Consider the following 55,928-nt stretch of genomic DNA (forward strand, 5'->3'; position numbering starts at 1 on the left):
CCGAAGTGAGAGACGCCCCGGAGCCAGCTGGCTCCGGGGCGTCTCTCACTTCGGCGTACGACTCAGGCGCCGTCCATCAGTTCCTCGGCCTTCGGCTCGGTGACGGTGAGCTTCTCGCCGTGCTCGCTGAAGTCCATCGTGATCTCGTTGTCCTTCCCCATGGCCATCGTCAGGCGGATCGGCTGGCCGTCCGCGTCGAACCAGCCATCGAGAGTGCCGTCGCCCTCTCCGGTGACGTCCTCATCGACGGCGAAGGAGTAGTGAGCGAGATCTGCGCCGTCGACCTCCTCCTGACCGACATAGGTGACCGTGTCGTCAGCCGTCTCTCCGCTCAGGCTCTCGAACAGGGTGTACGGGCTCGGCACCAACGCGGAGACCAGCCCGCTGAAAATGCCGTCGTCCTTCATCCACTCCTCGTCGTCGTCCATCCGCACGTAGGTCGTCTCGCCGACGGCGATGATCTCCATGACGGTCTGACCATCGGCCTCGTCCACCGTCAGCTTGGTCTGGGAGACCACCGGCTCGCGCTGGTAGTCACCCACGCTGGAGGCGCTGACACTGACTCCGTCCTCGACGGCCTCGACGCCCATCTCGACGTGGATCGTCGACATCGTGTCGGCCGCGGTGTCGATGAGCTTCTCCGCCTCGTCACCGGAGAGCTTCGTCCCGGGGTCGATCGCTGGTGCCGAGTCGGAGGCAGCGGTCTCCGATTTCTTGCCGGACTCCTCGCTCCCGCATGCGGCGAAGGTGGACATCGCGGCGAGGGCGATGGCGGCGGCCGCGAGGCGGCGCCGGTTCTGGGTGGTACGCACGTAGGTGCCTTTCAAGACTGATCCGATGACCGATCGCTCCCGAGCGCGGCCTGTCGAAAACAAGCGCATTCTGTGCACAATCTCTTTACCCCCGTGGGGTTATCGCCAAACCGTTATCCAACCCGGCGTACGATCTCGGGTGTGACTGAGCTGCGCTTCGTTGAGGTCGGGACGATCGACTACCTGGACGCCTGGGAGCTGCAGAAGCAGATCCACCAGCGCGTCGTGGACCGCGAAGAGCCCGACACCGTGCTGCTGCTCGAGCACCCGCCGACCTACACCGCCGGGAAGCGTACGAAGCCGGAGGACCGCCCCGCAGATCCCGGCGGCGCGCCCGTGATCGATGTCGACCGCGGCGGCGAGGTGACCTTCCACGGCCCCGGCCAGATCGTCGCCTACCCGATCGTGCGGCTGCCGGAGAAGGTCAAGGTCGTCGACTTCGTACGCCGCCTGGAGCAGGCGATGATCCGCACCTGCGCCGAGTTCGGCGTCACCGCCTACCGGGTCCCGGGCCGAAGCGGCGTGTGGCTGCCCGCGGGCGAGACCCCGGACGGCGTACGGCGTCTGGAGCGCAAGGTCGGCGCGATCGGGCTGCGCGTCAGCCAGCACGTGACGATGCACGGCATCGCGCTCAACTGCGACGTCGACCTGGGGTGGTACGAGCGGTTCGTGCCGTGCGGGATCTCCGACGCCGGCGTGACCACCCTCTCGATCGAGGCGGGTCGGCAGATCGGCAACGCCGAGGCGATGCCGGTGCTGCACGCCCAGATCGCCGAGATGCTCTCCTGGCGCGACTACGAGCAGGGACCGAGCCTGGAGCCCAAGCCCGACCCTGCCAAGACGCCGCGGGTCCCGCTGCTCTCCCCCAGCCTGGGCTGAGCGCGACACCGAAGCGGAGTGACCGTCCAGTAACCGCCTGGCTTCGGGGTTCCACCCTCCCCCGGCGTAGGCTTGTGGGGTGACTCAAGCTCCTGCCCCAGAAGGTCGCAAGCTCCTCCGTCTCGAGGTCCGCAACGCGCAGACTCCGATCGAACGCAAACCGGAGTGGATCAAGACCAAAGCGAAGATGGGGCCGGAATACAAGGAGCTCACCGCGCTGGTGAAGTCCGAGGGCCTGCACACGGTGTGCCAGGAGGCCGGCTGCCCCAACATCTTCGAGTGCTGGGAGGACCGCGAGGCCACCTTCCTCATCGGCGGCGACCAGTGCACCCGTCGCTGCGACTTCTGCCAGATCGACACCGGCAAGCCGACCGACCTGGACCGCGACGAGCCGCGCCGGGTCGCCGAGTCGGTGCAGACCATGGGCCTGAAGTACGCCACGATCACCGGTGTCGCCCGCGACGACCTCGCCGACGGCGGAGCCTGGCTCTACGCCGAGACGGTCAAGCAGATCCACGAGCTCAACCCCGAGACCGGCGTCGAGAACCTGATTCCCGACTTCAACGGCATCCCGGAGCTCCTCCAGGAGGTCTTCGAGTCCCGTCCCGAGGTCCTCGCCCACAACGTCGAGACCGTCCCGCGGATCTTCAAGCGGATCCGCCCGGCCTTCCGCTACGAGCGCAGCCTCGACGTGATCACCCAGGCCCGCGACTTCGGCCTGGTGACGAAGTCCAACCTGATCCTCGGCATGGGCGAGACCCGCGAAGAGGTCTCCGAGGCGCTGCGCGACCTGCACGCAGCCGGCTGCGAGCTGATCACCATCACGCAGTACCTGCGCCCCAGCGTGCGTCACCACCCCGTCGAGCGCTGGGTCAAGCCCGAGGAGTTCATCGAGCTCCAGACCGAGGCCGAGGAGATCGGCTTCTCCGGCGTCATGTCCGGACCGCTCGTTCGTTCGTCCTACCGCGCCGGTCGGCTGTACCGTCAGGCAATCGAGGCACGCACCGCCTCGGTGGTCGAGCCTGTCGAGACCACAGCCTGAGGCAGCGTACGAAATCTGAAGACTGAAAGAGGAAGATGTCCCAGACCGACCCGAGCAGCATGAGTCGCCGCCAGCAGATGGTGGAGACCTACAAGCTCACCAAGCAGTCAGACCCCAAGATCGGCCTGATCCTGGTCTCGATCTTCGTGGTCGTCGCCGCGGTCGCCGGCGTGATCTTCTGGCTCCTGCCCGGTGAGGGCATCTTCTCCTGGATCTTCACGATCGTCGGCGCCCTCCTGGCCGGCCTCCTCGCCGCCATGATCGTCTTCTCCCGGCGTGCGCAGAAGGTGATGTACTCCAGGCTGGAGGGCCAGATCGGCGGCGGGTACGCAGCCCTGACCATGCTCCGCCGCGGCTGGACGGTCACCCAGGCGGTCGGTGTCGAGCCGCGCAGCCAGACGCTGGTGCACCGCGTGGTCGGCCCTCCGGGAGTCGTCCTCGTCGGCGAGGGAAACAGCCCGAGCAAGGTCCGCTCGCTGCTGGCCAGCACCAAGCGCAGCCATGCGCGGGTCCTCGGCGAGGTGCCGATCACGACCGTCGTCGCCGGCAACGGCGAGGACGAGGTGCCGCTGCCGCAGCTGACCAAGCACGTCACCAAGCTCGGCCGCCAGGTCGCCGGCCCGGAGATCACCGACATCATCAACAGGCTCAAGGCCGTCGACGCCACCCGTGGCACCATGCCGATCCCGAAGGGCCCCGTCCCGACCTCGATGAAGGGCATGCGCGGCAACCTCCGCGGGCGTTAACCAGCGCGGCGCGCCCGGATCGCGTAGAGCAACGGGATCCGGGGCGCCTGCTCGGGCAGCCTGAACCAGCCGTCCTCCCCCGCCACCATCGACGGGAAGCGCGGCCACGGCAGCCGTTCGTCCTCGCGTACGAGCTCGATCCGCAGGCCCACGCCCGCGAGGGCGGTGACGACCTCGCCGACCCCGTGACGCCATTCGTACGCCGTGGTCGCTGGGCCGTCGGTGTAGGTGTGGGTCGAGTCCTTCGCGATCGCGCCTCGGCCCGAGAGATAGTCGTGGCGCAGCTCGAGGGAGTCCTCGCCGCCGGGCTCGGGCACCTCCCCGAGGGCGTCGAGGAGCGGGTGGAACTCGGCGAGGTAGAGGAATCCGCCCGGCTTCAGCAGGGCGTGCACGACTCTCGCCCACAGGTCGATGTCGGGCAGGTAGCAGACCGCGCCCTTGCCGGTGTAGACGACGTCGAACCGGTCCGCACCCAGCACCTCGACGGCGTCGTGGACGTCGGCCCGGTGGTAGTCGACCGCCAGCCCCCGCTGCTCCGCGATCCGGCGCGCGGCCTCGACCGCCTCGGCCGAGATGTCCAGCCCGTACGTCACCGCACCACGCTGCGCGAAGGCGACCGTCTCCGTGCCGAGATGACACTGCAGGTGCACGACCTCGCGGCCGCCGAGGTCGCCGAGATCGGTCCACTCGTAGTCGGCGAACCAGGACTCCGCGGGACGAGAGCCGTCGATGCCGTAGAAGTCGCTGGCGACGTGGATCGGTGTGCGCGCGTCCCAGTTGGCCCGGTTGGCCTCGATCTGGCGTGTGATTTCGGGGTCGAGAGTCATACGACCACGGTCCCACGGGACGACACAAGGCCGGTCCCGAACGGGACCGGCCCTGCTGCGTACCAGATCTGGGGTGTCAGCCGCCCATGTTCGGCATGTCGGTGACCTGGTCGGCGGGCGGTGCCTCGATGGTCACGTCCTCACCGTGCTTGGTGAGCACCATCTCGACGGTGCCCATGTCCCCCATGCCGACCACTGCCTTGCGGAGCAGGCCGTCGCCGTCGACCCAGATGTCCTGCTCGATCGTCTCGGGCATGCCGCTGGCGCTGTCCGATCCGAGGCTCTTGGCCAGGCTCGCGGAGTCGACGGTGAAGCTGTAGTGCTTGGTGTCGGTGCCGTCGAGCTTCTCCTCGCCCTCGAACTTGGAGGACTTGATCGAGTCCTCCATGCCTTCGAAGAAGGCGAGCGGGTTGCTCATCGACTCCAGGCTGGTGCCACCCATCTTGGCGAGATCGTCGGCGCTCGCGGTCATCCACGAGTCGCCCATCATGCCCTTGATGTAGATCTTCTCGTCGACGAGGATCGTCTCGAGGTCCATGTCCATCGAGCCACCACTCATCTTCATGGTGGAGTGCTGGGCCGGCGGCTCCTTGCGGATGTCGCCCTCACCGGTCATCGAGACCGCCTGGCCGGAGGCCTTGACGTCCATCTTCGTGGTGAAGTGGGCCGTGTCGATGTCGGTGGCCTTCTTCATGACCTCGGTCATGTTCTCGGCCGAGACCGTGTCACCCTCGCTGGCGCCGCCGGCCCCACCACCGCCACCGCAGGCCACCAGGCCCGAGAGCGATACGGCCAGCACGCCCGCCGCAGCGGCACGGCGCCAGAGGCCACGTGGCCCGAGAGTACGGTTGTGCGTCATTGAGCTTCCCTTCGTGTTTCCGCTCCTGCGGCGGACCGCTCCAACCTACCCTCGGAGTGGTCTCAACTCACGCGGCGAAACACGTGTCGATAGGTCTGAAGCGTGACGGTCGCCGTCCCCGCCGCCAGGTCGTGCAGACCACGCCGGTCGGGCCGGAACACCAGCGGAGGTACGACGAGGACCACCAGGATCTGGCGGGCGATGCTCCGCAGCGGGTCGGGCGGGCGTACGTCCGGCTCCCCCTGGGACACCCGCACCGTGCGCAGCCGGGTGACGAGCTTGCCGAAGGAGCCACCACCGAGCGTGGTGAAGACCGCCGTCTGCACGACGAAGACGACCAGGATCCACAGGTTGTCGGTCGGCCGCGGGTCGACGCCGGCGAGCAGCGACCCGAACGGCAGCGCGCGTACGCCGAGGAAGACCGACGCCACCAGCGACGATGCGAGCCAGTCGATGAAGAGCGCCAGGACGCGCCTGCCCCAGCTCGCGGTCGGATAAGGCAGAGTGGGCGTCACAGGGGTGGCGGAACTGGTCACACCGGCAAGCGTAGGCGGCAACGTCTTGAAGGATGAGATCGGGATGGCTGCCGATCAAATCACACAACCTGTTACATGCCTGAAACATTTGCGACACTCCTGTGCAACCGTCCCTTCGTAATTTGCGTGGCACGGTCAGGTCCACGAGGACCCGGCCTCGATCGCGAGAGACCTATCTGGCTCTTCCCGCCCGGGTGAGCCAAGGAGGATTGATGTTCAGCACTGACGACGAGCTCTTGAAGTTCATCTCTGACGAGGGGGTCGAGTTCGTCGACATCCGTTTCGTCGACCTTCCCGGCGTTCAGCAGCACTTCACGGTGCCGGTGTCGTCGTTCAACCTGGAGCCGATGGCCTTCGACGGTTCGTCGATCCGCGGCTTCCAGGCGATCAACGAGTCCGACATGGCGCTGTACCCGGACGTCACGACTGCCTACATCGACCCGTTCCGCACCGCGAAGACCCTCGCGCTGATGTACTTCGTGCACGACCCGATCACCGGCGAGGCCTACTCGCGCGACCCGCGCAACATCGCGCGCAAGGCGCTGGCGTACCTCGCCTCGACCGGCATCGGTGACACCGCCTTCTTCGCCCCCGAGGCGGAGTTCTTCATCTTCGACAAGGTCGCCTACAACACCTCCGAGGGCGAGTCGTTCTACAAGATCGACTCCGTCGAGGCCTGGTGGAACTCGGGTGCCGACAAGAACCCTGACGGCTCGGACAACCTGGGTTACAAGACCCGTTACAAGGGCGGCTACTTCCCGGTCTCCCCCACCGACCACTTCGCCGACCTGCGCGACGTGATGGTCAAGAACCTCGAGGCCTCCGGCCTGCTCGTCGAGCGCGCCCACCACGAGGTCGGCACCGCCGGCCAGGCCGAGATCAACTACAAGTTCGACACGCTGCTCAAGGCGGCCGACGATGTCATGAAGTTCAAGTACATCGTCAAGAACACCGCCTGGGAGGCCGGCAAGACGGTCACCTTCATGCCGAAGCCCGTCTTCGGTGACAACGGCTCGGGCATGCACGTCCATCAGTCGATCTGGAACGCCGGCGAGCCGCTGTTCTACGACGAGACCGGCTACGGCGGCCTCTCCGACATGGCCCGTTGGTACATCGGCGGCATCCTGAAGCACGCCCCGTCGGTGCTCGCGTTCACCAACCCCACCGTGAACTCCTACCACCGCCTGGTGCCGGGCTTCGAGGCTCCGATCTCGCTGGTCTACTCCTCGCGCAACCGCTCCGCCGCGGTCCGCATCCCGATCACCGGCACCAACCCGAAGGCCAAGCGCGTCGAGACCCGGTTCCCGGACCCGTCCTCGAACCCGTACCTCGCCTTCTCGGCCCTGCTCCTCGCCGGCATCGACGGTATCCAGAACAAGATCGAGCCGCCCGCGCCGATCGACAAGGACATCTACGAGCTGCCGCCGGACGAGATGGCCGAGATCAACCAGGTGCCGACCTCCCTCGGCGCCGTCCTGTCGGCCCTGGAGAACGACCACGACTTCCTCACCGTGGGCGACGTCTTCACCCCCGACCTGATCGAGACCTGGATCGACTACAAGACCAACGACGAGATCCTCCCGATCCAGCTCCGCCCGCACCCGCACGAGTTCGAGCTCTACTACGACATCTAGGCCGTAGAGCGCTGACCGACTGAGCCCCTCCCCGTTTCAACGGGAGAGGGGCTCAGTCGCGTTGTTCGTCGAGCCAGTGCAACACATGTTCTCGTTGGCGCGTCATGAAGACACACATCGCCCGAACTCGGAGGGTTCACATGAAGCAGCTCGTCGTCTTCCTTCTCATCGGCGCGCTCGCACCCGTGTTGGGGCCGGTCCTCAGCGCCCAGGCGCAGCCGCCCGACCTCGTCTGCGACGGCAGCTACCACCACCGCACGTTCCGCCACGTAGTCATCCCTGACGGCGCCCTCTGCGTGATCACCAATTCCAGGATCACCGGCAATGTCCGCACCACCGGTGCACCGAGGGTGGTCAGCATCACCGACACGCATGTCGGCAGGAACATCCACGTCCGCAACGTCGTCGAGCGCGTCACCATCGGGGCCGCCGGGTGCCGGGTGGACCCGGTCGCCGGACGAAACCTCATGGTCCGCAACTCCCGCAACGTGGCGATCTGCGAGATGTCGATCGCCAACAATCTCGTGGTCCGCGACAACCGGGGGACCTTGATGGTCCGGGACAACAAGGCATGCAACAACCTCCGCGTCGTCGACAATCACGTGCGTTCCCTGCGTGTGCTCAGGAACTCCTACGCCGGCAACTTCTCGGTGGCTCGCAACACCTGGGTGGAGCGCAAGGTCGTGAGGGACAACGTGGAGCTGCGACAGAACCCCGCCGCGTGCCGTCGGGCTGGATGAGCGATCGCCCTCCGGCCTGGAGCCTGCAGCAGCCGACAGCGCTCTGGCTGTAGGCCGCCACAGGCTCCTGACGGGCTCACACGGCGTGCACGCACGAGCACTGGCATGCGGCGAGGGTGCCCTCGGCGGTCTCCGCGGCCGTACGAACGAGCACTTCGACTCTTCCAGGGCCCACCGCCTCGGCGGCTTCGACGACCAGTCCGCTCTCCGTCGCTGCCTCGTCGCGTGTCCACAGTGCCGGCGCGGCGACCGCGCCGATGACGGCCAGAATGGCGAGCACGGTCCAGGTGGGGGCGAAGCCGGCGTTGGTGGCAACCCATCCCGCGATGGGGTAGGTGACCAGCCAGGCGAGGTGGGAGAGCGAGAACTGGGCCGCGAAGACCTCGGGGATGGCATCCGGCTCGACCGAGCGCCGAAGCACCTGGCCGGTCGGAGTGATGATGAGCGCCATCCCGCCGCCGATCGCGACCCAGATGACCGCGGTGAGCGAGGACATGGCGACGCTCGTGGTCGCCGTCACCAGGGCCGCGGCGACGGCTGCCACCAGCACGGTCGCCCCGGTCAGCATCACGACCCGTTCCCCGATACGGTCCAGGATCCCGGGGAGGACGAGAGCTGCCACCAGGGTCCCCGATCCTGAGGCAGCGAGCATCCAGGCCACGTCGGACTGGGTTCCGCCGAGGACGTCCCGGACGTAGTTCACGGTGTTGACCACGACGATGGATCCGGCGGCCGCGACCACGAGATTGAGGGCCATGACGGCGCGCAGGCTGGGAACGGCAGCGAAGGTCCGGATTCCCGAGACGACCCGGTCCACGGGCCCGGCACGTCGGCTGGGGCGGGCGTTGGGGACACGGGAGGAGAGCACGAGCAACGCGGAGGCGGCGAATCCGAGCGCGGTGCCGAGGAACAGCAGGTTGAAGGACATGACCGAGAGCGCGACAGCTGCGAGCACCGGGCTCAGCAGGCTCTCCATCGTGTAGGCCACCTGGGAGGCGGAGAGCGCTCGGGTGTAGTCGGCTTCTTCGGTGACGATGTCCGGGATCACCGCCTGGAAGGTCGGGGTGAATGCCGCAGACGCGGTCTGGAGAACACCGATCAGCACGTAGATCTGCCAGACCTCGGTGACGAACGGCAGAGCAAGCACCACCAGGGCGCGGACCACGTCGAGGACGGTCAGGAACAAGCGCCGAGGCAACCGGTCGACGTACGCAGCCGCCAACGGCGCGACCACGACATAGGCCACCATCTTGATGGTCAACGCGGTCGCGAGCACCGCTCCGGCGCGAGGGCCGGCCAGGTCGTAGGCGAGCAGACCCAGCGCAACTGTGGCCAGACCGGTTCCGAACAGTGCGATCACCTGCGCGCCGAACAGGCGCCGGTAGTCGCGGATCGCGAACAACCCCATGGCTCTCACCCTTCCTCGAGCCAGGCCGCTTCCTCGTCCTGGCGTGTTCATTCGAGGGGGACCTTGTCCCGCATCGCTGTCCGAGGCCTGTCCGCCCACCTTCCGGCCGAGTGAGGCGACGAGCGGTGGCGCGGCCTACGAGCGGCAGCATGCCGACCGGCCTGCCGGGACCGACGTCCCACCATGAGAGGCAGCGAGAGCAGCAGGGCGGTAGAAGCCACGCTGATGCCGGTGATCACCACGCCGACGGAGGGGACGAGCACGGCCATCGCGCTTCCGGCCAGTAGTGGACCGAGGAACTGACCTCCGAGAAGGAAGCTGTTGGCGACACCGAGATATCCGGCGCGTTCGTGCTGGCCGGCCTTCTGGGACGCGTAGAGCAGCAGCGACTGCGCCAGGGCCGCGAAGCAGAAGCCCTGGACGAACCGCAGCGGCACCAACATCGGCAGCCAGGCCACAGCTGCCTGGGCGAGCACGGTGGCGGCCGTGATGCCGCTCGCGATGACCAAGGTGCGCAGCGGAAGCCCGGTTCTGTCGTTGAACCTGCCCCACCACAGGGAGCCCACGAGGGTGCCGGCCCACATCACCGCGTGCAGCCCTCCCACCCACGGCCCGGCCTGACCGGGCTCGGCGACGAGGTCGGTGACGAAGGCGGCGTAGACGGGGATCAGGCCGTAGACCCCGAAGAAGGCCAGGAAGCCGGCGGCCAACGGGACCCAGCCGATGTGGGTGCACACGGACAGGAGGGCGGATCGCGCCGGTTCTGCTCGGTCTGGCGGGCGCCGTCCGCCGTACGGGTTCCGCAGCCGGACCGTACAGACACACCCGAGCACCATGGCCACGACGGCGATCCCGATCAGAAGCGGTCGAAGATCACCGGTGGCTACCAGCGCGCCACCCGCGACCGGGCCCGCGAGGGCTCCGGCCGCGGTGGCGCTGTAGGAGCGGCCGAGGGCCCGTCCGCGGCTGCCTTCGGATGCGGCTGATCCCACATATGCAGCGGCCGCCTCGACCACTCCTCCGAACGTTCCCTGAACGACCCGCGCGACCAGGAGGCCCAGGGGGCTGCCGGCGGTAGCCATCAGGGCCATCGCCGCGCACAAGCCCACCAGGGCGCGGACCACCATCCACTTGGGACCGATGCGGTCACCCAGTCGGCCCCACAGCGGTGTCGTGATCGCCAGCGGGAGGGCGGGCGCCGCGATAGCGGCCCCCGCCCAGAGCCCAACGGTGGCGCCGGGGGCGCCGAGCGATGCCATGTACAGCGGCATGATCGGCACCAGCGCCATCAACCCGGCGGTGTTGACGAACTGGGCGATCCACAGCAGTCCCATGTCCGTCCGCCGCAGGGTCATCTGATCTCTCATGACCGCGTGGCAACGTCCGGCCGCTGATCACCCAGCCCGCCGACCGTGGAGACCGTCTCGAGCCACTGATCGTCGTAGACCAGGTCGAGGTACCGCTCCCCCCGGTCCGGCAGCACCGTCAGCACACGGCTGCCCGCCGGCGTGGTCGGCAGGAACTGCGCGATGGCTGCGACCACTGCGCCCGATGACCCACCGCCCAGGACACCTTCGGTCGCAACCAGGTGCCGACAGCCCAGCGCCGCTCGAGCGTCGTCGATGTGGATCACGTGGTCGATCTCCGAGCGACTGAGCAGCTCGGGGACGCGGCTCGCGCCGTAGCCGGGGATCTCGCGTGGTCCCGGGGACGCACCGAAGATGACCGACCCGACGGCGTCGACGGCCACGACCTGCATCGCGGGATAACGCTCACGAAGCCGCCTGGACAGCCCCAGGAGCGAACCGGTGGTGGAGACGGCCGCCACCAGGTAGTCCACCGGGGTCTGGATCGCGTCGAGGACCTCGCGCCCGCTGGTCTCGTAGTAGGCGCGCCAGTTGAGGTCGTTGGCGTACTGGTTCACCCATACGCTGTCCGGGCTGGATTCGGCCAGCTCCTGGGCACGTCGGACCCGGGTGTGCAGGTAGCCACCGCTCTCGTCGCGCTCGGTCACCAGCTCCACCTCCGCCCCGACGGTCTGGAGAAGTCGAAGGTTGGTCGGGGTCGTCTTGGGATCGACCACCGCGGTGAAGGCCAATCCGTGAAGCTTGGCCATCGTTGCCAGTGCGACGCCGAGATTTCCCGACGTGCTCTCCACGAGCCGCATCCCCGGGCGCAGTTCGCCGGACGCCAGTCCGGATTCGATGATGAAGCGCGCCGGCCTGTCCTTCATGCTCCCGGCCGGGTTGAGCATCTCGAGCTTCGCGATCACCTCCCGGTCGGGGTCCGGGAAGCAGCGTGCCAGCCGCAGCAGCGGGGTGTCACCGACGCACGTCGTCAGAGAGTCATGGATGTTTTCGGGCATGCAGAAGTTCCTTCGTTCATGAAGTCGAAAGGTGCTCGAGGAGACGTAGGAAGGTGTCGAGACGACACCGGCCTCCTACACCCGCTGCACGCCTAGTTCACGAACGAGATGAGGGGTCGACCTCGGTAGATCTACAGGCTCTCGAGTGCGGAGATGTCCCGCCGCCGGCGGGGTGACCCACAGACACCCCATCGCGGGCACCAACACCGAGGCAGCAACTCCGAGGCGTGACTGGGTGATCTCGCCGCATTCGACCTCGCCGTGGGGATGGTCGATCGTCAGCACATCCGAGCCAGCGACGGCATCGCCGAGATCCTCATGCACCGACTCAGCAGCAGCATGGCCGGAATCACCGTGGTGTGCACTGTGCATGCTCAGCAGGTGCACCGCGAACACGATCGCGGCCAGCAAGGCCACCACGACACGCGGCTGGCGCCCGGAGAACGGGGCGCGACGAAAACGGCAGGAGATCGCCGCGATGGCTCCCGAGCCCATACGCCCCCTTGCATCGTCATCCTCAACAGTCCGGCGCCGCCCAAGTTAGCAGCCGGTCCTGAAGGAACCCTGACACCACGACGTGACCTAGCGCACCGGGAGTGCTGCACGATCTGCCCGTCCCGAGGATCTTCCAGTGGCCAGACAGCGCTCGCTCGAGACGACATCGGCGGCGGTCCTGACGATGCATCTTGTTCGATCCCGTCCACGGCGCGGCCGTGCCAAGGCACGATGTGAAATGCTGACGGGGTGATCAGCCCCACATCCACCTCTCGCCGCGCGCTGCTCGCGGGGGCGGTGGGTGTTCCGCTCGCCACGGCGCTCGGAGGCTGCGTCGGACAGTCCTGGGACGAGCTGCCGGGGACGAGTCTGTCGATCGCCACCGGAAACCGCGGAGGTGTCTTCGACCGGTACGGCAACGCGTTGGCCACGGTGCTGGAGGAGCGCCTCGACGGCGTCACCGCAACCACCCACCACACCGACGCCTCCCTGATCAACCTGCGCGAGGTGGCCCAGGGCAAGAGCGACATCGGTTTCGCCCTGGGTGACGCGGCCGCGGATGCGATCCGGGGCACCGGGCCGTTCCCCGACCCGGTCGACCTGGTCGCCCTGACCCGGACCTACGACAGCTTCGTGCACCTCGTGGTGACGGCCGACTCCCCGGTGAAGGAGGCGGCCGATCTCCGCGGACGACGCGTCGGCCTGGGCAGCCTGGGATCGGGGACGAGGCTGGTGACCGGTCGCATCCTCGCGGCCGCCGGCGTCGCGGCGGACGACATCACGGGCACCGACCACAGCCTGGAGCAGGCGGCCGACGGACTCCGCCACGGGCGGCTGGACGCGTTCTTCTTCGTGAGCGGAATCCCCAACGCCGTGGTGGCCAGGCTGTCCGACAGCGTGCCCATCCGGCTCGTCGACCTCGGGTCGCTGGTCCCCCAGCTGACGGAGACGTACGGCCCCGAGTACACACTGGGCCCGGTGCCGACCTCGAGCTACGGTCTGCCCCGTGCGGTCGACACCGTGAGTGTCAAGAACCACCTCGTGGTCCACCCCGATCTCGACGTGGACCTCGCCTACGCGGTCACGCGCGTGATGTTCGAGGCGCAGGACAGGGTCGACCGGATATCGCCTCAGGTGCGGCAACCCAACCTGGGAGCCGCGATCTTCACCTCCCCGTTGCCCCTTCATCCGGGGGCGGAGCGCTACTACCGAGAGCGTCACCTGTAACGGCCGACAGCACGACCCTCACCTCGAGGCCCCCGTCGCTCGGCGTCGAGACGACCATCGACCCGCCCAGGTCGTCGACGCGGGCACGCACGATCGCCAGACCGAGACCTGTGCCGGGTACGTTCTGGTGCTGCCTGCCCCGGAAGAACCGCGCGCCGACCTTGGCGACGTCGTCGGGATGGAGCCCCTGCCCGTGGTCACGGACCCGCACCTCTACGCTGTCTGCAGGCGTGCCGCCACCGGTGACCGTGACCTCCACCGGTGAATCCGGGGCGAACTTGGCGGCGTTGTCCAGCAGCGAGTCGAGGACGACCTGGACGACCTCCGGCGAGCTCAACGCGATTGCCCTGTCGGGCACATCCGTACGAAGCCGGGTGAAGACGGGTTCCCACATCGCACACCGTTCACGCACGATCTCAGCCACATCCACCTCCACCGGTGTGACCCGGCGCGCACCGACCTGGCTCAGCCTCAGCAACGACTCGACGATGCTGCTGAGGCGATCGGTCTCCTCCAGCACGGGTTCGACCGCCGCAGAGGGTGACCCCGTCGCGGCCAGGCTCTCGACCCGAAGCCGCAAGGCGGTGAGGGGGTTGCCGAGCTGATGGGCCGCGTCGGCGACCAGCTCCCGCTGCTGTCGCTGGGACGTCTCGACGTTGTCGACCATCGCATTGAAGGATCTGGCGAGATGTCGCAGCTCGGGCGGACCCAGCTCGTGGGCACGCGAAGACAGGTCACCGTCGGCAAGGTCCTTGGCCGCATGCTCGAGGTCGTGCACCGGCCGGAGGATCCAGCTCACGAACGGCACCACCGCACCGAAGACCATCAGCAGCACGACCACGAGTCCGGCCGCCACCAGCCAGGCGAGCCCACGCGCGATGCTGCCCTGGACAGCGTTCGTCGGCGCGACGACCACGACCGCTCCGAGGACTTGGGCGTCCCTGCCGACCGGCGACCCGATCACGACGTTGTCGCCGCTCCACGGCCAGATCGTGTCGGGCGGTTGTGAGCCTGCGCCCGAGAGAGCGCGGTCGATGGTCTCCTGCACCTGGGGATCGTCGCCGACCGCCTCCGCGCCCGCTTGCGCGACGACCTGGCGGTCCGCATCGGCGACCAGCACCGACCCACCGTAGACGTCCACGTAACGCTGCAGGTCGCCGTCCAGATCCTCGGCAAGTCCGGTCTCGAGGGCATTCTCAGCCACGACCGCGAACCGGCTGACGTCCCCGAGCCGGCTCACGAACATGGCTTGCGTACGGTCGGAGGCGTACGTCGCGATCAGCGGCACCATGAGCGCGAGGAGCAACACCCCGATCAGGGAGAGAGACACGAGGAGCAGGCGGCGGCGCACGCATCACTCCTGCGGGATGACCCGGTAGCCCACGCCGCGGACCGTTGCCACCAGGCCCGGCCGACCCAGCTTGGACCGCAGCGCCGACACGTGGACGTCGAGCGTTCGCGAGGCACCGACCCAGGCGGTGTCCCAGATCCCCTCCATCAGGGTCTCCCGCGTGACCGTGTCGCCGGCGGCCTGCACCAACATGGAGAGCAGGTCGAACTCCTTGCGGGTCAGGGCGACCTCCTCTCCCGCGACGGTGACCCGGCGTGAGCCATGGTCGAGATGCACGTCACCGACATGCTCCAGGAGCTCGGTCGGCCGATGCCCCACGCGCCGCATGACGGCATCGATCCGGGCGAGAAGCTCGGCGAGCCGGTAGGGCTTGGTGACGTAGTCGTCCACACCCGAGCGGAGGGCGGAGACGACGGTGAGCTCGTCCCTCCGGGCGGTGACGGCAATGATCGGCACGTCGACCCGGGTCCGGAGCTGGCGGCACAGGGCCAGCCCGTCCTGGTCGGGCAGTCCCATGTCGAGCAGGACCAGATCGATGCCATCGAGAAGCTCCAGCGCCTCGGCTGCGGTGCCGGCCCGGCGTACGTGGAGATGCACGCGCTGCAGGGCAGGCGTCAGCGCCGCCACGACCCGGTCGTCGTCCTCGACGAGCAGGACTCGCATCTCACCTCACCCGCCTGGCGAACACGCCAGGGATCTCGATCGGCCAACGTTAGAACTCTGTAAAGTCTCCCGCCCGAACCGGAAGATGTGACGCACGACACTTCTAGGTTACGCAGCATGCCAGTCACCCCCTCACCCCGCCAACCGGGGTCCCACGTCGACGTCGACAGCCTCGTGGCGGACTACGACGAGGAGAAGCCGTCCCGGAGCCTCTCGCCGCGTCTGGAGCTCATCGTCGGGCTGTGGTGCTTCCTGGTCGCCCTGTTCGTGCTCCGTCAGGTCTTCGACCCCCTCGACCTGGGCAGCCAGTACTACCTGATCCTCTTCCTCGGCATGACGCTGCCGCTCGTCTTCCTGACCTACCGGATGCGTGGACGTCGCGACTCGGCGAACCCCCACACCCAGCACACGGACATCGATCCAGCACCCGCCGAGCCTCACGCCGAGGCGGGCCGCGCCGCCGACAACCCCGGTGTCGTCGACTGGCTGCTGGCCGCCACGGCCGTGCTCGTGGGTCTCTACCCGGTGCTTCCGCTGCCGTTGACGGACATCGGCCTCGGCGGGTTCGGCGAGTTCCTCGACCGCCAGGGGTCGCTGCTCACGCTCGACGTCGTGGCCGGGACCGTGCTGCTGGTGCTGGTGCTCGAGGCCACCCGCCGGACGACCGGGCTGGTTCTGCCGGCGGTCTGCGCCGTCTTCTTCGTCTACGCCTACTTCGGCGGCTACCTGCCGATCGGCTGGAGCATCAGCCACATCGGGCTCGACCTCGATCAGATCATCAACGCTCTCTACAACGAGGCCTCCGGGTTCTTCGGCGTACCCCTCGACGTCGCGGCGACCTACATCGTGCTGTTCACGATCTACGGCGCGGTGCTCGATCGCATGGGAGCGGGCCGGTTCTTCGTGGAGTTCAGCTTCTCCCTGTTCCGCAGGTCCGGGTCGGCCCCCGGCCGCACCGTCGCCACGTCCGGGTTCCTGCTCGGCACCGTCTCCGGTTCGGGAACGGCGACCGCGGTCACCCTTGGCTCGTTCGCCTGGCCGATCCTCAACAGGGCCGGCTATCCGAAGGAGGCGGCCGGAGGCATGCTGGCCGCGTCCGGCATCGGCGCCATCCTGTCGCCACCGACCATGGGAGCAGCGGCGTTCATCATCGCCGAGTATCTCGGTGTCTCCTACGTATCCGTCCTCGTGTGGGCGATCGTGCCCACGCTCCTCTACTACCTCGGTATCTTCCTCGCCGTCGAGATCGATGCCCGCCGATTCGGGGCGCATCGCGTCGACCTCGAGATCGCCAACCCGCTGCGACTGCTGGCCCGCTTCGGCTATCACTTCGTCAGCCTCGGCGTGATCGTGTTCTTCCTCGCCATCGACATCCCACCGTTCCGGGCCGTCGTCTACGCCACCGGGGTCGCCGCGCTGTTCGGACTCCTCGAGGCGGTGCTGTCCCGTCGCCCCGTGGTCAGCGGCTTCGACAACCACGACCTCGAGCAGGAGCGGATGGCGCTCGGCGAGTCCCTCGAGGACTACGCCCGTCGCATGTACGCCGCCCTGAGCTCCGGCATCCGCTCGGCGTTGCCCGTCATCGCGGTCTGCGCCGCCGCAGGCGTGATCACCTCGGTCATCGCCAAGACCGGCCTGGGCCAGGTGTTGTCCGACGTCCTCGTCGACCTGGCCTCGCTGCTGTCCTTCAACGAGGCGTCGCTGCTGGTTCTCTCGGCGCTGTTCTCCGCGTTCGCGATCCTGCTGCTCGGCCTCGCGGTGCCCGTGACTGCGTCGTTCATCCTCAGCTGGGTCATCATCGGCCCGGCCCTGATCTCGCTCGGCGTGGACGCCCCGCAGGTGGCGATGTTCATCTTCTACTACGCGGTGCTCTCGGAGGTCTCCCCGCCCACAGCGCTGGCCGCGGTGGCGTCGTCCGCCATCACCGGCGGCAAGGTCATCCCGACGATGATGCAGGCCTGCAAGTACACGCTGCCCGCCTTCCTGGCCCCGATCGCCTTCGTGGTCACCGACAACGGCGCACACCTTCTCTCCCGCGGTGACTTCGTCGACGTCGTATGGACCTTCCTGGTGGCCGGATGCGCAGTCGGCGCCCTCGCCATCTGCACGACCGGATGGATCCTCGGCCCGACCAACCTCCTCGAGCGCATCCTGTGCCTGCCGGCCGCGCTGCTGCTGCTCTACCTGGTCCCGACCTCCATCGCGCTGGGCTTCGCCCTGCTCGCCATCGCCCTGGTGCTCCACGTCGTACGTCGCAGGACGACGGGCGCGACGGCCACCCGGCGAGACCACACCAGCCCCGACCCGACGCACGCATGACCCCAACCCCCAAGAAAGGCAACACCATGAAGCGCATCACCCCGCTCGCCGGGATCGCCGTCGCCGCGGCCCTCGTCCTGACCGCCTGCGGCGGCCAGCAGAGCCGGCAGCAGGCAGGATCCGGCGCAGACGAGAGCAGCTGCGACGCCGGCCAGGGCCGCATCTCGATCGCTACCGGAAACTCCACCGGCGTCTACTACGTCGTCGGTGGCGGAATGGCTCAGGTGATCAACGACGAGACAGACCTGAAGGTCACCGCCGCCGAGACCGGCGCCTCGGTGCAGAACATCGAGCAGGTCGTCGCCGGCAACTACAACGTCGGCTTCTCGCTCGCGGACTCCGCCGCCGACGCGGTCGACGGCGAAGCCGACTTCGAGGAGCCCCAGGACATCTCGACCCTCGGCCGCATCTACTCCAACTACACGCACGTGGTGGTACGCAAGGATGCCGGCATCGACTCCGTCGAGGACTTCGCCGGCAAGGCCATCTCGACCGGTTCTCCCGAATCGGGCACCGAGGTCATCGCCAACCGGCTGATCGAGTCCGCGGGGCTCGGGTTGTCGGACGTTAAGCGTCAGCGTCTCGACCTGACCAAGACCGTCGACGGCATGAAGGACGGCTCCATCGACGGGCTCGTGTGGTCCGGCGGTCTGCCCACCCCGGCGATCACCGACCTCTTCACCTCGATGGGCGACAAGGTCGAGTTCATCGACATCACCCCTCTGCTGCCGAAGATGCAGGAGGTCAACGAGGTCTACGAAGAGGCGTCGATCCCGGGCGACACGTACGAGCTGGCGGGGGACATCCCGACCATCGTCGTTCCCAACGTGCTGGTCGTGAAGAACGACATGCCCGACAACCTTGCCTGTGCGCTCACCACGCTGCTGGTGGAGCAGAAGGACAAGCTCGTCCAGGTCCACCCGGCCGCCGACGAGATCGACCCCGCCACCATGGCCGAGACCGGGCCGATCCCGCTCCACCCGGGTTCCGAGCGCGCGCTGACAGACCTCGACTGACGCCCGCGAGGTGGGTCGGCACAGCCGGCGCTGCGCCGACCCACCTTCCCTCCAGATCCCACCGCACCGATACCAGCCAGCCACACCTCAAGGAGACCGCCCCGTGAACGCCCGCATTTCCCAGACCCCACTCGAGCTGTTCGACACCGACTCGCTGATCGACGAGGAGGATCGGGCGATCCGCGACACGGTGCGGCGATTCGTCGAGGACCGGATCAAGCCGGACGTCGCCGACTGGTACGAGTCAGGCGCGATCCCGGCCCGCGACCTGGCCAAGGAGCTCGGCTCTCTGGGCGTGCTCGGCATGCACCTGGACGGCTACGGCTGCGCGGGCACCAGCGCCACCGCGTACGGCCTGGCCTGTCTGGAGCTGGAGGCCGGCGACTCGGGGCTCCGCTCCCTCGTCAGCGTCCAGGGATCGCTGGCGATGTTCGCGATCTGGAAGCACGGCAGCGACGAGCAGAAGCAGGAGTGGCTCCCGCAGATGGCGGCCGGCGAAGCCATCGGCTGCTTCGGCCTGACCGAGCCGGACTTCGGTTCCAACCCCGCCGGCATGCGGACGCGCGCAGTCCGGGACGGGTCCGGCTGGAGGCTGACCGGGAACAAGATGTGGATCACCAACGGCTCGGTGGCCGACGTCGCGGTGGTGTGGGCGCAGACCGACGGCGGCATCCGCGGGTTCGTCGTCCCCACCGACACCCCGGGATTCTCGGCGCCGGAGATCAAGAAGAAGATGTCGCTGCGGGCCTCCGTCACCTCCGAGCTCGTGCTCGACGACGTCCGCCTCCCCGCAGGCGCGGTGCTGCCCGGGGCCGCTGGCCTTTCAGGACCTCTCTCGTGCCTCAACGAGGCCCGCTACGGGATCGTCTTCGGAGCGCTGGGTGCTGCTCGCGACAGCCTCGAGACGGCGGTCGCCTACTCGAAGGACCGCGACATCTTCGACAAGCCGCTGGCGGCCTACCAGCTGACCCAGGCGAAGCTCGCCGACATGGCCCTGGAGCTCGGCAAGGGGATGCTGCTCGCGCTGCACCTGGGCCGCCTCAAGGACGCCGGTTCGCTGCGGCCGGAGCAGATCTCGCTGGGCAAGCTCAACAACGTCCGCGAGGCGATCGCCATCGCCCGCGAGTGCCGCACCATTCTCGGCGCCGCCGGTATCACGCTCGAGCATCCCGTCCTCCGGCACGCCAACAACCTGGAGTCCGTGCTCACCTACGAGGGCACGAGCGAGGTCCACCAGCTCGTCATCGGCCGCGCCCTGACCGGAGAGGCGGCCTTCCGGTGACCCGAGGAGCCCTCGCCGGCGTACGCATCGCCGACTTCAGCCGGGTCCTGGCGGCGCCGTACGCCACGATGCTGCTCGCCGACCTGGGCGCCGAGGTGATCAAGGTCGAGCGACCGGATGACGGCGACGAGACCCGCTCGTGGGGCCCGCCATGGTCCGACGAGGGCGAGTCGACCTACTTCCTCTCGGTCAACCGCAACAAGGAGTCCCGCGCGGTCGATCTGCGCTCCGCGGAGGGTCGACGCGAGGCACAAGACCTCATCGCCGGGTGCGACGTCCTCGTCGAGAACTTTCGCGACGGCACGATGGAGCGACTCGGCCTGGGGTACGCCGCCCTGTCCACCGAGCACCCCGGGTTGGTCTACTGCTCGATCACCGGTTTCGGGGCGCGGGAGGGCGCGTCGCTCCCCGGCTACGACCTGGTGGCCCAGGCCGTCGGCGGGCTGATGTCGGTGACCGGTACGCCGGAGTCGGGGCCGGTGAAGGCCGGTGTCGCGCTGGTCGACGTGATCACCGGGCTGCACGCGGCCATCGGGATCCTGGCTGCGCTGCGCCACAAGGAGCACACCGGGCAGGGGCAGCGAGTCGAGGTCAACCTGCTGTCTTCGCTTCTCTCCGCACTGTCCAACCAGGCATCCACCTACGTCACGACCGGCCAGGTGCCCCAGGCGCTCGGCAACGTACATCCCAGCATCGCGCCGTACGAGCTGCTCGCCACCGCGGACCGGCCGCTGGCCGTCGCCGCGGCGAACGACAAGCTCTTCTCCCTGCTCGCCAGGGGCCTGGGCCGACCAGAGCTGGCCGACGACCCACGTTTCGCGACCAACGCAGACCGGGTGGCCCACCGTGCCGTGCTGGTCGCCGAGCTCGAGGACGTGTTGCGGGAGCGGCCGGCCGACCACTGGTTCGCCGTGTTGTCCACGCTGGGAGTGCCGTGCGGCCCGATCAACGACCTGGGCCAGGCATTCGCCCTCGCCGAGCGGCTCGGTCTGGCACCGGTCGCCGACATCCCCGGCGAGAGCCGGGACCCCGTGCCAACCGTCGCCCACCCGATCACCCTGTCGGCCACGCCGGCGACGTATCGGAGCGCACCGCCACGCCTCCCCGGGGCCCGATGAGGGCCCTCAGGGTCGCCGTGGTCGGCGGCGGCATCATCGGCACGGCGGTCGCACGACATCTGGCATGCCACCACGACGCCTCGGTCACCCTGCTCGAGAAGGAGGACCATCTGGGGGCGCACCAGACCGGCCACAACAGCGGTGTGGTCCACGCCGGGCTGTACTACGAGCCGGGAAGCCTCAAAGCGACGCTGTGCCGCAGAGGCGTCGCCCTGCTCCAGGACTTCGTCACCGAGCACGCGATCGCCTACGACGAGTGCGGCAAGGTCGTGGTAGCGCTGTCGCAGAGCGAGGCCGGGCGACTCGACGCGCTGCACAGACGCGCCGTCGCCAACGGGGTGCCGGGCGTCAGAATCGTCGATGGCGACGAGCTGCGAGCGATCGAGCCCCACGCTGCCGGGGTGCGCGCGATCCACTCGCCGCAGACGGCGATCGTCGACTTCCCCGCGGTCACCGCGGCCCTGGCCGCCGAGCTGCTCGACGCGGGCGGATCGGTGCGTCTCGGTCACGAGGTGACAGCCATGACGGAACGCACCGACGGCGTACGCGTCAAGACGACGAAGGACGAGCGCGACCACGACCTGGTCATCGTCTGCGGCGGGTTGCAGAGCGACCGGCTCGCCGCTCTGCTGGGTGAGCGTCGTGAGCCGCGGATCGTCCCGTTCTACGGCGACTACTTCGTCGCCGACCCGAGCCAGCGCTCACTGGTGCACGGGATGATCTATCCGGTTCCGGACCCTCGCTACCCGTTCCTCGGCGTCCACGTCACCCCGAGAATCGACGGAACGCTGACACTCGGCCCCAACGCGTTCCTCTCGCTCGGGCGCGAGTCCTACGAGCGCGGCACGATCGTCCCGCGTGACGTACTCGAGTCCGTCGGCTTCCCCGGATTCTGGCGCTTCGCCTCGCGCAACGTGGCGGCAGCGGTCCGGGAGTCCCGCACTGCGCTGAGCTCCCGCCGGTTCATCGAGGAGGCCCGCAGGTACGTGCCCGACCTCGACACCGCCGGTATCCGGCGCGGCGGTCGCGGGGTCCGTGCCCAGGCGATGGACGACGCCGGCCATCTCGTCGACGACTTCGTGATCACCGGCACCGACCGGGTGGTGCTGGTCCGCAACGCACCATCTCCCGGAGCAACCTCCGCCCTCGCCATCGCCGAGCACGTGGTCAACGAGGCGCTGCGGCGCCGTAACGGAAGGACATCGTGATGAATCCCCCACTCCTCTCCCCCGGTCTCTGGGGCATCCTGGCAACGCCGTTCCATGGCGAACGGCTTGCGGTCGACCTCGCCTCCCTGCGGGCCGAAGTGGACCTCTACCTCGGCGTTCCCGCCCAGGGGCTGGTCGCCCTCGGCGTCTTCGGCGAGGGCGCCGCCCTCGACTCGGCAGAGCAGGCCGCGGTCGTCGCCACGGTCGTCGAGCAAGCACCCGGCCTCCCCCTGACCGTCGGGCTGTCGGCGCGCACGACCGCCGTCGCGGTAGAGCAGGCACGCACGGCAACAGCCGCAGCCGGACCCGCGCTGGCCGGTCTGATGGTGCAGGCGAACACGCCGGATCCGGCGACGCTGGCCAGCCATCTGAGGGCGATCCACGACGAGGTCGGCGCCGGCATCGTGCTCCAGGACTATCCAGTTGCGTCCGGAGTCCGGATGACCGATGCCCAGGTGCTCGAGACCGTGGAGGCGTGTCCGTTCGTGGTGGCGGTGAAATCCGAGGCACCGCCGACCGCTCTCGCTATCGCGCGACTGAGCGCGCACACCGACATCCCCGTCTTCGGCGGACTCGGCGGCGTGGGGCTGATCGACGAGCTCGCTGCCGGCGCCGCGGGTGTGATGACAGGCTTCTCCCATCCGGAGGGGTTGCGGGCGGCCCTCGACGCCTGGCATCAGGGCGGGTACGACGCCGCCCGAGCCGCGTTCGCGCCCTGGCTGCCGCTGGTCAACTACGAGGCACAGCCGGGCATCGGACTCGCCCTGCGCAAGGAGATCCTGGCCAGGCGCGGCGTGATCGCCGAGGCCGCGGTGCGGCCGCCGAGTCCCGCCGCACCGGAGGAGCTCCTGCGCCTGGCGCCACACCACCTGGCGGCGGTGCAATCGCTGCTCGGCACGGCAAGCCGACGTCTCCTGGCCGACATTTCCCTCCACCACGCGACACGAGAGCTGAGCTGACCATGGACACCGGACTCACCGGACGCACCGTGCTGATCCCCGGATCCACCTCGGGGCTCGGGCTCGCCAGTGCCCGCGCCTTCACGGCCGAGGGTGCCCGCGTCGTCATCGCCGGGCGCCGGGCCGGGCTCGCGACGGCGGAGGCCGAGGCACTCGCCTCCTCACCCGGCTCTGCCTTCGGCATCGAGTGCGACCTCACCGTCACCGGCTCTGCGGAGCGGCTGGTCGAGGAGGCCACCCGTGCCTTCGGCCCGATCGAGGTGCTCGTCCTCAACAGCGGTGGCCCGCCGGCCGGATCAGCGGTCGACGCCACTCCGGAGGCGGTGGAGTCGGCGATGCTGACGCTCCTCCAGCAGCAGATCCGGCTCGTACGTGCCGTGCTGCCCGGAATGCAGCAACGGGGGTGGGGCCGGATCGTGGCGATCGGGTCGAGCGGCATCCAGCAGCCACTCGACAACCTGGCGTTGTCCAACACCGGCCGCGCAGCGCTGGCGGGCTACCTCAAGACACTGGCCGGCGAAGTGGCGGGCAGCGGCGTCACGGTCAACATGGTGCTGCCCGGACGGATCGCCACGGACCGGGTCGCCGCGCTCGACCAGACCCGCGCCGACAAGACCGGAGCGACGACGAGCGAAGTGCGGCGTACTGCCGAGGCCAGCATCCCGGTGGGCCGGTACGGCGCCCCCGAGGAGTTCGCCGCCGCCGTCGTGTTTCTCGCATCGACACCAGCCTCCTACATCACCGGCGAGCAGCTGAGAGTCGACGGCGGCCTGGTGCGGTCCTACTGAGCGGGGCGATCCGGCAGCGTGCGCCTGTATCCGCTAGTCGGGTCGCACCCGTCTGGTGTCGTAGGCCCACATCGCGATCTCGACGCGGTTGCGGGTGCCGAGCTTGGTCATCAACGAGGCGACGTGGGTCTTGACCGTGCTCAGGCTGACGAAGAGCTCGGTGGAGATCTCGGCGTTGGTCCGGCCCCGCGCCACGAGGGCGAGCACCTCCTCCTCGCGCTCGGTGAGCGGGTCGACGGGCTGGACCGGCACGGCCGGCGCCTGGTCGGCGAAGGTCGCCAACAGCCGGCGGGTGACGTTGGGGGCGATCAGCGCGTCCCCGTATGCCGCCGCGTGGATGGCCTGGACGAGAAGCTCCGGTCCGGCGTCCTTGAGCAGGAAGCCACGAGCGCCGGCGCGTAGGGCGCCGAGGACGTACTCGTCGAGGTCGAAGGTGGTGATCACAACGACGGCCATCGGGTCCGCCACGTCCGGCCCGGCCAGGCGCCGGGTGACCTCGACACCGTCGAGCCCAGGCATCCGGATGTCGACGAGGAGGACATCAGGTCGCAGCCGGGTCGCCAGGTCGAGCGCAGCGAGCCCGTCTGCGGCCTCCCCCACGACCTCGAGGTCCGGTTGGGCGCCGAGGATCATCACCAGCCCGGTCCGTACCAGGTCCTGGTCGTCGGCCACGAGGACCCGGATGCTCATGCCGGCGTCTCCGCCGGCAGCGCGGCCTCGACGACCCAGCCACCGCCGGGCCCCGGTCCCGCGGAGAACGATCCGCCGAGGAGATGGGCGCGCTCGGCCATGCCCAGCAGGCCGAACCCCGGCTCCGGGGTCGGCCCAGGCTCGGCCTGGCCGTCGTCGCAGACCCGCAGCCTGACGACATCGCCCTCCCGGCGTACGTCGATCCCGACACGGGTCGCGGTCCGGGCATGCCGCACGGCGTTGGTCAGCGACTCCTGGGCGAGCCGGTAGAGCGCGGCGTCCACGGGGCGGGCCAGCCGGGTCAACGAACCGGTCAGCGAGACCTCGACCGTGAGTGCCACGTCCGCGAGCGCCAGCGCAGGCAGGTCCGCGACACCCGGCTGCGGCGCGTAGGCGACGGCTTCCTCCTCCCGCAGCACCCGCACCATGGATCTCATCTCCGCGAGGGTTCGCGACGCTTCGGACTCGATCGCGGCCAGGACCTCCGCCGCCTTCTCGGGCTGGCTGCCCGCGACAACGCCACCGGCCTGCGCCTGCACCGCGATGGCCGAGACGTGATGGGCCACGGTGTCGTGCAGCTCGCGCGCCAGCGCCACCCGCTCCTGGTTGCGGATCTCGAGCTGCTGGCGATGCCAGAGGTCCGCACGGTAGCGGAACACCGCAGCCAGCGCGACGATCAACAGCAGCAGGACGCTTCCGCCGAAGACGTCGGCCCAGCCCGCGGAGGAGGCGTACATCCCCAGCACTACGACCACCGCCACGAACGCCGTCCCCAGCACGATCTCCCGTCCCGAGCCCCACCGCACCAGGGAGTAGAGCAGGATGAGGTCGGCCATCATGGAGTAGAGGCCGAGGTCCCCGCCGTTCACAGCCAGCTGGAGGACCGAGAGCAGCCCGGCGACGCCCCACCCGAGGACGGCGGCCACGAGCGGGCGTCCCCGCCGCCAGAGCAGGGCAGGCACCAGCGCGAGGGCGAGCACCGTCACCAGGGGTCGCCAGGCCAGGCCCGTCCGCACGATGCCCTCGACCAGGGTGGCGGCGGCGAAGACGCCCACGAGCAGCCAGTCGAGACGACCGACGAGCGGGGCGTCGGCAGGCCGCGGCTCGTGCCAGATGGAGCGCCGGACAGTGTTCACGGCTCCAGCCTAGGGATCGGCGCGCCGCCGCGTACCGGCCGAAAGTACGAGACGGAGACCGTTCCATCGGCCAGGCGAGCTCCGGCCTCGGGTCCGATGTGCCTGCTGCCGGGCTCAGCGAGCGTGGACCCACCGATCCTCACCACGACAACGGAGGCCACGATGAGCACACGTCAGACCATCACCACGCTGGACGACCGGCCGGTCCCGGTCAGAGCCGAGCTCGCCGCGGCATGGACCAGCTTCATGTTCCTGTACGTCTACGTGGACATCCTCAATTTCTTCACGCCCGGCGTCGTCGAAGACATCCTCGACGGCAAGGTCTTCGAGTTCGATCTCTCCCAGACCTTCTCGACCGCGGCGCTGACCCTGGTGTCCGTCCCGAGCCTCATGGTCGTGCTGTCGATGGCGCTGCCCGCACGGGCGAACCGCATCACGAACCTCGTCGTGGCCGCGCTCTACGTCCCCGTCACGGCATTCAACCTGGCGGGCGCGTCCTGGCTCTACTTCTACGGCCTCGGCGTCGTCCTGGAACTGACCCTTCTCGGCTTCATCGTGCGGCGCGCCTGGACCTGGCCCCGCACCGCACCCGTCCCGCTGGGCAACGGTGCTACGACCCGACCCGGACGCCAGTGATGGCGAACCGCTCGACGCCAGCGACATGGCCACCGGTCGACACCGCGATGGTCAGTACGCTGCCGGCGGGGGCACTGAACGGCATCGTGGTCGACCAGGGGCTGTTCTGCCCGCCGGCGGGGATGCCCGGGGACCGGCCGACCTCGCCGGTGCCCAGGCGCAGGACCCGGATCACCAGACTCTCGTCCACCCCGGTGATCCTGCCGCCGACGGCCATCGGGGACGTGACCGTCGCGCCGTAGCGCGGCGTGGTCAGCGATAGGGTGCTGTCCTTCGTGCCGACGACTTCCCACGGCGCGTACGAACCGCTTCCGATCTTCGCCAGGTGCACGACCGCCGCCGTGGTGTCCTTGCCGTCGGGCAGCCGGAAGCCGACGTCGACCCACGCCTGGTCGTCGGAGATCGCCACCCGAACCACCCGGTCGACCTCCTGGTAGCCGAGGTAGCTCTGGGTGAACCGCCGCGCGACCAGGCCGGCATCGAGATGCCACGGCTGGTGCCCGCCGTCTCGGTACGCCCGCTGCCACACCGCCGCCTCCTCGACACCGGCGAACGGCCACAGCGGCTGATAGCCGAACCGCGCGGGTGGCGTCGACGTCGGTTCCGTGGGCGTCGCACTCGGGGTGGCCGACTCCGTCGGGGTCGCGCTCGTCGACGGCGTCGGCGTCGCGGTGCTGCTCGCAGATGGCGTCGGCACGGCACCACGGTCACCGTTGTCCGAGCGCACGGCAACGACGATGAGCACGGCAACCGCGACCGCGAGCACTGCTGCGACGGCGGTCATCACCCACGCCCACCGGCGGCTGGTACGCGCGGACTGACCCGGCCTGCCGTCAGGCGTTGGTTCGGTCATCTGGAATCACCCCGCGCTCAACGTATTCCGAGCGTCCGCCCGGCCTCAGAGCCGTTGGTCCTGCGCACCGCCGACCAACTGCCTCACGCCAGGGCGAGGAAGAGCTTCTCCATCTTCTTGACGTCCGCGTCGTCAAGACCCTCATCGGTCTCGGCGAGGCACTGCTGCAGGCCGGTGGCGACGATCGCGTAGCCAGCGCGGGAGAGCGCCTTGTTCACGGCGGCCAGCTGGGTGAGGACGGCCTCGCAGTCAGATCCCTCCTCCATCATGCGGATCACGCTGGCGAGGTGGCCGTTGGCGCGCTTCATACGGGTGATGATCGCCTTGATCTCGGCGGGTTCGAGGTCCATCAGTTGTTCTCCAGTGCGGCCAGAGCCGCGGTCAGCCACTGCCGTGCGTCAGTCGCGGCGGCGCGAAGGGTGGGACTACACCCACAACCATACAACCCCCTAGGGGGATGTGTTAACGTCGATGATGTAACCCCCCGGGGGGTTACACTTGCAGTTCGACAAGCACCAAAGGAGTTCCTCTCATGCGTGAGACCACCATCGACCAGCTCGCTGCGGCACTCGGTCAGGGCGCGGCTGTCGTCGACGTTCGCGAGCCTGCGGAGTTCCGCGAAGGTCACGTGCCCGGTGCGATCAACATCCCGATGGGTCAGCTCTTCGCCCGACTGGGCGAGATCGATCGGAATCGTTCGGTGCACATGGTGTGCGCCTCGGGCAACCGCAGCGGTGCGATGACCGACGCCCTGATCGCGAACGGCTTCGACGCGATCAACGTCGCGGGCGGCACCAACGCCTGGATCCGCTCCGGGCGACCGATCGAGAAGTGAGGCGAACATGACCGACCACACCGCCACCCAGTCCACCGCGCCGGCCTCAGCGACAGACGAGGCTCGGCGGCCAACCGAAGGGCTGACCGTCCGCACCATCGAGACCCCTTCGCTCGGGGACCGCACCTACGTGGTCCACGACGGCGAGGTCGCCTTCGTCGTCGACCCTCAGCGCGACATCGACCGAGTGCTGGACGTACTCGAGGCCGACGGCGTCCGACTGACCCACGTCTTCGAGACCCACATCCACAACGACTACGTCACCGGCGGCCTGGCGCTCGCGCAGGCGACGGACGCGGCCTACCTGGTCAACGGCGCGGACGAGGTGTCCTTCGATCGCACCCCGATCGCTGACGAGGAGATCGTCGAGGTCGGTGACCGGATGCGCGTCCGCGCCATCGCCACGCCCGGCCACACCTTCACCCACCTCTCCTACGAGCTCTCGGTCGACGGACCCGACGGCGAGGAGCCTTACGCCGCATTCACCGGCGGCTCGCTGCTCTACGGCGCCACCGGACGTCCCGACCTGCTCGGCGAGGCGCACACCGACGCCCTGGTGCGCCACCAGCACGCCTCGGCGCACAAGCTCGCCGAGCAACTGCCCGACGAGACGGAGATCTACCCGACCCACGGGTTCGGATCCTTCTGCTCGGCCACGCAGTCCGACGCCACCGCCTCGACGATCGGTGACGAGAAGCGTTCGAACCCGGTGCTGACCCGGGACGAGGAGACCTACGTCCGCGAACTGCTGGACGGCCTCGGCGCGTGGCCGGCGTACTACGCGCACATGGGACCCTCCAACGCCGCCGGCCCGTCCGCCCCCGACCTCTCCCCGGTGCAGGAGGCCGACGCGACCGAGCTGCGGCGCCGGATCGAGGCCGGCGAGTGGGTGGTGGACCTGCGCAACCGCAAGGCCTTCGCCGCAGGCCACTCCCCCGGCACCTTCAACTTCGGGCTCGACGGCGCCTTCTCGACCTACCTGGGCTGGCTGATCGAGTGGGGCACCCCTGTGACCCTGCTCGGCGAGACCGCAGAGGACGTCGCCACCGCCCAGCGCGAGCTGGTCCGGATCGGCATCGACCGGCCCGCGGCCCAGGCCACCGGCGGACCGAAGGACTGGACCGACGGCGAGCTCGGCAGCTTCCCCACCGCCACCTTCGCCGACCTGGCGCAGGTGCGCCACCACCGCGACGTCGTCGTGCTCGACGTGCGCCGCACCGACGAATATGACGGCGCAGCGATCGAGGGAGCGGTCAACATCCCGATCCACGAGCTGCCCCGACGCCTCAACGAGGTACCGGCCGGCGAGGTGTGGGTGCACTGCGCCGGCGGCTACCGCGCCTCGGTCGCCGCCTCGTTCATCGCCGCTGCCGGCGGTGCCCCGGTCGCGGTCGACGACTCCTTCGAGAACGCCGAGAAGGTCGGGCTGCACGTGGTGAGCCCCCGCGGCGGCCGCGCCGACGCCTGAGATGACGCTGCTCCTCGCCGTCGCCGCCGGTGTGCTCATCGGCCTGTCCCTGGGGGCACTCGGTGGCGGTGGCTCGATCCTGGCCGTGCCGGTGCTCGTCTACCTGCTCGACCAGACCGCACCTCAGGCGACCACCGGATCGCTGGTGGTCGTCGGCATCACTTCGCTCATCGGGGTGATCGCCGCGCACCGCGCGGGCAACGTACTGCTCGGCCGCGGCGTGGTGTTCGGACTGGTCGCGATCGGCGGGGCGGTGGTGGGAGCCGAGGCGTCCAGCCGGGTCCCCGAGGACGTCCTGCTGGCCGCCTTCGCCGCCCTTTTGCTGCTGGTCGGCGTACTACTCGCCTGGCGCCAGCTACGTCATGGTCGGGGAGATGGCGGCCGGCGCGCAGCGCGGCCCGCGCTGGATGACCCGATCATCACGTTCAGCCCGAGGTTCGCCTGCCAGTGCCCCCGGGCGCTCAAGGTGCTGGTGACCGCGACCGCCGTCGGCGCGCTGACCGGTTTCCTGGGTGTGGGCGGCGGTTTCCTCGTCGTCCCCGCCCTCCTCCTCGCCCTCGCGCTGCCGATGGAGTACGCCGCCGGCACGTCGCTGGTGGTCATCACCATCACCAGCGCCGCAGCCCTGGCGGTCCGGGCCGGTTCCGGCGTCCAGCCGGACTGGGTGCCCGTCGCAGTCCTCACCGTGACCTCAGCGGCAGCAGCCGTCGCCGGGGCACGCCTCGCCGACCGAGTCGACACCGGCTGGCTCCAGACCACTTTCACCGTCCTGCTCCTCGGCGTCGCCGTCTACACCGCCGCCCAGGCGCTGCCCACGCTTCTCGACGCGCGAGTGGACCGACCAGAGCAGGTCAGGACCGCGTCACGCCTTCATGATGATCGGCCGGAACAGGGCGGCAAGGTGTTAGCCTCCGATCGCCGACGAGGAGGAAGCGCGATGTCCGAAGCAGTTGCGGCGGCCCGCACATGTGGTGCGCGACGCCAGGCATCCGTGTGACCCGGGTTGGGCGTGCCAACTGACCTGCCGAAACGACTCCGGGGCGAGTCCCCGGCCGGTCCGATGATCCGCACGGCAAGCCTTCGAGGGTTCACGTCCCTCGTCGAGGAGCTCGGCGGGGAGGCCGGCCCGCTGCTGCGCCGCTTCGGCATCTCCCCCGCCACGCTGGCGTCCGACGAGGGCCTGATCTCGATCACCGCTCACGACCTGATGCTCGACGCGGCAGCCGCCGCGCTCGACTGTCCGGACCTCGGCCTGCGTCTGGCCGAGCGCCAGGACCTGAGCATCCTGGGCCCGCTGGCGATCGCCGTCGAGTCCTCCGCGACGGTCGCCGATGCGCTGGAGTGCGCGTCGCGGTTCATGTTCGTGCACAGCCCGGCGCTCCAGATCGGCGTCGAGCCGGACCCGCGCGGGGTCCGCGGGGTCGTGGCCGCCACCTACCGCAAGGACCTGCGCGAGTCGCCCTACTCCGCCCAGGCGATGGAGCTCGGCCTGGGCCTGTTCCATCACGTGGCCGACCTGCTCCTCGGCGGCATGACCGGGCTGCGCTCCGTCGAGATCCCCCACGCTCCGCTGTCGCCGATCCAGCGCTACCTCGACTTCTTCGGGGTCGAGGTGAGGTTCGGGGCGGCGTTCGGGGCGCTGCGTCTCGAGCGGTCCGCGCTCGACCGGGGCTTCGACAGCGCCGACGAGACGATCCGGCGGATCGCGCTCGAGCACCTCGCCGCCCACTATCCCGATCCAGGATCGGCGACCGCCCCGCGGGTGCGCGGCGTCATCGCCGAACTGCTGGCGTACGGGTCCCCCGGCATCGCTCAGGTCGCTCGGCTCCTCGGGGTGCACCCGCGCACGCTGCAGCGACGCCTCGCCCGCGAGGACACGACCTTCGAGGCGTTGCTCGACCTGGTGCGGCGGAACGCCGCCCATCGCTACATCACCACGACGGAGATGTCGCTGACCCAGGTGGCGGCGCTGTCCGGGTTCAGCGAGCAGTCCTCGCTCAGCCGCGCGGTGCAGCGGTGGTACGGCACCAGCCCCCGCGCCCTGCGCCGTGAAGGCACCGCGATGCCGGCGAGCGAGTGACCGCCTCCGCTGTCGCGCTGGGACAAGTTCTTGCGTCATCAGCGCGTCACACTCGTCGGGTCACCGACGAGAAGGAGAGCATCATGACCGGCACCGACGCCCGACCCGACGGCGGTGGTCTTGCCGCCATCGGCGCCCGCACGATCCCCGAGTTCGAGGGGGTGCACGACGTCTGGCCACGCGGTGCCCGGCTCGAGGCCGTGCGCGAGGCCGCGGCGGCGTACAAGACGCGCTTCAAGGCCCAGGGTCAGATCCACGCGGTGAGGTCGGTCGACATCGCCGCCGCGCCCTACCCGGTCCACTACGCCTTCCACGACGCCGTGTCGGTGCCGACGCTGCCGCTGATCTCCATGATCAACCGCATGATCGTGGTGCAGTACGCCGACTGGGACGGCCGCGCTCGGACACTGGTCTTCGAGCCGACCGTGCCGGACGGCTCCGCCGAGGCGCCGTTCTACCGCAACCTGCAGAGACTGACGAACAGGCTTCCCGGCGGCCGCCTGATCGAGAAGGCCATCGTGAGGTACTACAACGAGCCCGGCGACGTGCTCGAGCAGCTCGGGCTCGCCCCGGAGGACATCGACTTCTGCACCTTCGACCACCTGCACGTGCAGGACCCGCGGATGATCCTGGGATCGACCGAGGTCGTCGAGGGTGAGACCGAGCCGCGTGAACCCCTCTTCGCAGGCGCCCGGATGCTGGTCCACGCGCGGGAGCTCGCGACGCTGCAGTCGCTGCACCCGATGCAGTGGGCCTGGTACGTCGAGGGCGGCCTGGACGGCGTCGACCCGGACAAGTTCGTGACGTTCAACGGCGACATCGAGCTCGGCCCCGGCATCGCGCTGCTGTGGACGCCGGGTCACACCGACGGCAACCACTCCCTCGTGATCAACACCCCCGACGGCGTGTGGGTCTCCAGCGAGAACGGCATCTCGCTGGACAACTGGCAGCCCGAGCTCTCCAAGATCCCCGGCGTGCGCCGCTACGCCGAGCAGCTCGGGCGGGAGATCTGCCCGAACGCCAACACCCTGGAGGACTCCCTGGACCAGTACGACTCGATGGTCAAGGAGAAGACGCTCGCCGACCCGTGCAAGGACGACCCGCGCTGGCTGCAGATCCTGCCGTCGACCGAGCTCGTCGCGTGGAAGCGGTTCTGGCCCGTCGTACCCACCTACCTCCACGGCGGGATCGAGTACGGCACGCTGAAGGGCAGCCGCTCGTGACCCGCCCCGCATCGGGCGCCGTCGTCACCGGAGCGGGCCGCGGGCTCGGCAGGCAGATCGCCGCGCTCCTCGTCGAGCGCGGCCACACCGTGCTGGTCACCGACCTCGACGAGGCGGCCGCACAGACCGCCGCCGAGGAGCTCGGCCCGAACGCGATCGCGCGGGCGCTCGACGTACGCGACGCCGACGCGGTCGACGCCGCCCGGGACGCCCTGCTCACCCACGCCGACCGGCTCGACGTCTGGGTCAACAACGCCGGCGTGCTCGTGAGCGGCCCGGCCTGGACGCAGGCTCCCGACACGCGCCGGCTGATGCTCGAGGTCAACGCCCTCGGCACGATCAACGGCACCGTCAGCGCCATCGACGCCATGCGCGCCGAAACCGGTGGCCACATCGTCAACATCGTCTCGCTGGCCGGCATCACCGCGGTGCCCGGCGAAGCCGTCTACGCCGCCTCGAAGCACGCGGCCATCGGCTTCAGCCTCAGCACGCTCGCGGACCTGCGGCTCGCCGGCGTCGAGAACGTCGACATCTCCTGCGTCTGCCCCGACGGCATCTGGACCCCGATGCTCTACGACAAGCTCGACGACCCCGCGGCGGCACTGTCGTTCTCCGGCAGGCTGCTCCAGCCCGAGGAGGTCGTGGCCGCGGTCGGCGCGGTGCTCGACAAGCCACGACCGGTCAAGACGGTGCCCGGGTGGCGCGGGATCCAGGCACGCCTGGCCGATGCGATCCCCCGGCTCGGGCTGAGCGCGGCGCCCGTCGTCGTGGCGCAGGGCCGCCGCGCCCAGAAGCGGCTCCTCGCCCGCGCGGCGCGGGGCGAGGACGTCAGCTGAGGCAGCTTCACCCACCCGCCGGGTACGGCGAGGTCGCCAGCAGGCCCGCGAGGTGGGCCAGGTTGCGGGCCAGGGTCTTCGTGGTGCCCGCGGTCGCCTCCGGGGTCGGCGTCTTGTCCTTGTAGTCCACGCCCTGCATGGCCTCGCCGACCCAGTACGTAGACCCGCCGGCGGGGATGGTGAAGCCGACGTCGCTGAGGGCCTGGCAGAGCTCGGCGGTGACGTGGTGGGCGCCGTCCTCGTTGCCGACGACGCCGATCCCGGCGACCTTGTCGTAGGTCAGCATCCGACCGTCCTCGTCGGTCTCGCCGAGCTCGGCGTCGAGCCGCTCGAGCACCATCTTGCACACCGAGGACGGCTGTCCCAGCCAGATCGGGGTGACCAGCACGAGAGCGTCAGCGGCGAGCATCCGCTCGCGCAGCTCCGGCCAGGCGTCACCGTCGCCCTCGTCGGTGCTCACCCCGAACCGGACGTCATGGTCGACGACGCGGACCATCTCGCCCTTCACGTCATGGTCCATGAGCGCCGAGAGGATCTGGGATCCCAACAGCGCGGAGCTGGACTCGTCGGGCGAGCTCTTGAGGGTGCAGTTCAGGATCAGACAGGTCAGTGGCGTCATGCCAACCGGTAACCCGAGGGCATCACCCTCATGCCCGGACCACCGCACGGGCCACGCGCAGGTGCAGGTCCTCGAGGCGGGAGAGCTGATCGTCGGCGCGACGCACGAGCTCGTCCAGCTGCTGCGGGTCGAGGCGTACGTCCTCCTCGCTGATCGCCCGCAGCAGCTGCCACCCGGCCCGCTTCCCGAACACCGCGTCGCGCAGTGCCTCCAGCTCGAGCAGGTCCGAGAGCGGTGAGCGCCGCACCACGCGGCCGTTGGGCTTCAACCGGCCGGCGAGCTCCACGGCACGCCCTGTCGTGGCGGCGACGCCCGACGGGGCCGCCCCGGTCGCGACGATGATCTGACGCAGAGCCTCCCGGTCATCGTTCACCTCGGTGGACAGCCGTCGTACCCGGGCGGCGACGTAGGGGTCGGAGTGCGAGCGTCCGACACGCCGGAACAGCGCGGCACCGGCGCTGGAACCCGCCCAGTGGTGCTGCAGGTAGGAGTGCAACATCTCGTCGTTCATCCGGTGCTCCTTCTCGTGGCCGTCAGGGACGTAGCGGCGGGAGGTCGCTGCCGGCCCGCTCCGGGATCCCGGAGACGACCGCCTCGAGAGCGTCCATCGCCGAGTGGCGTGGCCGCCAGCCCAGCTCCAGCTCGGCGCGGGCGGTCGACATCAGCGGCAGCTGCATGACCGCGTCGAGCAGGTCGCCGGGGACCGGTGCCAACCGGGCGTGCCAGGCCGTGTCCAGGCTGTGACGGGCGAGGTTCGGCGGGATCTCGATCGTTCGAGCGTCCAGCAGCTCGCCGATCTGCTCGCGCCCGATGACTCCGGCTCCGGCCAGGTTGAACGCGCCCGTCACGTCGGTGGTCGCCGCGGCGGCAAGGGCCCGGCCGACATCGCCGGCATGCACCGCCTGGAACCGCAGCCCCGCGGGCAGCGGAACCGCCGGGATCCGCCGGCGGTCCACGAAGGCGGGCCGGAGCAGAGGACCGCCGAAGATACGCCGCTGCTCGCTCGCCGCGGAGCGCTGGAAGACGAACGCGGGCCGGACCCGGACCAACCGGACCTCGGGGTGGTGGCAGGCGAAGGCGTCCAGAGCACGCTCGACGTACGCCTTCTCCCGGCAGTACGCAGCGGCCGAGGCACCGTCGGTCTCCCAGGTCTCGTCGACCGGGTCGTCGTGGTGCGCCGGCGAGTAGGCCGCCACCGACGAGGCGCACACGAGCGCCGGCACTCCTGCCCGGGCCACGGCCGCGAGCACACGCCGGGTACCGACGGCGTTGGTGGCCCAGGTCTCCTCGGGGCGATGGGTGGGCTGGAACTTCCAGGCGAGGTGGACGACCGCGTCGGCACCTGCCATCAGCGGCTCCAGGTCGTCGATGGAGACATCGGCCTCCCGCCACTCGACGGACGCGTGGACGTTGGACCGTGGGCCCCGTGGGGCTCGGCGGGCGACCCCCACGACCATGGCGGCGCCATCCGCGGTCAACGACCGGATCGCGGCGGTGCCGAGGTTCCCCGATGCGCCGATGACGACCACCTTCATGTTGTCCACGCCCTCCCTGCGGCCTGATCTGCGATGTGCCCCACCGGTACCCACCTCCGCCGGGTTCAGCACTGCCTCGACAGGCTGGACAGGCCGGATCGGGGTACCGCAGGGGTGACTCGATACCGAGGAGGGACATCCATGAAGGCGGTCACCTGGCAGGGCAAGCGCGACATCCGGGTGGAGGAGGTCCCGGACCCGCACATCGTCGAGGACGACGACATCATCGTCGAGATCACCTCGACCGGGCTGTGCGGCTCCGACCTCCACCTCTACGAGGTGCTCACCGGTTTCATGACGCCCGGTGACGTGGTCGGGCACGAACCGATGGGGGTCGTCGCGGAGGTGGGCCCCGGGGTCAGCGAGGTGAGCGTCGGCGACCGGGTCGTGGTGCCGTTCAACATCAGCTGCGGCACGTGCTGGATGTGTCAGCACCGCCTGCACTCGCAGTGCGAGACCACCCAGAACCGCGACCAGGGCACCGGTGCCAGCCTCTTCGGCTACAGCTCGCTCTACGGCCAGGTCCCCGGCGGACAGGCGCAGTATCTGCGCGTTCCCTTCGGCAACCAGCTGCCGATCAAGGTCCCGCACGGCCCGCCCGACGACCGTTTCGTGTTCCTCTCCGACGTCCTCCCGACCGCCTGGCAGGCGCTGCAGTACGCCGACCCCGACCCGCACAGCACCGTGCTGGTGCTCGGCGCCGGTCCCATCGGCGACATGGTGACCCGATTCGCCCTCGCCGCCGATCACCGGGTGATCAGCGTGGATCGTGTCCCCGAGCGCCTCGCCCGGGCGCGGCAGCGCGGGGCCGAGACGATCGCCCTCGAGTCCGGCGACATCGCCGAGCAGGTGCGCGACCTGACCGACGGACGCGGAGCCGACGCAGTGATCGACGCCGTGGGCATGGAGGCGCACGGTTCCCCGATCATCGAAGGGATGACCAAGCTGGTGTCCCGGATGCCCGGAGCCGCCGGCCGCGCGGTGATGCAGACGGCCGGGGTCGACCGGATGGCCGCACTCCACACCGCCTTCGACGCCGTACGCCGCGGGGGCAACGTCTCGATCTCCGGCGTCTACGGCGGCGCGCTCGACCCGTTCCCGATGATGCAGCTCTTCGACAAGCAGGTGTCCATCCGGATGGGCCAGGCCAACGTACGCGCGTGGACCGAGGACCTGCTGCCGTTCCTCGTGGGCGAGGACGACCCGCTCGGCGTCGACTCCTTCGCCACCCACCACCTCCCCCTCAGCGAGGCTCCGGAGACCTACAGGTCCTTCCAGCAGAAGGCCGACGGGATGGTCAAGGTCGTCTTCAACCCCTGACCCAGGCCTTGCGCCTGCTGCCGTTGACCATGTCGTTGAAGCGGTCCACGGCCCAGATCGTCCTGAGTCCGGCGCGGCTCATCATCATCGGTCGCGGGAACCGGGGCCTCTCCTGCCACACCGTGCGGAGGTCCTCGTGCAGCTCCCCGTCGACGATCGCGTCGGCGATGAGCGTCCCGATGTAGGGTGCCTGAGCCAGGCCATGACCGTTGCAGGCGATCGAGTAGTAGATGTCGTCCCGCATCCGGCCGGCGAGAGGAAGCCAGGACGAGGTGATCGCGATCCATCCGCCCCAGGCGCGGTCGATCGCGACGTCGGCCAACGACGGGAACCGGGTGGCGAATGCGCCGGCCAGCTCCTCGACCAGGCCGGGGTCCGGCACCTTCTCCGGGAGCGGGTAGCTCGTGCCGCGTTCGAGGCGGCGTACGCCGAAGACGATGGTGTTGCGCGGCGTCAGCCGGTAGTTCTCCATGATCGCGTGCTGCGTGACCAGACCCATGCCGCTGGTCCAGCCCAGCGCGGCCAGACGCTCGGGAGCGATCGGCTCGGTCTCCACCTCGATGACGTAGATGGGCACGGAGAGGTGCTTCGGGGTGATGTCCCACTCCCCCGCGAAGGCGTTCGTGGCCAGCACCACCCGGTCCGCCCGGAGCCTGCCGCGCGGGGTCGTCAGGACGACCCGGCCGCCCTCGCGGCGGACCTCGGTGACCTTCGTCTGCTCGAAGACTCGCGCGGACGAGTCGAGCAGGACCTCGCGCATGCCGAGGCTGAACTCGCCGGGGTTCATCCTTCCTCCGACGACCTCCCGCATGCCGCCGACGAACCCGCGTGGGATCCCCAGCTCCGCAGCCGTGCCGACCTCCACGTGGCCGCCGGCTCGGGTGATGATCTTGGCGACCCGGCGAACCCGGCCCATCTGACCACGCGAGACCGCGGCGAACGCGTTGCCGGTGGCCTCGTACTCGCAGTCGATGTCGTGCTTGGCGATGAAGTCCTCCACATGGTGCGCGGCACGCTCGGCCAACCGCATCATCCCCGGCATCTTCTTGCGCGAGAGCAGGTCGAGCAGCTGGATGTCGCCGCCGGGGGCGCCCGCCAACTGGCCCGCGTTGCGCGAGCTGGCGCCGTGGCCGCAGAACTCGGCCTCCAGCAGGACCACGTCCTGGCCCCGCTCGGCGAGCCGCAACGCGGTCGACATCCCGTTGATGCCGCCGCCGATGACGGCGACCCGGCATTCCAGGTCGGCGTCCAGGGCCGGGCGTACGTCGGTGGGCGGGTCGACCCAGCCGCTGAAGGCCGCGTACGCGACATTGTCAGTGGGCGCGGGCATGGGTCACCTGGCGCTGGTCGGTGCGTTCGTTGTGCTCGTGCAGTGCGCGATAGGCGAAGAGGTAGATGAACAGCTGCAGGCCCCACACCGTGAGTGCGAGCGCGTAGAACAGCGCACGGTCCTGGAGCGGGTCGACGGAGGCCGGGAACGGGAAGAAGTCGTAGCCCAGGGCGATGCCTGTCGCGGCCAGGCTGACCAGCAGCGTGGCGACGGCGATCTTCGTCGCGCCGATGTTCCACAGTCGCTTGGTGACGTACGCCAGGAAGACGAGCGTCAGCAGGTTCACGACGAGATAGATCGTCGCCGGGCCGGGGTAGAGGATGTGGTGGCCGGCGTCGTCGACGTGGTCCTGGAACTTCGGTTGCCCCAGGTAGAGCCCTGCACCGATGCCGATGGCGAAGATCGCCACGTCGACCGCCTTGCTCGACCTGTGGCGGTGGGTCACCGCGAGGAATCCCACCACCAGCAACAGCGTGACGCCGACCGAGCGTGAGAAGGCATCGAGGAAGAAGGCGAACGAGTACTGCAGGCTGGCCTCGCCGGCCTTCTTGTCCTCGGGGAAGCGGAGCGCCCAGATCAGGAAGTTCACGCCTGAGGTGGCGATGATGAACCACTCGATGCCGAGCAGGTAGTTGCGGTACTGCCTGATGAACTTCCAGCCGGCCCAGTAACCGCCGGCGATCATGATCACGTCCCCGATCAGGAATGCCAGGGCGTAGATGTCGTCTCTCATGTCTGTCTTCTTTCACTCATGCGGACGTGCTTGTTCGATTCGACTCATGCCGCTCCGGGCTAGGACCCGATGGCTCCGTGCCGCCGACGCGAGCGGGCGCTCGAGACCAGGACGGTCACGACGACGAGCAGGGCAAGAGCTCCGGAGATCCAGTAGCCGGTGCCGTAGAGGCCCTCGGCGGCGACCTCGAGCGTCGTGCCGGGCACCGGGACCATGGAGGCACTGAGGTCTGCGCTGACGAGCGCCGTGCCGAACGCGAAGCCGACCGCCATGAAGGTGCCGGCGACACCTGCCGCCATGCCGGCCTTCTCCTCGGGGACGGCGGCCTGGACCACCGTGAAGCCGGCTGCGTACCCGATGCTGCAGCCCAGCCCCATGACCGCGGCGCCGACCAGGTAGTGCCACTGCTGCTCGTGCATCATCGCCAGCCAGGCCAGGCCGCCGGCGCTGATCAGAGCGCCGAGGATGAAGACGGGCACACCGCGACCGTTGGCCACCGGACGATCCACCACCGCGCCGCCGACCAGGAACGTCACCGCGAAGGGCACCATCAGCCAGCCGGTCTGGAGGGCGGAGAGCCCGAGGCCGTACGCGTCGACCGGTCGGAGCGCCTCGGGAACGATCTGAGCGTAGGTGCTGAGCAGGAGCAGGAACGCCGAGTTCACCGCCGCGAACAGCGCGATGCACAGGCAGGAGGCGGTGACCAGCGGCGTACGCATCAACGCCACGTCGAAGACGGCCGTCGACGACCGGCGCTGGGAGCGCGCCCAGGCGACGCCGCCGACGACACCGACCACCAGCGGGATGAGCGCTGCGTTGCCCCAGACCAGCCCCTGGGTCAGGGTCAGCAGGATCGCCGCGACCCAGCCGACCATCCACACCGTGCCGACCACGCCGAGCCGACCGGATCGCTCGGCCGGCGGGGCGTGCGGGACCATGAGGTACGTCGCGAGGGTGGTTGCTGCGCAGGCGGCGGTGAGAACGACGAAGAAGCTGCGCAGGGAGAGGTTCTCGACGATCAGGCCGCCGCCGATCATGCCGGCGACGATGCCGGCACCCGTGGCGATCACCAGAACGGCGACGCCGATGGTGATGCCGGACTCGCCGAGGTTGCGCCGGAGGAAGCCCAGCGGCAGCAGCTGGGCCGCGCAGCCGAAGCCCATCAGGGCACACCCGGCGAGGAGCGTCGGGTAGGAGTCGCCGACCGCCGGGACCGCCGCACCGACCGCGAGGAAGACGGACGCGGCGACGGAGGCGTTCCGGTCGCCGTGCAGATCGGCGAGGCGCGGCAGCAGGATGAAACCCGCTCCCCCACCGAGGGTCAGGGCGGTGTAGAGCCACGTCGTCTCGGCGACCGTGGCGAGCCCGTACTGCGCCTGGATCACCGGCAGGAGCGGCGGCAGGATGAAGATGACGGCGTTGGTCAGTACGACCATCAGCGCGCCGATGCTGATGAGCGGACCTCGGCCGGGTCGGCGTCCTGCCCTCCGGCGGGCTGCTCCCGCTTCCTGGTTGGTCTGTGCCATGCGTCGTCTCCGATCCGGGGCGATGTGATCTGGCTCATACGCTAAGCCAGAGTTAGTCATATGATCAAGATCGATGACTTAGATGTTTGGCTAAGTTTTCACAGGCGAAGCGTCTATGCCGAGCGCTGATATAGTCGCCATGACTTAATCAAGCGCCCAACTGAGCTGGGCGTGCCCGCTCCTTGGGAGGACCTGATGGCACGGATCCCCGTCGCACAGCGACGTCGCGACTTCATCGAGGCCGCGGTCGAGGTCATCGCAGCCCACGGGATCGACGGCGCGACGACGCGGCGCATCGCCGAGCAGGCCAAGGCGAACGTGGCGATGCTGCACTACTGCTACGACTCGAAGGAGGACCTCTTTGCCGACGTCTACACCTTCGTGTCCGGCAAGTACCGCGAGGTCATCGAGGGCAGCGACCCGCACACCACGCTGCCCGAGGCAGCCCGGGAGATCTTGCGCGGCGTCATGGCGTGCTATCTCGAGTCCCCGAGCTTCACCGCCGCGACCTTCGAGCTCGTCAGCTGGGCCCGGCGTCAGCACGGCGACCGCGGCATCGAGGTGTACGACCAGGCCTTCGACACGGTGCGCAAGGCGCTGCGGGAGGCATCCGCCGCCGACCCTGTCACGCCGGAGGTCATCGACGAGGTCGCCTACGTCCTTGCCACCCTCGCCGACGGCTTCGGCGTCAACTGGCTGACCTACGGCGACGCCGCTGTCGCGCGGGCGCAGATGGAGCTCAACTGCTCCGTCCTCGACACCTGGCTCACGACGCGGCTCGCGGCGGCGCCGGCCGAGGCCTGAGCGCCGCCGCGCCGGTGTCACAGCGGCAGGTCCGGGGAGTCCACACCGACGACCCGGTCACCGCAGAAGACGCGTACGGACTCGGCCGGCCCGTGGCCGCCGATGCCGGCCGGCCCCCAGAAGCTCTGCGCCGAGTCGTCGCCGAGGTCGGCGACCTTGGCGCCGTTGACCCGCACCTCCCCCGCCACGATGCGGGCACCGACGTCGATCGCACGGTCGGTGTCGGTGCCGAACACGTACGCGTCGAGGCCGGAGGGATGGGCGTTCGCGATCCGCAGCGCCTCCTCCTGGGAATCCACGGCGTGCAGCGAGACGAGCGGACCGAACAGCTCGGCGGTCGCCCGGCTCGGATCGGCACCGGAGGCGATCGTGGGTGAGAGGAAGTAGCCGCCCAGCTCGGGGAGTGCCGCCGGCTGGTGGATCGACGCTCCTAGCTGACGCAGTCCCTCGATGCGGTTCCGGAGCGTCTGGAAGTGAGGCCCGTTGGAGATGGGTCCGACATGGGTGTCCTCGTCCAGGGAGTGACCGACGGTGAGCTTGGAGACCCGCTCGGCCAGCGCGTCGAGCAGGGGGTCGACCAGGCTGCGGTGGGCGAGGATCTTGCCGGGACCCTCACACCACTGACCGTTGAGCTTGGTCATCCCGTCGAGGATGCCGTCGGCGGTGACGTCGAGGTCGGCGTCGTCGAGCACGATCACCGGGTTGTTGCCACCGAGCTCGAGCTGCAGCATCTTGAAGTCCTCCGCCGCGGCACGGGCGATCGCGCGCCCCGCCCCGGGTCCGCCGGTGAACGAGACGATCTTGATCCTCGGATCGGCGGTGAGTCGCGCGCCGACCTCACCGGCGCCGTGGACCAGCTGCAGCGCACCGGACGGGAGACCCGCCTCCACGAAGCACTCGACCACGATCTGGGCGCTGCCCGGCGCGTGCTCCGAGGGTTTGAGGATCACCGGACATCCGGCCGCGACCGCGCTGACGACCTTCGCGGCCGGGATGAAGCTCGGCCCGTTCCAGGGGGTGAGGATCGCCGCCGGCCCCCACGGCACCTTGTAGAGGCGTACGTCCCGGCCACCGGCCTCCAGGGCGGTGACCCGCTGGATCTCACGAAGGTCGGCTGCCGTGGCCCGGATGCGGAAGGGCAGGAAGGACGCTACCGTGCGGGTGGCACTGATGGGTGTGCCGCTGGTGAGCGCGTCGGTGCGCGCGATGTCCTCCGTCCTGCTCTCGAGGAGATCGGCGACACGCTCGAGCATCTCGGCCCGCTCGATCCGGGCCTCCTCGTCCCAGCGGCCTACGTCGTACGTCTGCTCCGCATGCCGCAGGGCGCGCTCGACGTCGTCGGGCGGGGTGGTGACGGTCCGGTGGACGGGCTCGAGGGTGTTGGGGTCGAGGTTCCAGGCGTCGACCGTGGCGCACTCGCTCCACTCGTCGGCGATGTAGTTGACCGGCTGGGCGATCGTGATCTCGTTGCTGGACATCAGGCTTCCTCTACGGATTCGTGGGTCAGGACTGGAGGTCGACGACGATGCGCGTGACGTCACCGGACTTCATCGCCTCGAAGCCCTCGTTGATCTCGGCGAACGGGATGACCCGGGTCACCATCTCGTCGAGCAGGAGGCGTCCCTGCTGGTAGAGCCGGGCGAACTGGGCGATGTCCTCGCGGGCCTGGCCCGATCCCATGTAGGAGCCGATCAGGCGCTTCTCGAGGAAGAAGAAGTCGTGCGCAGGGACACTGATCTCCGAGCCCGCCGGCGCGATGCCGACCAGGCAGGCGGTGCCCGTCGGGCGCACCAGGGCCAGGGCCGTCTGTGCCGTGCGCGCCGAGCCGACCGCCTCGAAGGCGTAGTCCACCCCGTCACCCAGCAGGCGGTGCAGCTCCTCGACCGTGTCACCCTCTCCGCCGTTGATCACATGGGTGGCACCGTACGTGCGCGCGGCCTTGAGCCGGTCCTCGTCGAGATCGATCGCGACGATGGCCGAGGCGCCGGCGAGCCGCGCCCCCTGGATGATGGCCGACCCCACGCCACCGCAGCCGATCACCGCGACGGTGCTGCCCGGCCGCACCTCCGCGCCACGGAACACCGCACCCACGCCCGTGACGATGCAGCAGGAGAGCAGGCAGCCGACGTGCAGCGGCACGTCCTCAGGCAACTTCACCAGCGCGTTCTCGCGGAGGAGGGCATGCCGAGAGAACGCGCCGACGGCGCCGAGCCTGTCGATGGGGTCACCGTCGGTGGTCTGGTAGGCCGACCGTGGACGCTGCCGGATCTCCTGGACGCGCTGGCACTGGGTCGACCTGCCGGCCGAGCAGTTGGCGCACAGGCCGCAGGACGGGGTCAGCGCCCCCGTCACGCGATCACCAGGCCTCAGCTGGGCCACCGCCGAGCCGACTGCCTCGACGACGCCGGCCACCTCGTGCCCCACGACGACCGGAAGATGGTCCGGAGGAACCGTGCCGGTCATGTAGTGGAGGTCGCTGTGGCACAGGCCGACGTTGGTGACCGCGACACGCACCTCGTACGGCTCCGGGTCGTCCACCCGGATGGTGGTGAGCTCGAGCGGCTCGTTGATGGCGGTCAGAACCGCCGCCTGGGTCTCGATCATGCGGTCGTCTCCTTGTTGGTCCAGAAGCCGGCGACGCCGGCAGTGAGCAGTCCGCTCGCCCAGGCCTCGTGGGCGGCGTGGTCCTCGCGCTCGAAGGCGGCCTCCACCTCCGCGACCAGGGGCCGCAGCAGCGCGAGATGCAGCGCCGTGGTGTTCCCCTCGGGGGTCCACGCGTGCACGGTGTCGACGGCACGCTCGAGGAGCTGGTCGGGCTCGACCACCTCGTCGAGCAGGCCGATCCGCAGGGCCTCCGCCGAAGAGACCCGCGGGGAACCCAGCACCATGCGCGTCGCGTGGTTGCCGACCAGGCGACGCAGCAGCAGGCTGGTCGCATTGGAGATGGTGAGGCCTCGAGCGTTCTCCGGCTGGAAGTACTCCGTCGCGGGTGTGCCGATCCGGGCGTCGCAGCACAGCGTGATCTCGGAGGCACCGCCGACGGCGATGCCGTTGACCGCCGCGACCACAGGGACCCGGGTCTGCAGGATCGCGCGGGTGACGTCGTGGAAGCTCTCGAAGGCCTCGTGGACCTCGGCCTCGGTGGTCGGCGCCTGCTTCAGGTCCTCGCCGGCGGAGAAGGCACGGCCACGTCCGGTGAGGACGATGCCACGAACGGTCTCGCCGGTGCCGAGCTCCCGAATCAGGGCAGCCAGGCACAGCCGCATGGCCACGGTGAGTGCGTTGAGCTTGCCGGGTCGGTCGATCGTGAGGACCGCGACGTCGCGCGCAACGGCGACGTCGATGCGGTCCTCACCCGTCGTCGGGCCGGTAGGGGTGGTCATGGTCAGCTCCTCGGTCGGGCGAAGTCGTAGGTGGTGCCGGGCTCGGCAGCGGCCCGGGCCTTGAGCGCGGGCTTGGAGACCCGCTCAGAGGGGGTACGCGGGAAGTCGGCGACGAACTCGACGTAGCGGGGCACCTTGAACCGCGCGAGCTGAGCACCGGCGCTTTCGAGGAGGTCCTGGGCGGTGGCCCTGTCCTCCGGCACCCTCTCCCTGAGCTGGACGAAGGCCTTGACCTCCTCACCCATGAGCTCGTCGGGTACGGCGACGACGGCCGCAGCGACGATCCGATCGTCTCGTTCGAGAACCGCCTCGACCTCGGCGCAGGCGATGTTCTCGCCGCCGCGCCGCACCATGTCCTTGATCCGGCCGACCAGCTGGATGCCGCCGTCGGGACGGCGGACGACGAGGTCGCCCGTGTGCAGCCACCCCTCACGCAGCACGTCGGCCGTGGCGTCGGGGCGATTCCAGTAGCCGTTCATCATCGGCACTCCCGAGATGACGAGCTCACCCGGCTCACCGGGCGGGACCTCCTCCCCCGGAGTGGCCGGATCCTCGACGCGTACCTGCTTGGACGGCACCGGCAGGCCCAGGCTCCCGCTGCCGACAGCGGCGGTGTCTGCGAACGGGCTGAACAGGTCGATCCCCGATTCGGTCATCCCGTAGACCTCACGCCACGGCGCACCCCACCGTTCCTCGAGCTGGGCATGGAGCGCGACCGGGATCCCCGAGCAGAGGACCATGCGGAGGTCGTTCTCCCGGTCCTCGGCCGTCGGCGGCTGCTTGAACAGGAGGGTCGGCATCGAGCCGAGGACGTAGAAGAAGGTCGCCTGGTGGCGGCGTACGTCACTCATGAAGGTCGACGCGGAGAAGCGCGGCAGCACCACGAGAGGAGCGCCGAGCGTCAGGGCGAGCGCCGTGTTCCACTGCGGGTCCATGTAGGAGAACGGTTGCGAGGTGAGGAGTACGTCCTCGGCCCCGAGACCGGTCGCGGCAGCGCAGATCCACCCCAGCCGGGCCCAGTAGTCGTGGCTGAGCATGCACGCCTTCGGAAAGCCGGTCGTGCCCGAGGTGTACTGCAGGTTCGCGAGGGTCTCCCCCGCGACCTGAACACCCGGGGCCGTGACCGGGAACGTCTCCGACCCGTCGTCGGGGACCTCGACGATACGAACGCCGGTCAGGCCGGGCTCGTCCGCCAGCACCTCGGCGACCAGGCCGGCGCGCTCGGCATCGGTGAAGACGACCCGGGCCCCCGAGTCCGTCAGGACGAAGGCGAGGTCGGCACGCTGGTAGCCACAGTTGATCGGGACCGCGACCGCCCCGGCCTTCAGCACCGCCAGCCACGTCACCGGCCAGTGCACGACGTTCGGGAGCATGATCGCGACCCGGTCCCCCGGGCGGATGCCGTCGACCTCGATGAGCCGGTGGGCCAGCCTGGAGGTCCAGGCATCGATCTCGGCGTAGGTCCACGACCACTCGCCGAAACGCAGGAACTCCCGATCTCCCGAGTCCTGTGCGCGCTGCGCCAGGAGCTGGCTCAGCGTCGAGACGTCGGGATCGTCCTTCATCCGTTCAGCCGGGACGGCGGGTCCGGCCGTGACACGCGTGCTCACTGGGGGCTCCTCTGCTCTTGCCCGACAGGTACCTGGCTCGTGAGCCGCTGCATCGCCTGCTCGACGATCCACATCAGCGCCGGGTCGTTGCTCTTCATCCATTCCGGGTGCCATTGCACGCCCAGGACCGGTTGCCCGGGCAGCTCGATCGCCTCGACGACCCCGTCAGAGGTACGTCCGGTCACGACCAACCCCGCACCACATCTTTCGACGGCTTGGTGGTGCCAGGAGTTGGTGAGCGCGTCGGTGCTGAACAGGTCGGCAGCGACCGAGCCCTGCTCGAAGGTGACGACGTGGTCGACGGTCCCGTCGGTGGGCGCGATCTCGTTCGAGAGGTGGCTCACCGGGCCGTCTGCAAGATGGGGCACGAGGGTGCCGCCGAGGGCGACGTTGAGCACCTGCATCCCCCGGCACACACCGAGCACCGGGATCCCCCGCTCGATCGACGCGCGGACGAGCGCGATCTCGTACGCATCCCGCTCGGTGTCGTGCACCATCGGGTTCGTCCGCGGGTCGATGTCGCGCACCACCGAAGTGTCACCGCCCCAGCAGGCAGGGTGGACGTCCTGGCCTCCGGTGATCACGACGCCGGAGAGCCAGGCGCAGACCGCCTCGGCGTCGGTGTCGTACGACAGGTGCACGGGCAGTCCGCCGGCCTCGGCGATCCGGGTCGCGAAGTCGGACATGGAGGTGTCGATGCAGCGGTCGCCGTAGCGTGGGTCGGCTCCGTTCAGCACCGACAGCTGGAAACGGCGTCCGGTGATGCCGACCAACGGCCGCATCGCTTCGGCCTTGTCGCGCGCGCTCACGGGAACTCGAAGTATCGCTGGGACTCCCACGCGGAGAGCTCGACGAACGGGTCGCCACCCTTGGTGTGGAACTCCATCCACTCCCATCGGCGCGAAGCGACCCAGAAGTCCACGAACTCGTCGCCGAGGTACTCCCGCAGCAGCGGATCGGCGTCGAGCGCGGCCCCGGCTTTCGACATGGTGTCGGGGATCCGGCGTACGCCACAGCTCTCGGGCAGACACCAGGCCATGTCCGTGACCTCCTCCGGCGGATCGATGCGTCGCTCGATGCCGGCGAGCACGCCCGCCAGCACGCCGGCCAGGGCGAGGTAGGGGTTCACGTCGGCGCCCGGCAGCCGGTACTCGAGCCGGGAGTACCTGGGGTGGCAGGTGATCGCACGCACCGCCGCGGTCTTGTTGTTGACTCCCCAGCTGACCGTGGTCGGCGGCCCGGTGAGATCGACGAGCCGGCGGTAGGAGGTGATCTGGGGGAACGCGATCGAGGTGTTGCCCTCCATGGTGGCGAGCAACCCGCCGACCGCGTGCCGCATCAGCGGCGATGGGCCGTCCTCGGCGAAGAACTGGTTCACGCCGTCGCTCTGGAGCGAGATGTTGATGTGCGCGCCCTGTCCGAAGCCCACGGTGGGCTTGGCCATGAACGAGACGGTGTGGCCCAGCTCGTGGGCCGCCTCGCGCATCACCTGCCGGGTGCGGGCCCAGCTGTCGGCGAGCCGGACCGGGTCGGTCGGCGCGAGGTTGAGCTCGGTCTGGCCGGGCGCCGCCTCGTCGGTCCATGCCTCCCATCCGATACCGACGTGGTCGAGCCGCTCCACGACAGCCTCCATGTAGGTGACCCAGTCGCTCGACCGGGCGAGGTGGTACGTCGCCCCGGTGCTGCCGCCGAGCGGCGTGAGGTCGCGGTAGCCGCGCGTACGCGCCTCCTGGACCGACTCCTCGAAAAGGGTCGCCTCGATCTCGACGGCGACGGTGGCTGCGTACCCGTGGCCGGCCAGCCGGGTCACCAGCTTCCGCACGAGGTTGCGCGGACAGATCGGCACGGGCGTGCCGTCCTTGAGCCAGTAGTCCCCGATCACCGAGTCCAGGCCGGGCTTCCACTCCACGAGGGTCGACATGTCCGGGACCATCTGGATGTCGTAGATGTTGCCCCGCCAGTCCGGAAAGGCGTCGCCGAGGACGATCTCGTTGTTGAGGTCGATGGCGAACAGGATGTCGGCGAAGGCGAAGCCGGTCTCCTTGCCGGCCTCGAACTTCTGCGGCGAGACGTTCTTGCCCAGGAGGCTGCCCTCGTGGTTGGTGGCCTCGAGGCGTACGGCCTTGCGGGCTTGGGCGAGCTCAGACATCGAATCGGACCCTCCAGGAGGCTGCCGTCATGACGGACAGCTGGGACAAGGTGCCCTGAACCTGCACGCCGGCGGCCAGGGAGGCGAGGAAGTCGTCGGCGCCGCTGAAGACGCCGGCCAGGATGTCGGCGGGGCCTGCGATCCGATAGCTGGTCGGACCTGCGCCGAAGCGACCGTGCTCGGTGCCCTCGGGTGCGTCGGCTTCCACCACGAGAACGTCGGGGATGCCCGGGATGTCTCGGGTGACCTCCCAGAACCGGGCAGCAGCCTCGCGCCAGCCGGGCAGTGGCGGGCGCAGCGCTCGCAGCACGCGGGCCGCCAGCTCGGCGTCGCCGGTCATCTCCTGCCTGGGCGCGAAGCGGGCGTCGAGGTCGACGACGACCGTCGCATCGGGCTCGGCGAGGGCGCCGGCGGTGACGCTCACGACGTCCGGCGCGAAGGCCAGCGTCGCCGCCTGCGGGGTGGCGTGGGAGCGAACCACCACGGTGCCCACAAGGCCTTCCGCCTCCGCCGGGGCGCGGACTGAGGCGTCGCGCAGGGTCCGCGCGAGGAGACGGACGATCGGGATCGGATCGTCCTCGACGGCAATGCCAGCCGCCCTGAGGCCCGCGGGCGGCGCCTCGATCGTCGTGCTCTCAGTCATTCTTCGGCCCTCCGGGGTGGGGTTCTGATCGCTCTTAGTCATTTGACTGAATCGTTTGACCAACGATAGTGCGACCCAGATCACGGCTTGTCAACCGCCCCGTCCAGATCCGCGAAACCACCGAGACACCTCCCGGACACCTCTTGACGCGGCATGAGACCTGGCACACACTTAGTCATCCGACCCAATCAAATGACTAACTTTGCTTTCGCCAGAAGGGACAGCCATGACGACCAGCAGGCCATCCCCCGGCGGGCCGGTCGCACCGGTGGACGCTCCTCCGGTCACCGGCCTCGACCGGGGCCACCTCAGCCGCAACCAGCTCGTCGGGCTGGCGCTGGCTTCGTACGTCCCGCCCGTCGGGCTGGCCTCGGTCCCGGCTCTGGTGTTGGTCACCGCCGGCAACGGCAGCTGGCTCGGGGCGCTGATCGCCGCTGTCGCGACGAGTCTCGTCGGCCTCTCGGTCATCACCTTCGCCCGGCGCTACGTCGTCACCGGATCGCTCTACTCCTACATCCCGCACGTCTTCGGCGCTTGGGCACGCATCCTGGTGGGCGCGACGCTCTTCCTCGGCTACGTCGCGCAGATCGGCGCGATCGCGTTCCTGGTCGGCCTCTTCTCCGGCAGCTTCCTGCTCTCCCTCGGCTTCGAGGCGAGCTTCGACGTCGGCGTACAGATGCTGATCTACAGCGCCGCCGTGCTGATCGCCGGCACCATCGCCTACCGGGGTCTGGACACCTCGGTCCGCACCGCGGTCACGCTGGCCGTCGTCTCCGTGCCGCTGATGCTGGTCATCACCATGGCCGCGGCCGCGCGCGCGGGCCTCGACCTCGGTGCCCAACTGTCCCTCGAGGGAGCCACCCCGAGCGGCATCTTCCAAGGGGTCGCCGCCGGCGCCGTGTTTCTCGTCGGCTTCGAGAGCAGCACGGCGCTCGCCGCCGAGACCCGCGATGCCCGACGCTCCGCGCCGCTCGCCGTGATGTGCGTACCGGTCGGCCTGGGTGCGCTGTACGTGGTGGCGACCCTGCTTCAGGTGCCCGCCCTCGTCGTCGCGAGCGACGCACTGGCGGCCGGCACCTCTCCCGCTGCCGCCCTGGCCGTCGAGGGCGGGCTCGGCAGCACGGTGGCCAGCGCGACCGACCTGGTGCTCGCGGTCGCGACGTTCGCGGCCCTCATCGGGTTCGTCAACTACGGCTCGCGCTTCGTCGCGACCCTCGCAGCCGACGGCCTCCTTCCTGCGCGCGCCGGCCGGATCCACTCACGCCACCGCAGCCCCGCGGCCGCCGTCGTCATGATCTGCGTCCTCGGGCTGGGGGCGATCCTGGTCATGGTCGCCCTCAACCCCGACAACATCGTCGGCGTCTACAACTCGGTCGCGACGCTCATCGTCTACTTCTGGGTCGTCCCCTACCTGCTCATCAGCGCGGGCGCGCTTCGGCTGCTCAGCCGCGAGGGACGGCTCGGTCCGATCGCCGTCGTCGGCGCGGGGCTGGGCGCGGCGGCCATGGCCTGGATGTACCTCAACGGGCTCGTCAATCCGCCCGCCCCGCCGCTCGACGCGATGTCGTACGTCGCGGTCGTGGCCGTCGCCGTGGTGTTCGTGGCGTTCCTCGCCGTCGACCGAATCGGCCGCCGCCGTCGTGCCGCCCATCAGCAGACCCATCACTGAGAAGGAAGTGCAGCAATGAACCAGACCATCGCGACGGAGTACGCCGACATCGTCGTCATCGGCGCCGGCCTCTCCGGCATCGGCGTGGCCAAGCACCTGACCGAGGCCTTTCCCGACAAGGACTTCCTCCTGCTCGAGGCCCGCGCCTCGGTCGGCGGCACCTGGGACCTCTTCCGGTATCCGGGCATCCGCTCGGACGACTCGGTGCACACCTACGGCTACGACTTCAAGCCGTGGCTGCACAAGGAGGCGATCGCCGGGGGCGACCTGATCCGTGAGTACATGGAGGAGACGGTCGACGAGTTCGGCCTCGACAAGATCCTTCGCCTCGGTCACAAGGTGACGGCCGCCGACTGGTCCAGCGAGGACGCGGAGTGGACCCTGCACGTGACCGTGACCGACGACGCGGGCAATGAGTGCGGGAAGGTCGTGCGGACCAAGTTCGTCTTCAGCGGCACGGGCTACTACAACCACGACGAGGGCTTCGAGCCGCGGTTCGAGGGCCGCGAGGAATTCCGGGGCGACATCCTCCACCCGCAGCACTGGCCCGAGGACTACGACTACAGCGGCAAGCGCGTGGTGATCATCGGCAGCGGCGCGACCGCCGTGACGATGCTGCCCGCGATGCTGACCGGTGATGGCGCAGCCGCCCACGTCACCATGCTGCAGCGCACCCCGAGCTACGTCGCCTCGATGCCCAAGGTGGACAAGATCGCCCAGGCGCTCTTGAAGGTCTTCGGCAACAAGGTCGGCTACGCCCTCACCCGCTTCAAGAACATCTGGCGCGACCACCTCCTCGTGACGGTGCTCGTCAGGTACCCGCGATTCGGACGCAAGCTCCTGCGCAGCATGACCGCCAAGGAGCTGCCGAAGGAATTCGACGTCGACACCCACTTCGCGCCGCCTTATAACCCGTGGGAGCAGCGCCTGTGCGCTTGTCCCGACGGCGACTTCTTCAAGGCGATCCGCGACGGGAGCGCCGATGTCGTGACCGACCAGATCGAGCGGTTCGTCCCCGAGGGCATCGAGCTGGTGTCGGGCAAGAAGCTCGAGGCCGACATCATCGTCACGGCGACCGGACTGGTCATGCAGATGCTGGGCGGCATCCAGCCGACCGTGGACGGCGCCCCGGTCACGATGGCGGAGCGGGTGCTCTACCGCGGGTCCCTGATCTCCGGCGTACCCAACTGGGCGATGATGCTCGGCTTCACGAAGGCGACCTGGACCCTGCGCATCCGCAACGTCGCCCGCCTCGCCATCGAGGTGATCCGCGAGATGGACGAGAAGGGCTACGACATCGCCCTGCCCGTCGCGCCGGAGGGCATGCCCACACAGGGCCTGTTCGACCTCTCGGCCGGTTACATGCAGCGGGCCCGGGCCGAGCTCCCGCGTCAGGGCACCGGCCTCCCGTGGCAGATGCACACGACCTTCGTCAAGGACAACCGACTCTTCAAGGGGAACCTGCTCCACGAGGACATCCACTTCTCCGTGAAGGCCTCGGCCCCGTATCCGACCAGCGTCGAGGTGGCCTCATGAGCGCAGAACACTTCACGTCGAGCCAGCGCTTCCAGAGAGCCTTCCTCGTCTTACTGAGCCGTCTGCCCGCGAGCCTGCAGCGGATGCTGGCGCGACCGGCGATCAACGCGGCGGGCGACAGCATGGCGCCCGACGTCGCCCTGTTGATGAAGCTCGGCGAGTCCGGGCCGGACTACAGCGACCTTCCTCCCGCCGAGGCCCGGGCCACGACGGAGCGCGACCTGATGCTCTTCGCGTCCCGTATCGAGCCCTGCGCCGTCGAGGAGGAGATCGCGGTCTCGGACGAGGTCCGGCTCACCCGCTACAGCAACGGCACCCCGTCGCGAGGGCTGATCCTCTTCTTCCACGGTGGTGGCTTCGTGATCGGCAGCCGCGCGAGCTACACCGCGCCGGCGCGCATGCTGGCGCACGGCACCGGCGCCGACGTCGTGTCGGTCGAGTACCGCCTGGCGCCGGACGCCCCGTTCCCGGCCGCGCAGGACGACGCGGTCGTGGCCTGGCGCCACGTCGTCGAGCACGCTGCGGCCTGGGGCGTGGACCCGCACCGCATCGTCGTCGCCGGCGAGAGCGCCGGTGGCAACATCGCCGCCGTCCTGTGCCAGCAGGTGCGCGGCGAGACGGTGCAGCCGATGGCCCAGGTGCTCATCCAGCCGGTGACAGACCTGGTGGAGCACCGACCGTCGCAGGACGAGTTCGCCGGATCGCCCGCCCTGTCTGCCAAGCAGGTCGCCTGGTTCGTCCAGAACTACCTGCCGGAGGGGACCGACCCTGCGGACCCGCGGGTCTCCCCGTACCGGGCCGCCAGCCTGGCCGGGCTTCCGCCGGCGATCCTCAACCTGGCCGGGTTCGACCCGCTCCACGACGACGGAGCGGCATATGCGACCGCGCTGCTCGAGGCCGGCGTACCGGTCGAGGTCACGCGCGAGGCCGGTCTGGTGCACGGCTACATCTCCTACACCGCGGTCAGCCCGACCTGCCGGAAGGCGACCGAGCGACTCGTCGCCTCGGTCGCGGCGGCGCTCGACCGCGCCGAACACACCGCTACGAAAGCGAGTTGACGACATGTCCGCATCACCTGAGCTCCGCGAGGAGACCCATGAGGTCGTCGTGATCGGCGCCGGCATCGCCGGCCTGATGGCCGCGACCACGCTCGCCGACCATGACGTCGTCGTCCTCGAGGCGTCCGACCGTGCGGGCGGCCGCGTCGACACCGTCCGCAAGGGCGACTACTGGATCAACGTCGGCACCCAGTTCACCGAGGGCACAGGTCCGCTGATCGAAGCCCTCCACCGGCACCGGGTCCCGCTCGGGACCCTGGAGGGCAAGTCGGTCGCCCTGCACCTGGGCGGCAAGCAGGTCGACACCTCCAACCCCTTCGCTCTGATGTTCCGGTCGAAGATGACCTGGCGCGACCGCTTCGGTCTCGCCATGGTCGGCACGCGCATCCTGGCGAACGTGCCGTTCCTCGAGATGAGCGAGCACAACCGCTGGGCCAACCGCGTCCGCGCCAGGCTCGACCGCCGGCGCGCGGACTTCGTCCTGCGGGGCGTCTCCTCCGACCTCACCCGCGAGATGGTGCGGTCCTGGTCAGGTCAATGGATGGGCTGTGAGCCCGAGGAGACGGCCGCCCGGCAGTTCGTCTTCTCCATGGGCATCCTGCTCACCGACCCGGAGAAGGTGCCGAACCTGACGCTCCCCGAGGGCGGCAACCAGACGCTGACCGACATCCTCGCCGAGGACCTCGGCGACCGCATCCGGCTCAGCTCGCCGGTGAACACCGTGGAGTGGACCGATGACGGCGTCATCGTCGACTACCAGGACGGCGACGGGCCCGCACGGCTGCGGGCGCGCCGGGCGATCGTGGCGGTGCCCGCGGACGTCGCGGTCAAGATCATGCCCGGGCTGCCGGCGGCGTACCGGAAAGCCTTCGAGTCGATCCACTACGGCCGCTACGTGGTGGTCGGCTTCTTCACCCACGAGGACGGCACGGAACAGCGCTGGGACGACTTCCTCGCCGTCTCGACCCCGGGTCGCTCGTTCCAGGCGATCTTCAACCACGCCGCCGCCGTACGCCGCGGGGACGTCCGCAAGCCCGGCGGCGCGCTGGCGTGCTTCGCGGGTGGCGCCGAGGCCGACAAGCTCTTCGAGCTCACCGACGAGGAGATCGTCGCGCGGTTCACCGCGGACCTCCTCGCGGTCTATCCCGAGCTCGAGGGCAAGGTCGACGCGGGCATCCTCCGTCGGCACCCTCGGGTCGTGCCGTTCTGGGGACCCGGCGGCCGCGCGTCGCTCGAGACCCTCAAGCAGAACCTCGGGCCGGTCCATCTCGCCGGCGACTACGCCCTCGATATGCCATCGCTGGCCGACGCCGCCGCCTCCGGCGAGCAGGCCGCGCACAAGGTGATGGCGAGCCTCTCCTCCCACTGACACCACTCCCACACGAAGCCACCGAGGAAGTCACAATGCTGAATCTGTCGATCCTGCTCGAGGAGTCGGCCCGCACGTATCCCGACCGCGACGCCCTAGTCCTGGGCGCCACGCGCCTGACGTACAGCCAGGTGAACGCCGCGGCCAACCAGGTCGCGAACCTGCTCGTGGAACGTGGGGTCGAGCCCGGCGACAAGGTCGCCCTGATGTGTCCGAACCTGCCGTACTTCTCGATCGTCTACTACGGCATCCTCAAGTCCGGCGCCGTGGTCGTCCCGCTGAACGTACTGCTCAAGGGACGCGAGGTCGCCTACCACCTCGACGACTCCGATGCGAAGGCGTTGTTCGCCTTCGAGGGCACCGCGGAGCTGCCCATCGGCAGCGAGGCCAAGGCCGGTTTCGATCAGGTCGACGCCTGTCGGGAGCTCTTCGTCATCACCGCCGACCCGGCCGCGTCCTCGCCGATCGCGGACACCTTCGCCCGGGCCGTGGCCGGCCGGCCGACCGCCTTCGAGACCGTGGCCACGGACGAGGACGACACCGCCGTGATCCTCTACACCTCCGGAACGACCGGGCAGCCGAAGGGTGCCGAGCTGCGGCACCGCAACATGCG

Annotated in this window: 54 protein-coding genes (1 of these 54 running past the window's edge); 27 read left to right on the plus strand and 27 right to left on the minus strand. The window is 69.5% G+C overall.

Annotated features, from left to right (window positions below; all coding sequences use genetic code 11):
- Window positions 1-62: 62 nt before the first annotated feature.
- A complete protein-coding gene (locus ACFVDI_RS14775) occupies window positions 63-812 on the minus strand; it encodes a hypothetical protein (protein ID WP_378906201.1) in 750 nt (249 codons plus the stop codon).
- A 141-nt stretch (window positions 813-953) separates the two neighbouring features.
- Here ACFVDI_RS14775 and lipB point away from each other — a divergent pair, with 141 nt between their 5' ends.
- The 3 genes from lipB to ACFVDI_RS14790 all read left to right on the plus strand — a co-directional run bounded on the left by lipB (window position 954) and on the right by ACFVDI_RS14790 (window position 3,479).
- Window positions 954-1,691 (plus strand): lipoyl(octanoyl) transferase LipB, encoded by a 738-nt coding sequence (gene lipB, locus ACFVDI_RS14780; RefSeq protein WP_378906203.1) that lies wholly within the window; start codon window positions 954-956, stop codon window positions 1,689-1,691.
- A 79-nt stretch (window positions 1,692-1,770) separates the two neighbouring features.
- Entirely contained in the window at window positions 1,771-2,733 is a 963-nt protein-coding gene (lipA, locus tag ACFVDI_RS14785; RefSeq protein WP_378906206.1) for a lipoyl synthase, read from the plus strand.
- Between the two features lie 35 nt (window positions 2,734-2,768).
- On the plus strand, window positions 2,769-3,479 hold the full coding sequence (locus tag ACFVDI_RS14790) for a DUF4191 domain-containing protein (protein ID WP_378906208.1): 711 nt from the start codon (window positions 2,769-2,771) through the stop codon (window positions 3,477-3,479).
- On the opposite strand, the gene ACFVDI_RS14795 is transcribed toward ACFVDI_RS14790, so the two are convergent.
- From ACFVDI_RS14795 to ACFVDI_RS14805, 3 genes are all read right to left on the minus strand, one after another.
- On the minus strand, window positions 3,476-4,306 hold the full coding sequence (locus ACFVDI_RS14795) for a class I SAM-dependent methyltransferase (RefSeq protein WP_378906210.1): 831 nt from the start codon (window positions 4,304-4,306) through the stop codon (window positions 3,476-3,478). The genes ACFVDI_RS14790 and ACFVDI_RS14795 overlap by 4 nt on opposite strands.
- A 76-nt stretch (window positions 4,307-4,382) precedes the next feature.
- A complete protein-coding gene (locus ACFVDI_RS14800; protein ID WP_378906212.1) occupies window positions 4,383-5,165 on the minus strand; it encodes a DUF6612 family protein in 783 nt (260 codons plus the stop codon).
- Between the two features lie 62 nt (window positions 5,166-5,227).
- Window positions 5,228-5,701, minus strand: coding sequence for an RDD family protein (locus tag ACFVDI_RS14805; protein ID WP_378906214.1), 474 nt, complete (start codon window positions 5,699-5,701; stop codon window positions 5,228-5,230).
- Window positions 5,702-5,913: 212 nt separating this feature from the next.
- Between ACFVDI_RS14805 and glnA the strand changes: the two genes are divergently transcribed.
- Together glnA and ACFVDI_RS14815 are read left to right on the plus strand one after the other, a co-directional pair.
- Window positions 5,914-7,335, plus strand: coding sequence for a type I glutamate--ammonia ligase (gene glnA / locus ACFVDI_RS14810; RefSeq protein WP_141794077.1), 1,422 nt, complete (start codon window positions 5,914-5,916; stop codon window positions 7,333-7,335).
- 140 nt (window positions 7,336-7,475) lie between these two features.
- Entirely contained in the window at window positions 7,476-8,075 is a 600-nt protein-coding gene (locus tag ACFVDI_RS14815) for a hypothetical protein (protein ID WP_378906217.1), read from the plus strand.
- 76 nt (window positions 8,076-8,151) lie between these two features.
- Here ACFVDI_RS14815 and ACFVDI_RS14820 read toward each other — a convergent pair whose 3' ends face one another.
- From ACFVDI_RS14820 to ACFVDI_RS14835, 4 genes are all read right to left on the minus strand, one after another.
- Window positions 8,152-9,483, minus strand: coding sequence for an MFS transporter (locus ACFVDI_RS14820; RefSeq protein WP_378906219.1), 1,332 nt, complete (start codon window positions 9,481-9,483; stop codon window positions 8,152-8,154).
- 47 nt (window positions 9,484-9,530) lie between these two features.
- On the minus strand, window positions 9,531-10,850 hold the full coding sequence (locus ACFVDI_RS14825) for an MFS transporter (protein WP_378906221.1): 1,320 nt from the start codon (window positions 10,848-10,850) through the stop codon (window positions 9,531-9,533).
- Window positions 10,847-11,848: a 2,3-diaminopropionate biosynthesis protein SbnA gene (sbnA, locus tag ACFVDI_RS14830; protein WP_378906223.1), complete on the minus strand. Its 1,002-nt coding sequence runs from the start codon at window positions 11,846-11,848 to the stop codon at window positions 10,847-10,849. The genes ACFVDI_RS14825 and sbnA overlap by 4 nt, the downstream gene beginning before the upstream one ends.
- A 75-nt stretch (window positions 11,849-11,923) precedes the next feature.
- A complete protein-coding gene (locus ACFVDI_RS14835; protein ID WP_378906225.1) occupies window positions 11,924-12,343 on the minus strand; it encodes a hypothetical protein in 420 nt (139 codons plus the stop codon).
- Between the two features lie 249 nt (window positions 12,344-12,592).
- On the opposite strand from ACFVDI_RS14835, the gene ACFVDI_RS14840 reads away from it, so the two are divergent.
- Window positions 12,593-13,570 (plus strand): TAXI family TRAP transporter solute-binding subunit, encoded by a 978-nt coding sequence (locus ACFVDI_RS14840; RefSeq protein WP_378906227.1) that lies wholly within the window; start codon window positions 12,593-12,595, stop codon window positions 13,568-13,570.
- On the opposite strand, the gene ACFVDI_RS14845 is transcribed toward ACFVDI_RS14840, so the two are convergent.
- Both ACFVDI_RS14845 and ACFVDI_RS14850 read right to left on the minus strand, forming a co-directional pair.
- Complete coding sequence (locus ACFVDI_RS14845) at window positions 13,509-14,921, minus strand: ATP-binding protein (RefSeq protein WP_378906229.1); 1,413 nt, start codon at window positions 14,919-14,921, stop codon at window positions 13,509-13,511. The genes ACFVDI_RS14840 and ACFVDI_RS14845 overlap by 62 nt on opposite strands.
- Before the next feature lie 3 nt (window positions 14,922-14,924).
- Window positions 14,925-15,584, minus strand: coding sequence for a response regulator transcription factor (locus ACFVDI_RS14850; protein ID WP_378906231.1), 660 nt, complete (start codon window positions 15,582-15,584; stop codon window positions 14,925-14,927).
- 117 nt (window positions 15,585-15,701) lie between these two features.
- On the opposite strand from ACFVDI_RS14850, the gene ACFVDI_RS14855 reads away from it, so the two are divergent.
- The 7 genes from ACFVDI_RS14855 (at window position 15,702) to ACFVDI_RS14885 (ending at window position 24,274) form a co-directional block, all read left to right on the plus strand.
- Window positions 15,702-17,903, plus strand: a complete 2,202-nt coding sequence (locus ACFVDI_RS14855) for a TRAP transporter permease (protein WP_378906233.1) — start codon at window positions 15,702-15,704, stop codon at window positions 17,901-17,903.
- 26 nt (window positions 17,904-17,929) lie between these two features.
- Window positions 17,930-18,919, plus strand: coding sequence for a TAXI family TRAP transporter solute-binding subunit (locus tag ACFVDI_RS14860; protein WP_378906235.1), 990 nt, complete (start codon window positions 17,930-17,932; stop codon window positions 18,917-18,919).
- 103 nt (window positions 18,920-19,022) lie between these two features.
- Entirely contained in the window at window positions 19,023-20,201 is a 1,179-nt protein-coding gene (locus ACFVDI_RS14865) for an acyl-CoA dehydrogenase family protein (RefSeq protein WP_378906237.1), read from the plus strand.
- Window positions 20,198-21,319 carry a CaiB/BaiF CoA transferase family protein gene (locus ACFVDI_RS14870; protein WP_378906239.1) on the plus strand — a complete coding sequence of 374 codons (1,122 nt, stop codon included), beginning with the start codon at window positions 20,198-20,200 and terminating at the stop codon, window positions 21,317-21,319. Before ACFVDI_RS14865 ends, ACFVDI_RS14870 begins: the two co-directional genes overlap by 4 nt.
- Window positions 21,316-22,527, plus strand: a complete 1,212-nt coding sequence (gene lhgO, locus ACFVDI_RS14875; RefSeq protein WP_378906241.1) for an L-2-hydroxyglutarate oxidase — start codon at window positions 21,316-21,318, stop codon at window positions 22,525-22,527. Before ACFVDI_RS14870 ends, lhgO begins: the two co-directional genes overlap by 4 nt.
- Entirely contained in the window at window positions 22,527-23,486 is a 960-nt protein-coding gene (locus ACFVDI_RS14880; RefSeq protein WP_378906243.1) for a dihydrodipicolinate synthase family protein, read from the plus strand. Before lhgO ends, ACFVDI_RS14880 begins: the two co-directional genes overlap by 1 nt.
- A 2-nt stretch (window positions 23,487-23,488) precedes the next feature.
- Window positions 23,489-24,274, plus strand: coding sequence for an SDR family oxidoreductase (locus ACFVDI_RS14885; protein ID WP_378906245.1), 786 nt, complete (start codon window positions 23,489-23,491; stop codon window positions 24,272-24,274).
- Between the two features lie 33 nt (window positions 24,275-24,307).
- Here the strand turns inward: ACFVDI_RS14885 and ACFVDI_RS14890 are convergent, their stop codons facing one another.
- Together ACFVDI_RS14890 and ACFVDI_RS14895 are read right to left on the minus strand one after the other, a co-directional pair.
- Window positions 24,308-24,964, minus strand: coding sequence for a response regulator (locus ACFVDI_RS14890; RefSeq protein ID WP_378906247.1), 657 nt, complete (start codon window positions 24,962-24,964; stop codon window positions 24,308-24,310).
- Window positions 24,961-26,100: a sensor histidine kinase gene (locus ACFVDI_RS14895; protein WP_378906249.1), complete on the minus strand. Its 1,140-nt coding sequence runs from the start codon at window positions 26,098-26,100 to the stop codon at window positions 24,961-24,963. The genes ACFVDI_RS14890 and ACFVDI_RS14895 overlap by 4 nt, the downstream gene beginning before the upstream one ends.
- Window positions 26,101-26,262: 162 nt before the next feature.
- Between ACFVDI_RS14895 and ACFVDI_RS14900 the strand changes: the two genes are divergently transcribed.
- A complete protein-coding gene (locus ACFVDI_RS14900) occupies window positions 26,263-26,736 on the plus strand; it encodes a DUF6326 family protein (RefSeq protein ID WP_378906251.1) in 474 nt (157 codons plus the stop codon).
- On the opposite strand, the gene ACFVDI_RS14905 is transcribed toward ACFVDI_RS14900, so the two are convergent.
- The gene (locus ACFVDI_RS14905) at window positions 26,711-27,589 is read right to left on the minus strand and encodes a hypothetical protein (RefSeq protein WP_378906253.1); all 879 of its coding nucleotides are present in this window, start codon (window positions 27,587-27,589) and stop codon (window positions 26,711-26,713) included. The two genes, ACFVDI_RS14900 and ACFVDI_RS14905, sit on opposite strands and share 26 nt — an antisense overlap.
- A gap of 83 nt (window positions 27,590-27,672) precedes the next feature.
- Entirely contained in the window at window positions 27,673-27,939 is a 267-nt protein-coding gene (locus tag ACFVDI_RS14910; RefSeq protein WP_378906255.1) for a metal-sensitive transcriptional regulator, read from the minus strand.
- A 182-nt stretch (window positions 27,940-28,121) separates the two neighbouring features.
- Here ACFVDI_RS14910 and ACFVDI_RS14915 point away from each other — a divergent pair, with 182 nt between their 5' ends.
- The 6 genes from ACFVDI_RS14915 to ACFVDI_RS14940 all read left to right on the plus strand — a co-directional run bounded on the left by ACFVDI_RS14915 (window position 28,122) and on the right by ACFVDI_RS14940 (window position 34,031).
- On the plus strand, window positions 28,122-28,424 hold the full coding sequence (locus ACFVDI_RS14915; protein ID WP_378906257.1) for a rhodanese-like domain-containing protein: 303 nt from the start codon (window positions 28,122-28,124) through the stop codon (window positions 28,422-28,424).
- A 7-nt stretch (window positions 28,425-28,431) separates the two neighbouring features.
- Complete coding sequence (locus ACFVDI_RS14920; RefSeq protein WP_378906259.1) at window positions 28,432-29,892, plus strand: rhodanese-like domain-containing protein; 1,461 nt, start codon at window positions 28,432-28,434, stop codon at window positions 29,890-29,892.
- Window position 29,893: 1 nt separating this feature from the next.
- Window positions 29,894-30,889, plus strand: coding sequence for a TSUP family transporter (locus tag ACFVDI_RS14925; protein WP_378906261.1), 996 nt, complete (start codon window positions 29,894-29,896; stop codon window positions 30,887-30,889).
- 63 nt (window positions 30,890-30,952) lie between these two features.
- The gene (locus tag ACFVDI_RS14930) at window positions 30,953-31,972 is read left to right on the plus strand and encodes an AraC family transcriptional regulator (protein WP_378906263.1); all 1,020 of its coding nucleotides are present in this window, start codon (window positions 30,953-30,955) and stop codon (window positions 31,970-31,972) included.
- Between the two features lie 83 nt (window positions 31,973-32,055).
- Window positions 32,056-33,195: a hypothetical protein gene (locus ACFVDI_RS14935; RefSeq protein WP_378906265.1), complete on the plus strand. Its 1,140-nt coding sequence runs from the start codon at window positions 32,056-32,058 to the stop codon at window positions 33,193-33,195.
- The gene (locus tag ACFVDI_RS14940) at window positions 33,192-34,031 is read left to right on the plus strand and encodes an SDR family NAD(P)-dependent oxidoreductase (RefSeq protein ID WP_378906267.1); all 840 of its coding nucleotides are present in this window, start codon (window positions 33,192-33,194) and stop codon (window positions 34,029-34,031) included. The genes ACFVDI_RS14935 and ACFVDI_RS14940 overlap by 4 nt, the downstream gene beginning before the upstream one ends.
- 7 nt (window positions 34,032-34,038) lie before the next feature.
- On the opposite strand, the gene ACFVDI_RS14945 is transcribed toward ACFVDI_RS14940, so the two are convergent.
- The 3 genes from ACFVDI_RS14945 to ACFVDI_RS14955 are packed head-to-tail and all read right to left on the minus strand — an operon-like array spanning window position 34,039 to window position 36,185.
- Complete coding sequence (locus ACFVDI_RS14945) at window positions 34,039-34,650, minus strand: flavodoxin family protein (protein WP_378906269.1); 612 nt, start codon at window positions 34,648-34,650, stop codon at window positions 34,039-34,041.
- A gap of 28 nt (window positions 34,651-34,678) precedes the next feature.
- Complete coding sequence (locus ACFVDI_RS14950; protein WP_378906271.1) at window positions 34,679-35,161, minus strand: hypothetical protein; 483 nt, start codon at window positions 35,159-35,161, stop codon at window positions 34,679-34,681.
- Window positions 35,162-35,183: 22 nt separating this feature from the next.
- Window positions 35,184-36,185, minus strand: coding sequence for an NAD-dependent epimerase/dehydratase family protein (locus tag ACFVDI_RS14955; RefSeq protein ID WP_378906371.1), 1,002 nt, complete (start codon window positions 36,183-36,185; stop codon window positions 35,184-35,186).
- A gap of 141 nt (window positions 36,186-36,326) precedes the next feature.
- Between ACFVDI_RS14955 and ACFVDI_RS14960 the strand changes: the two genes are divergently transcribed.
- Window positions 36,327-37,505 (plus strand): alcohol dehydrogenase catalytic domain-containing protein, encoded by a 1,179-nt coding sequence (locus ACFVDI_RS14960; RefSeq protein ID WP_378906273.1) that lies wholly within the window; start codon window positions 36,327-36,329, stop codon window positions 37,503-37,505.
- Here ACFVDI_RS14960 and ACFVDI_RS14965 read toward each other — a convergent pair.
- From ACFVDI_RS14965 to ACFVDI_RS14975, 3 genes are read right to left on the minus strand one after another with little or no spacing between them, the layout of a single operon-like run.
- Entirely contained in the window at window positions 37,495-38,835 is a 1,341-nt protein-coding gene (locus ACFVDI_RS14965) for an NAD(P)/FAD-dependent oxidoreductase (RefSeq protein ID WP_378906275.1), read from the minus strand. The genes ACFVDI_RS14960 and ACFVDI_RS14965 overlap by 11 nt on opposite strands.
- Complete coding sequence (locus ACFVDI_RS14970; RefSeq protein WP_378906277.1) at window positions 38,819-39,568, minus strand: hypothetical protein; 750 nt, start codon at window positions 39,566-39,568, stop codon at window positions 38,819-38,821. Before ACFVDI_RS14970 ends, ACFVDI_RS14965 begins: the two co-directional genes overlap by 17 nt.
- Window positions 39,569-39,627: 59 nt before the next feature.
- Complete coding sequence (locus ACFVDI_RS14975) at window positions 39,628-41,094, minus strand: MFS transporter (RefSeq protein WP_378906279.1); 1,467 nt, start codon at window positions 41,092-41,094, stop codon at window positions 39,628-39,630.
- A gap of 195 nt (window positions 41,095-41,289) precedes the next feature.
- On the opposite strand from ACFVDI_RS14975, the gene ACFVDI_RS14980 reads away from it, so the two are divergent.
- Window positions 41,290-41,898 carry a TetR/AcrR family transcriptional regulator gene (locus ACFVDI_RS14980; protein ID WP_378906281.1) on the plus strand — a complete coding sequence of 203 codons (609 nt, stop codon included), beginning with the start codon at window positions 41,290-41,292 and terminating at the stop codon, window positions 41,896-41,898.
- A gap of 17 nt (window positions 41,899-41,915) precedes the next feature.
- Here the strand turns inward: ACFVDI_RS14980 and ACFVDI_RS14985 are convergent, their stop codons facing one another.
- The 7 genes from ACFVDI_RS14985 to ACFVDI_RS15015 are packed head-to-tail and all read right to left on the minus strand — an operon-like array spanning window position 41,916 to window position 49,683.
- Entirely contained in the window at window positions 41,916-43,376 is a 1,461-nt protein-coding gene (locus ACFVDI_RS14985) for an aldehyde dehydrogenase family protein (protein ID WP_378906283.1), read from the minus strand.
- A 25-nt stretch (window positions 43,377-43,401) separates the two neighbouring features.
- Window positions 43,402-44,502, minus strand: a complete 1,101-nt coding sequence (locus ACFVDI_RS14990) for a Zn-dependent alcohol dehydrogenase (protein ID WP_378906285.1) — start codon at window positions 44,500-44,502, stop codon at window positions 43,402-43,404.
- Window positions 44,499-45,281 (minus strand): enoyl-CoA hydratase/isomerase family protein, encoded by a 783-nt coding sequence (locus tag ACFVDI_RS14995; RefSeq protein ID WP_378906287.1) that lies wholly within the window; start codon window positions 45,279-45,281, stop codon window positions 44,499-44,501. The genes ACFVDI_RS14990 and ACFVDI_RS14995 overlap by 4 nt, the downstream gene beginning before the upstream one ends.
- Window positions 45,282-45,283: 2 nt before the next feature.
- The gene (locus ACFVDI_RS15000; protein ID WP_378906289.1) at window positions 45,284-46,891 is read right to left on the minus strand and encodes a class I adenylate-forming enzyme family protein; all 1,608 of its coding nucleotides are present in this window, start codon (window positions 46,889-46,891) and stop codon (window positions 45,284-45,286) included.
- Window positions 46,888-47,700, minus strand: coding sequence for a gamma-glutamyl-gamma-aminobutyrate hydrolase family protein (locus ACFVDI_RS15005; protein ID WP_378906291.1), 813 nt, complete (start codon window positions 47,698-47,700; stop codon window positions 46,888-46,890). The genes ACFVDI_RS15000 and ACFVDI_RS15005 overlap by 4 nt, the downstream gene beginning before the upstream one ends.
- Window positions 47,697-49,040: a glutamine synthetase family protein gene (locus tag ACFVDI_RS15010; protein ID WP_378906293.1), complete on the minus strand. Its 1,344-nt coding sequence runs from the start codon at window positions 49,038-49,040 to the stop codon at window positions 47,697-47,699. The genes ACFVDI_RS15005 and ACFVDI_RS15010 overlap by 4 nt, the downstream gene beginning before the upstream one ends.
- Complete coding sequence (locus ACFVDI_RS15015; protein WP_378906295.1) at window positions 49,033-49,683, minus strand: hypothetical protein; 651 nt, start codon at window positions 49,681-49,683, stop codon at window positions 49,033-49,035. The genes ACFVDI_RS15010 and ACFVDI_RS15015 overlap by 8 nt, the downstream gene beginning before the upstream one ends.
- Before the next feature lie 226 nt (window positions 49,684-49,909).
- On the opposite strand from ACFVDI_RS15015, the gene ACFVDI_RS15020 reads away from it, so the two are divergent.
- The 5 genes in view from ACFVDI_RS15020 to ACFVDI_RS15040 are tightly spaced (at most 35 nt apart) and all read left to right on the plus strand, a layout consistent with a single transcriptional unit that may run on beyond the window.
- Window positions 49,910-51,352: an APC family permease gene (locus tag ACFVDI_RS15020; RefSeq protein ID WP_378906297.1), complete on the plus strand. Its 1,443-nt coding sequence runs from the start codon at window positions 49,910-49,912 to the stop codon at window positions 51,350-51,352.
- A gap of 15 nt (window positions 51,353-51,367) precedes the next feature.
- Window positions 51,368-52,888: a flavin-containing monooxygenase gene (locus ACFVDI_RS15025; protein ID WP_378906299.1), complete on the plus strand. Its 1,521-nt coding sequence runs from the start codon at window positions 51,368-51,370 to the stop codon at window positions 52,886-52,888.
- A complete protein-coding gene (locus ACFVDI_RS15030; protein ID WP_378906301.1) occupies window positions 52,885-53,946 on the plus strand; it encodes an alpha/beta hydrolase in 1,062 nt (353 codons plus the stop codon). Before ACFVDI_RS15025 ends, ACFVDI_RS15030 begins: the two co-directional genes overlap by 4 nt.
- Before the next feature lie 4 nt (window positions 53,947-53,950).
- Window positions 53,951-55,315: a flavin monoamine oxidase family protein gene (locus ACFVDI_RS15035; protein WP_378906303.1), complete on the plus strand. Its 1,365-nt coding sequence runs from the start codon at window positions 53,951-53,953 to the stop codon at window positions 55,313-55,315.
- 35 nt (window positions 55,316-55,350) lie between these two features.
- Window positions 55,351-55,928, plus strand: the start of a protein-coding gene (locus tag ACFVDI_RS15040) for a long-chain fatty acid--CoA ligase (RefSeq protein ID WP_378906305.1). The gene runs 1,036 nt beyond the window's last position; only the first 578 of its 1,614 coding nucleotides appear in the window; its start codon is at window positions 55,351-55,353; its stop codon lies beyond the right edge, outside the window.

The sequence above is a fragment of the Nocardioides sp. NPDC057767 genome, from assembly GCF_042798275.1.
Lineage (GTDB): Bacteria > Actinomycetota > Actinomycetes > Propionibacteriales > Nocardioidaceae > Nocardioides.

Bases quoted from the DNA above. Each gene is read 5' to 3' on its own strand.
- ACFVDI_RS14790 (WP_378906208.1), top strand. From the start codon at position 2,769: ATGTCCCAGACCGACCCGAGCAGCATGAGTCGCCGCCAGCAGATGGTG.
- ACFVDI_RS14795 (WP_378906210.1), bottom strand. From the start codon at position 4,306: ATGACTCTCGACCCCGAAATCACACGCCAGATCGAGGCCAACCGGGCC.
- ACFVDI_RS14800 (WP_378906212.1), bottom strand. From the start codon at position 5,165: ATGACGCACAACCGTACTCTCGGGCCACGTGGCCTCTGGCGCCGTGCC.
- glnA (WP_141794077.1), top strand. From the start codon at position 5,914: ATGTTCAGCACTGACGACGAGCTCTTGAAGTTCATCTCTGACGAGGGG.
- ACFVDI_RS14815 (WP_378906217.1), top strand. From the start codon at position 7,476: ATGAAGCAGCTCGTCGTCTTCCTTCTCATCGGCGCGCTCGCACCCGTG.
- ACFVDI_RS14820 (WP_378906219.1), bottom strand. From the start codon at position 9,483: ATGGGGTTGTTCGCGATCCGCGACTACCGGCGCCTGTTCGGCGCGCAG.
- ACFVDI_RS14825 (WP_378906221.1), bottom strand. From the start codon at position 10,850: ATGAGAGATCAGATGACCCTGCGGCGGACGGACATGGGACTGCTGTGG.
- sbnA (WP_378906223.1), bottom strand. From the start codon at position 11,848: ATGCCCGAAAACATCCATGACTCTCTGACGACGTGCGTCGGTGACACC.
- ACFVDI_RS14835 (WP_378906225.1), bottom strand. From the start codon at position 12,343: ATGGGCTCGGGAGCCATCGCGGCGATCTCCTGCCGTTTTCGTCGCGCC.
- ACFVDI_RS14850 (WP_378906231.1), bottom strand. From the start codon at position 15,584: ATGCGAGTCCTGCTCGTCGAGGACGACGACCGGGTCGTGGCGGCGCTG.
- ACFVDI_RS14855 (WP_378906233.1), top strand. From the start codon at position 15,702: ATGCCAGTCACCCCCTCACCCCGCCAACCGGGGTCCCACGTCGACGTC.
- ACFVDI_RS14860 (WP_378906235.1), top strand. From the start codon at position 17,930: ATGAAGCGCATCACCCCGCTCGCCGGGATCGCCGTCGCCGCGGCCCTC.
- lhgO (WP_378906241.1), top strand. From the start codon at position 21,316: ATGAGGGCCCTCAGGGTCGCCGTGGTCGGCGGCGGCATCATCGGCACG.
- ACFVDI_RS14880 (WP_378906243.1), top strand. From the start codon at position 22,527: ATGAATCCCCCACTCCTCTCCCCCGGTCTCTGGGGCATCCTGGCAACG.
- ACFVDI_RS14885 (WP_378906245.1), top strand. From the start codon at position 23,489: ATGGACACCGGACTCACCGGACGCACCGTGCTGATCCCCGGATCCACC.
- ACFVDI_RS14890 (WP_378906247.1), bottom strand. From the start codon at position 24,964: ATGAGCATCCGGGTCCTCGTGGCCGACGACCAGGACCTGGTACGGACC.
- ACFVDI_RS14900 (WP_378906251.1), top strand. From the start codon at position 26,263: ATGAGCACACGTCAGACCATCACCACGCTGGACGACCGGCCGGTCCCG.
- ACFVDI_RS14905 (WP_378906253.1), bottom strand. From the start codon at position 27,589: ATGACCGAACCAACGCCTGACGGCAGGCCGGGTCAGTCCGCGCGTACC.
- ACFVDI_RS14910 (WP_378906255.1), bottom strand. From the start codon at position 27,939: ATGGACCTCGAACCCGCCGAGATCAAGGCGATCATCACCCGTATGAAG.
- ACFVDI_RS14915 (WP_378906257.1), top strand. From the start codon at position 28,122: ATGCGTGAGACCACCATCGACCAGCTCGCTGCGGCACTCGGTCAGGGC.
- ACFVDI_RS14920 (WP_378906259.1), top strand. From the start codon at position 28,432: ATGACCGACCACACCGCCACCCAGTCCACCGCGCCGGCCTCAGCGACA.
- ACFVDI_RS14925 (WP_378906261.1), top strand. From the start codon at position 29,894: ATGACGCTGCTCCTCGCCGTCGCCGCCGGTGTGCTCATCGGCCTGTCC.
- ACFVDI_RS14930 (WP_378906263.1), top strand. From the start codon at position 30,953: ATGATCCGCACGGCAAGCCTTCGAGGGTTCACGTCCCTCGTCGAGGAG.
- ACFVDI_RS14935 (WP_378906265.1), top strand. From the start codon at position 32,056: ATGACCGGCACCGACGCCCGACCCGACGGCGGTGGTCTTGCCGCCATC.
- ACFVDI_RS14945 (WP_378906269.1), bottom strand. From the start codon at position 34,650: ATGACGCCACTGACCTGTCTGATCCTGAACTGCACCCTCAAGAGCTCG.
- ACFVDI_RS14950 (WP_378906271.1), bottom strand. From the start codon at position 35,161: ATGAACGACGAGATGTTGCACTCCTACCTGCAGCACCACTGGGCGGGT.
- ACFVDI_RS14955 (WP_378906371.1), bottom strand. From the start codon at position 36,185: ATGAAGGTGGTCGTCATCGGCGCATCGGGGAACCTCGGCACCGCCGCG.
- ACFVDI_RS14960 (WP_378906273.1), top strand. From the start codon at position 36,327: ATGAAGGCGGTCACCTGGCAGGGCAAGCGCGACATCCGGGTGGAGGAG.
- ACFVDI_RS14965 (WP_378906275.1), bottom strand. From the start codon at position 38,835: ATGCCCGCGCCCACTGACAATGTCGCGTACGCGGCCTTCAGCGGCTGG.
- ACFVDI_RS14970 (WP_378906277.1), bottom strand. From the start codon at position 39,568: ATGAGAGACGACATCTACGCCCTGGCATTCCTGATCGGGGACGTGATC.
- ACFVDI_RS14975 (WP_378906279.1), bottom strand. From the start codon at position 41,094: ATGGCACAGACCAACCAGGAAGCGGGAGCAGCCCGCCGGAGGGCAGGA.
- ACFVDI_RS14980 (WP_378906281.1), top strand. From the start codon at position 41,290: ATGGCACGGATCCCCGTCGCACAGCGACGTCGCGACTTCATCGAGGCC.
- ACFVDI_RS14985 (WP_378906283.1), bottom strand. From the start codon at position 43,376: ATGTCCAGCAACGAGATCACGATCGCCCAGCCGGTCAACTACATCGCC.
- ACFVDI_RS14990 (WP_378906285.1), bottom strand. From the start codon at position 44,502: ATGATCGAGACCCAGGCGGCGGTTCTGACCGCCATCAACGAGCCGCTC.
- ACFVDI_RS14995 (WP_378906287.1), bottom strand. From the start codon at position 45,281: ATGACCACCCCTACCGGCCCGACGACGGGTGAGGACCGCATCGACGTC.
- ACFVDI_RS15010 (WP_378906293.1), bottom strand. From the start codon at position 49,040: ATGTCTGAGCTCGCCCAAGCCCGCAAGGCCGTACGCCTCGAGGCCACC.
- ACFVDI_RS15015 (WP_378906295.1), bottom strand. From the start codon at position 49,683: ATGACTGAGAGCACGACGATCGAGGCGCCGCCCGCGGGCCTCAGGGCG.
- ACFVDI_RS15020 (WP_378906297.1), top strand. From the start codon at position 49,910: ATGACGACCAGCAGGCCATCCCCCGGCGGGCCGGTCGCACCGGTGGAC.
- ACFVDI_RS15025 (WP_378906299.1), top strand. From the start codon at position 51,368: ATGAACCAGACCATCGCGACGGAGTACGCCGACATCGTCGTCATCGGC.
- ACFVDI_RS15030 (WP_378906301.1), top strand. From the start codon at position 52,885: ATGAGCGCAGAACACTTCACGTCGAGCCAGCGCTTCCAGAGAGCCTTC.
- ACFVDI_RS15035 (WP_378906303.1), top strand. From the start codon at position 53,951: ATGTCCGCATCACCTGAGCTCCGCGAGGAGACCCATGAGGTCGTCGTG.